Origin of the sequence: Aeromonas sp. s1(2024) (assembly GCF_040908005.1) — a bacterium.
In the GTDB taxonomy this organism is placed as follows: domain Bacteria; phylum Pseudomonadota; class Gammaproteobacteria; order Enterobacterales; family Aeromonadaceae; genus Aeromonas; species Aeromonas caviae.
This window is the reverse complement of sequence record NZ_JBFOCW010000003.1, coordinates 109,902-164,104: the sequence shown is the minus strand read 5'-3', so window position 1 is coordinate 164,104 and position 54,203 is coordinate 109,902. Positions and strand designations below refer to the sequence as shown.

Genomic DNA, 54,203 nt, shown 5'->3' with positions numbered 1-54,203 from the left:
AACCACCTGACCCCATGCCGAACTCAGAAGTGAAACGCTGTAGCGCCGATGGTAGTGTGGCATTCGCCATGCGAGAGTAGGACACTGCCAGGCACTCAATACAAGAAACCCCGCTCACTCGAGCGGGGTTTTTTATTGCCTGAAATTCAGCACTCACTGGAGGGCAAACGGGCACTATGGTGCTGTTCGTCGTTCACTTGTTGCCTGTACCGGAAAAAGTTGCGGCTGCTCTGTCCGCATTGAACCCACATGTTGGCTCTCTCCGTTTTCATCATTTTTCGCGTAATAACCCAGTCGGATCCGTTCTGTCTAAACCCGCCGCCCGCGCTGCGATTGGGGTTGTATCTGAATCATAACTCGGTAGAGTAAGGGGCATTCCGGGTTTGCCCGTGCCATGGTTTCGGTTTCTTTTTCTGGTATGGGACTCTCCGCCTGTTTTTATTCACCTTCACTCAGTGGTACCTATATGGAACAAGTAAACAAGTCAACCTTCAACGATGTGCTGGAATATGTGCGTATGTCCCGTCGTCAGAACAAGCTCAAGCGTGAAATCGCGGACAACGAGAAAAAGATCCGTGACAACCAGAAGCGGGTACTGTTGCTCGACAACCTGAGTGACTATATCAAGCCCGGTATGAGCATTGACGAGGTTCAGGCCATCATCGCCAACATGCGTACCGATTATGAAGAGCGCGTAGATGACCATATCATTAAAAATGCCGAGCTTTCCAAGGAGCGCAAGGAGCTGAGTACCAAGCTGAAGAGTATGAGCACCAGCAAATAATACCGCCCCGCTCTCGTCAACACCGGCCTCTGGCCGGTGTTTCATTTTCATGCCGCAGCTCGGATCTCTTGCCGCGTTGCAACAATCGGCTCCCATTTTCACAATCGCCCTGTTAACATCGCTGCAAAGCGGTCAATAGATTTCAAGCCCTTGACTTGAAACGACTAAGCTTGATTGAAAGACAATAAATTGCGCAACCATGGTGGGGCTGATATGGGCGCATCAAAACAGACGGATTCAAATAAAGTGGCATCTCAGGATTCATCCGTACCTAATACGGACGGGCAACAGCAGCGTAAACGCCGACCCTGGTGGCGCTGGTTGTTCTGTTTTATCTTCTTGCTTTGCCTGGCTGCCGTGGTCGCCCTGGTGGGTTATGAAATGAAGACCTCCCGGCTGCAGTCACAGGAGATCTCACGCTATGCGGCCACCCTGACCTATCAGATCGAACCCGGCCCCAGCAAGCAAATTGCCTTTCCCGACGACGGCCCGTTCGACAAGCGACTCGGTTATGTGCTGATGCCTATGATCCAGGAACGTCTCGTTCAGCGTGGCTACCAGGTGAGCGAACAGGTCCGTTTTTCCGATGCGCTCTACAACTACGCCAGCCACGGTTTCTTCGTGCCTTATACCGAGAAGGTCCAGGCAGGATTGACACTCTATGACTGCCGTGCCGAGCCTTTCTACCAGTACAAGTATCCGACTCATTACTATCCGGATTTCAATGCCATACCGCCCCTGGTCATCCAGTCTCTGCTGTTTATCGAGAACCGTGAACTCCTGAGCAACAAGGAACCGCTGGCCAACCCGGCCGTAGACTGGCCGCGCTTTGCCAAGGCGGCGCTGTCTCAGGTGGGCAAGGCGCTGGATATGCAGGATCAATCCGCAGGCGGCAGCACCCTGGCGACCCAGGTGGAGAAGTATCGTCATTCTCCCGATGGACTGACCGTTTCGCCGACCGAGAAGATCCGCCAGATGGTCTCGGCCAGCGTTCGTGCCTATCGGCTGGGGCCCGAGACCCTGGAGGCCCGCAAGCTGGTTGCCTGGGCCTACCTCAACTCGGTCCCGCTCTCTGCGGCGCCCGGTTATGGCGAGGTGCACGGTCTCGGTGATGGCCTCTGGGTCTGGTTTGGCGCCAATGTCGATGAGGTGAATCGACTGCTGGATCCCGCTCGCAACCAGGATTCTACCCTGGCCGAGCAGGGCCTTGCCTTGCGCCAGGTTGTCTCCCTGATGATCGCCCACCGCCGTCCTTCCTATTACCTAGCGCAGGGTAGAGAAGCACTGTCTACCCTGACAGACAGCTATCTGCGACTCTTCGTGCAGGAGGGAATGATCACGCCCCCCCTGATGGAGTCGGCTCTCAAGGCCAAGCTGGTCTTCCGCGATTTCCTGCAGGCACCTGCCATCACTCGAGTCAACAACAACAAGGGGCTGCAGGTGGCTCGCACTCGTCTCAGTCGTCAGCTCGGAGTGCAGCTTTATGATCTGGACCGCATGGATCTGACGGCCAACACCACCCTCAATATGCCGCTGCAGAACGAGGTGTCACGGTATCTGCAGCAACTGGCAGACCCTGCATTCGCAGCCCAGGTGGGCCTGTTTGGTGAGCGACTGCTCTCGCCGGAGAAGACGGGGGATGTGAAGTACAGCTTTACCCTGTTCGAGAAGACGCCGGAAGGGGTCAAGGTCAGAGTGCAGACCGACAACACGGACCAGCCGTTCGACATCAACGAAGGCAGCAAGCTTGAACTGGGGTCCACCGCCAAGTTGCGGGTGCTGACCACCTATCTCGAGATTGTCACCGAGTTGCATGACAGCTACGGCAACATGCCGGTGGAGAGCCTGCGAAAGATCGAAGTGTCCGATCAGGACAACATCAGCCGCTGGGCCATCGCCTATCTGATGAGTGCCAAGGACAGAAGCCTGCCGGTGATGCTGGAGGCCGCGCTGGACCGCAAGTATTCCGCGAGCCCCTATGAAGGCTTCTTTACCGGCGGTGGCATGCACACCTTCAACAACTTCCGCAAGGAGGACAACGGCCGCATCCCGCCCATTCGCGATGCACTGCGGGAATCCATCAACCTCCCCTTCGTGCGCCTGATGCGGGACATCGTCCGCTACAGCCTCTACAAGGAGGGCAATCGTGCTCAGTTGCTGAAAGATGACAGGGATCCTCGCCGTACCGAGTACCTAGCCAAGTTTGCCGACAAGGAGGGCCAGACCTATCTGCTGAGGTTCTGGCGCAAATATCGTGGCAAGAGTGCAGAAGAGCAGCTCGATACCTTCCTCGATGGTCTCAAACCCAGCGCGGTGCGTCTCGCCGCCGTGCATCGCTATCTGATGCCGGAAGCCTCCCAGGCCGACTTTGCCGCTTTCCTGGCCAAGCGCCTGCCGCGGGAGAAATTGACCGAGAAGCGCATAGAGCAGCTCTATACCAATTACGGCCCTGGCAAATATTCTCTGCCGGATCAAGGTTATATCGCACGGGTGCATCCACTTGAGCTGTGGTTGCTTGCCTATCTCAAGGAGTTTGACAAGGCCACCTTTACCGATGCGGTAACCGCCAGCCGTGACGAGCGTCAGGAGGTCTACAGCTGGCTGTTCAAGACCCGTCATCGCAGTGCCCGGGATAGTCGGATCCGCACCATGCTGGAGGTTGAGGCCTTCCTCGACATCCATCAGCGCTGGGCTCGCCTGGGCTACCCGTTCGATCACCTGGTTCCGTCCCTGGCGACCGCACTGGGCAGCTCGGGCGATCGTCCTGCTGCGTTGGCCGAGCTGATGGGGATCATCCAGAACGGCGGCATTCGTGCGCCGACCCTGCGCATCGAGCACCTCTCCTTTGCCAAGGGGACCCCCTTCGCCACCGTCTTTGAGCCGGCGAACACCCAGGGGGAACGGGTGATGCCTGCCGAGGTGGCCAACGCCTTGCGCAATGCACTCTCCAAGGTGGTGGAAGGGGGGACGGCGCGGCGCATCGCCGGGGCCTTCGCCTTGCAGGATGGTACTGTCCTGGCCCTGGGGGGCAAGACGGGGACCGGGGACAACCGGATCGAGACGGTCGGTCGCTACGGCAATGTGACCAGTTCACTGGCTCGCAACCGAACTGCGACGTTCGTCTTCTACATCGGGGATGATCACTTCGGCACGCTGACGGCCTATGTACCCGGCAGCCAGTCCGACAAGTTCCGCTTCACGTCGGCGCTGCCTGTACAGGTGCTCAAGGGGATGGCCCCCCTGCTGGTCCCCTATCTGCAACCCGCTACTCACACCCAGTGCATGGCGGGCAGCTGAGCGGACATCGCATGAAAAAACGGGGCCATTTCGGCCCCGTTTGATTGTGTACTGCACGCCGCCATGAGGTGGACGTGAGTCATCACTTACAACAGATCTTCAATTTCACCGCGCAGGTACTGGTACATCTCGCGATAGGCTACCGGCGGCTTGTTCAGCTCCCGCTCCTTGTTGGCGGTGCGGATCAGCTGACGCAGCTTCTGGCGATCCAGCTCGTGGAACTGGGACATCAGCTCGTTGAGGGCGCTGTCGCCTTCGGTGATCAGCCGCTCACGCCACTGTTCGAGGCGGTGCAGGCGGGCGTTCACGGTGGAGTGACGCATCTTGATGATGGAGAGGGCCTCTTCGATGGGGGCGACATCGCGGCTACGCATCAGACGGCCGATGAACTGGAGATGGCGGCGGAAGGACTCATCCTTCTTCGGCTTGAGCTTGCGGCCCAGCTCGACCGCTTCGGCAAGCTCTTCATCCAGGGGGATCTTCTCCAGCTCGCTGTGACTCAGGGAGACGATCTCTTCCCCCATCTTCTGCAATGCCTCGGCATCACGCTTGAGCTGGCTCTTGCTGGGGCCCCAGTCTTCCCACTCGTTGTCGTCTTGATATTGACTCATCGGTCTCTGTATTCCTGTCATTCACGTTTGGCGGATATGTTACCAGCTTCTCCCGCTGGGCGCAGGGGTCTGATATGCTTAGCCCCTTTCCTTCCCTTCATACAGATGTGAGTTATGGACCAGCAAGATCAAATCCGCCAGGATCAATCCCATCTCGAGGCCGTGGTCGCCGAGGCCCTTGAGATAGCGAAAGGGCTGGGCGCCGGGCTTGCCGAAGTCTCCATCAGCAAACAGACCGGCCTCTCGGTGAACACCCGGGGCTGCGAGCTGGAAAGCATCGAATTCAACAAGGATGGCGCACTCGGCATCGCCGTCTATCGCGACGGTTGCAAGGGGTCCTCCTCCACCACGGATCTGACCAAGCCGGCCATTCGCGCCGCCGTGGAAGCGGCCATGGAGATCGCCCGCCACACCTCTCCCGATGACTGCGCCGGTCTTGCGGATGCGGATCTGCTGGCCTGGGATGCCCCGGACCTGCAACTGTGCCACCAAATCGAGCTGGATCCCCAGCGTGGCATCGCGCTGGCCATCGAGTGCGAGCGGCTGGCCCTGGGGCGGGATGCCCGCATCAAGCACTCTGACGGAGCCAGTTTCTCCAGCCACCTGGGCGTCAAGGTCTATGGCAACAGCCACGGCTTCGTAAAAGGCTATGCTGCATCGCGCAACTCCCTGAGCTGCGTACTGATCGGCGAGCAGGATGGCGACATGCAGCGCGACTACGGTTACTCCTCCAGCCGCTCCCTGAACGGGCTGTGGAGTCCCCAGCGCATCGCTGACGAGGCGGTGGAGCGCACTGTTTCCCGCCTGGGGGCTCGCAAGATCAGCACCCGCCATGCCCCTGTGCTGTTCCACCCCGATACCGCTGCCGGTCTGTGGGGCCATCTGGTGATGGCCATCAGTGGGGGGAACCTCTATCGCAAGTCGAGCTTCCTGCTGGACAAACTGGGCAAGCAGATCCTGCCCGAGTGGCTCACCATCCAGGAGTTCCCCCACTTGCCGGGAGGACTTGCCAGCACCCCGTTCGACGGGGAAGGGGTTCGCACCCGCGACATGGACATCATCCGCAACGGCGAGCTGATGAGCTGGCTGCTCACCTCCTACTCCGCCCGCAAACTGGGCCTGACCACCACGGGCCATGCCGGGGGTATCCATAACTGGCAGGTTTCCAATACCGGCCAGGACTTCCAGGGCATGCTCAAAGAGATGGGTACCGGGCTGCTGGTGACCGAGCTGATGGGGCAGGGGGTCAACATCGTCAATGGTGATTACTCCCGCGGCGCAGCCGGTTTCTGGGTTGAAAATGGCGAGATCCTCTATCCTGTGGAGGAGATCACCATTGCAGGCAATCTAGCCGACATGTTCAGCCATATCGTGGCGGTGGGCAGTGATGAGGATGAGCGTTCCAGCCTCAAGACCGGCTCCGTACTGGTCGAGCAGATGAAACTGGCGGGGCACTGATCCCCTCCGTCCGATCTGGAATATGGTGTCTAGTCCTGAGATAGGTCTACACATTTTCAGCTAGCTTTTAGCACTCAGAACCCCCGATGCGTCACATCAGGGGTTCTGTATTTCAATGCCTGATGCGGTTGCTCCAGGTTATAAGTATCCACTGCCTTTCGCACTTTTCCCCGCCTGCGCCAGCCTCTGCAGGCTTTGCAGCAGTGACTCTCTTTTCAAGATCTCAGTGCATTTTGGTGACAGTTATGAGTATCTGTCATCAAGCATTTGACCCCGTGTTGTTTATGCAATGACTGATACAACCCCGAACAATACTGCACCTGGTGGTCCGAATGATGAATAAGCTCTCCGTGGTCACGTTGTTGCTTCAGTGTTTTCTCGATCACCATCGACTCGGCATTCATCTCTTAGTTGCCACTATTTTGCGTGAGCAGGTGTCCGTCACCTAGCTCAGGTAGAGCGGCCCTGAGTGTCATAACGCGTCTGCGTCTGTTTATAGGTGAGCTTGCCTTCTTCAATCTGCTCGACCAGGGCCAGTTTAAAAATCAGAGTAATTGTGTTGTGTTCGTTTACGCCCTGTCCCATCGAGATCTCCATCTATTCGGAGGAGAAGATGCAAACCATATTCAGGCAGATGCGCCGATCAGACGTCGGCCAGCTGCAATGCCTGGCGGTAGTACTCGTTGGCCTTGTTGGTCAGCCGGCGCTTGTCCATCACCTGGCCGAGGGCGTGGTAGAGGGCGGCATCCGGCGCCTTCGCCACTTCCTGCTCCAGCAGGCGCTGGGCGTCGTCCAGTTGGCCGGCCAGCAGGCAGACCCGGGCCAGCGCGGCTTCGGCGCCAGGCTGATCCTGGATCTTTCTGAGCAGGGTCAGCATGGGCTGGTAGTCGTCCAGTTTGAGCTTGGGCAGGCGGGCGAACAGCTCGGGGGAGGGATCCTTGCGCAGGGCCTCCAGCCAGAGATCGGCGGCTTCGGCATCGGCCCCCAATCGGCGCAGGCGATCCCCGTAACTGGCCAGCAACACGGGATCCTGGCGCTGTTTGCGGGGCAGTCCCTGCCAGACCGTGCGCAGGGTGTCGAGGGAGCCGCTGGCGGCCTCCAGACGACCGCACCACGCCTGGTGCAGCAGGGTCTCTTCCTGCTGGGCGGTCAGCTTGCCCACCTTGCGCAGGGCAGGGGTGAGATCGATGAGGGCCGCCCAGTCTTCACGGGCCAGATACACCTGACGCAGCTGATCCAGCACCATGGGGTGGCGCGGGTTGAGGGCATAGATGGACTCGAGGCGACCGAGGGCGCTGTCGTACTGGCCCTGCTCAATCTGCAACTGGGTCTGGATCAGGGTCAGTGCCAGCTCTGCCTTGGGGTTCTCTTCCTGAGCTTTCTGCAGGTAGTGATCCCGGCGCACGTCATCGCCCCGGGCCTGGGCCACCCGGGCGGCGCTCAGGTAGTTGAGTAGCGGGGTGTCGCTGTTGTCGGCGCCCTTGATGAGGAGCTTCTCGGCCTGGTTGTAGTGCCCCTCTGCCATGGCCAGGGTGGCATTGACGGTTTGCAGGTTGGCCTTGCGGCGGCGGCGGGAGCCGAACCAGCCCTGGGTCTTGCGGCGCAGGCCGAACAGGCGGGCCAGCACCCATTCCACGATGAGCAGGGCGCCGTAGAACAGCACCGCCAGGATCACCGCGCTGGTGACCGAGGATTCCACCGTGTAGTTGCCCAGCGAGATGAGCACATAACCCTTGTTGCCGGAGGCTTCGGGACCGAAGATGAGGCCCGCCACCATCACGGCGACTATGACGATCAGACGAATCATGGTCTCCTCCTCAGTTACCGGCCAGGATGCGTTGCAGGCGTTCGGTCAGCACCTGTTCCAGCATGGTCTGGGTCTTGAACTGATCCGGGTAGTCAAACTGGATCTGCTCGCCTTTGAGCTTGTCGAGCTCGGACTGCATGTACTGGGTGGCGCTGTTGTCGGCATCGAAATACTGGGTCAGCCAGCGCTGGGCCTTCTCCAGGCTGTCGACATAGAGGGACTGCTGTTCGCGATAGACGGCGAGCTGGGCCTGCAGCAGCTTGGTCTTGAGGTTCTCCCGCAGGAAGATCTCCTGCTGCGGGGAGAGCAGGGCTTCCACGGCGCCATCGCGACGACGGATGGTGATGAAGTTTTCGGTGAACTTGACCCAGTTCTTCTTCAGGTTGCTCTGCCACTCGTCCGGGTTGGTGCTGACGGTCTGGTCGGGCTCGCTCTTGGCTTCCGGCATGCTGACGGTGGAGAGGGGCAGCAGCTCGATCTGGTCCGAGAGGGCGGCCAGCTTCAGGGTCAACCCTTCGCGATCGACCCGCGGCATCCCCTTGAGCTTGGCGATGTCTTCCGCCAGCGCCTTGCGAATGGGCATCAGGCTGGGGTCGTTGAGCGCCTTGATGCGCTCGTCGGCGTTGCCGAGCAATGTGATGGCGGAGACGATGTCGTGTTCGAGCCACAGCTTGCGGCCCGCCATGCGCACCAGGTATTCGGATTCGGCCAGCATCCAGTCATTGGGGCGCTTGTCGTCCAGATCCAGCACCTTGGTCTGCAAGGCGTCCAGCGCCTCCTGCAACTGCTGCTGGCTCTTGCCGAGGGCACCGATCTGTTCGGCATCCTTGCTGCTGCCCTGATCAATCCTGGTCATGGCGTCGGCCAGTTGCTGCTTGAGGGCTACCAGTTCGGCCTGCTGGGCAACGGCGTTCTGGTGTCCGTGCACATAGAGACCACCGGCCAGCCCCAGGGCCAGCAGGATGGCGATGCCGCCAAGCACGGTGCCAGAGCTGCCCTTCTTGCTCCCAGTCGTTCCGGGCGCGGGCTTGTTGTTGTCGGCCACGGTGGCCGCGGCACTCGGCTGGACTTCTTGCTGTTCAGTCATTCCATCTTCCTCAGTTCCAGGGCGGCCACCAGAGCCTGGTTGGATGCACCTTGGGCAATCACGATACGGGTAAAACCAGCCCCTTCTGCCATCTCGGCCACCCGGGGACTGGGCACCACCAGCAGGCGGTCATAAAGCCAGGGGTGCTGCGGGCCGGGCACCAGGGCCAGCAACCGCTGCAACAGTTCGCCACTGGTAATGAGCAGGCTGTCGAGCCCGGCTGCCTGCCAGTGGCGGATCAATGCGTCCCCGTCAAGATCGGGGTAGTGGCGCTCGTAGGTGGCACAATAGTGCACCAGTGCGCCCCGTGAGGCCAGCGTCCGGGCGATGAGATCCCGCCCGTCGTTGCCGCGCAGGATCAGCACCCGGCGGCCACTCACCCCTTGCAGTGCCGGCAGGGCCAGCAGCCCTTCGCTGCGGGGATCGGCCGGGCACAGGGCCTGGATGCCCGCCTCGGCAAAGGCATCCGCACTCGCCTGGCCGACTGCAAAGTAATCAATATGTGGCCAGGTCTGACCAGTTTGCAACAGAAAATAATGTGCAAAATGAACGGCATGCATGCTGACGGCGATAACGAGGTCCGCCTCTCGCAGCATCTCACCCAGGTGAGGGAGGTCGCATCCCGGTCGGGTTTCCAGCAACGGACAGCAGAGCGGTGCATGACCCAGCTGGCGCAGCATCTGCACCAGCTGGTTGGCCTGGGCGGCCGGGCGCACCACCAGGGGGATCATCAGGCGGCGCTCCGGGCAGATGACCGCGAACCGGTCTGTGCTGCACTCATGCCCGGTAGACCTCGGCGAGGATGACGTCGGCGCCAGCGGCCAGCAGGCGCTGGGCCAGGGTGTGGCCCAGTGCCTCGCCCTCTGCCAGGGGGCCGCGGATCTCGTCGCGAATGACGCGGGCACCGTCCGGGCTGCCCACCAGGCCGCGCAGCCATACCTCTTCTCCCTGTACCAGGGCATAGGCCCCGATAGGCACCTGACAGCCCCCTTGCAGGGCGCGGTTCATGGCGCGCTCGGTCAGCACCCGGATGCGGGTCTCGGGGTGTTCGAGCGGCGCCAGCAGGGCGTGCAGCTCGTGATCGTCGAGGCGGCATTCGATGCCGACCGCCCCCTGGCCGTTGGCGGGCAGGCTCTGCTCGGGCTCGATGAAGGCGGCGATGCGATGGGCCATCTCCAGCCGTTTCAGGCCGGCGGCGGCCAGGATGATGGCGTCATATTCACCGGCATCCAGCTTGGCGAGGCGGGTGTTGACGTTGCCCCGCAGGTCGCGGATCACGAGATCAGGGCGGGCAGCGCGCAGCTGGCACTGACGGCGCAGGCTGGAGGTGCCGACCACGGCCCCTTGAGGCAGCTCGTCTATCTGGTTGAAATGGTTGGAAACAAAGGCATCGCGCGGGTCTTCGCGCTCACAGATGGTGTGCAGGCCGAGTCCGTCGGGGAACTCCACAGGTACGTCTTTCATGGAGTGGACAGCGATGTCGGCACGCCCTTCCAGCATGGCAGTCTCCAGTTCCTTGACGAACAACCCCTTGCCGCCGACCTTGGCGAGGGGGGTGTCGAGGATCTTGTCACCCTGGGTGCTCATGGGCACCAGTTCGACCTGCAGATCCGGATGGAGTGCCTCCAGCCGATCTTTCACAAAATTGGCCTGCCACAGGGCCAGTGGGCTCTTTCGAGTGGCAATTCTCAGGGTTCGGGCTGCCATATCAATCAGTTGTTTCATCTTTTGAGAGGAAAACGATCTTACCACCCTTTGCAGGGGCTTTCATGGCGCAGCCCGCAAAAGCGGGGCCAAGCTCAAAAACGGGGGCTGAAAATTATTTTCATTCAGCCAACAATTGATTTTAACTCATTGAAAAAAGTCATTTTTATTGCTTTCCGATGATACCGTTACGAACGGGGTCAGAAATAATCCGGTGATTGTGTGCGGGCTTGTTTACCACTGCTGTTTGCATTGTTAACATGATCACACTTTTTTGACGTCTCCCCGTTTTGGTGCGTCATTTCTCTTCCCCATAGGTAGGGCATTGCTGGTTAAACTCGACACGCTGGTGGCGCGCTACGACGAACTCAATCGTCTCAAGACGCAACGAGCGCTGGATCTCATGAGTCGCTACGGGCAGCAGGTTTTCCACTTGCTGCCTGTCATGCTGCACTTCAATCACCCCCTGTTGCCCGGTTATGTGGCAGGGGATGTGCCTCATGGTATCTGGAGTTTTGTCGCCAACGAGGCCCAGCAGGCCTTCATCCAGGATCTCTGCCAGAACGCCAACTGCCAGGGCGGTCTCAGTACCCACGACAAGTCCATCCAGGGCCTCTACTCCATGGGGAGCACCTCCTCCATCGGTCAGTGCTGCCACTCGGATCTCGACATCTGGGTCTGTCACGTGGCCGGTCTGTCGAGCGAGCGCCTCGCCCTGCTGGAACAGAAGTGCCAGCACCTCTCCATGTGGGCGGAGCAGCGGGGGGTCGATCTCAACTTCTTCCTGATCCCCGAAGACAAGTTCCGTCAGCGCAACGATGCCCAGATGCAGGGGGAGAGCTGCGGCAGCGCTCAGCACCTGCTGCTGCTCGACGAGTTCTACCGCAGCGCCATGCACATCGCCGGCAAGCGGCTGCTCTGGTATCTGGTGCCGGCCGAATATGACGATCACTACGACGACTATGTCAACGGCCTGTTTGCCCACGGCAAGTTGAGCCAGGATGACTGGCTCGATCTGGGGGGCTTTGATCGCATTCCTGCCGAGGAGTATTTCGGCTCCGCCCTGTGGCAGCTCTACAAGGGGATCGACTCCCCCTACAAGGCGGTGCTCAAGTCGGTGCTGATGGAGGCTTACTCCCACGAGTATCCCAACACCCGGCTGCTGTCGGTGACCAGTCGCGACTGGTTCCAGCACAACGAGGGGATGCACTACCGCCTCGACAACTACTGCCTGATGCTGGACAAGGTGACCAACTACCTGAAGTCCATCGGCGACATGCAGCGCCTCGATCTGGTGCGTCGCTGCTTCTATCTGAAGGTGTGCGACGGGCTGAGCCATCCCAAGGAAGATCACTCCCCGGACTGGCGCCGGGAGCAGATGGCCCAGCTGGTAGCCTACTGGGGCTGGAGTCCGGAGCGCCTTTACCACCTTGATCACCGCCAGGAGTGGAAGGTCGAGGACGTCAAGGTGGCCTACGCCGAGTTGCTGGAGGCTCTGATGCAGAGCTACCGCAATCTCATCCAGTTCGCCCGGCGCAACAACATCAGCGAGTCCATCAACCCGGAAGACATCGGCATCCTGTCGCGCAAGCTCTATGCCGCATTCGAGAGCCTGCCGGGCAAGGTGCAGCGCATCAACCTCAAGATTGCGCCGGATCTCGGCGAGCCGGATCTCAGCCTGGTACAGGTACCCCACGGCCGCCTGAATCGCGCCGGCTGGTATCTCTACAAGCATTCCCTCGAACCCGCCGACATCATCGGCCGGGCGCCGCTCGAATATAACGGCTACATCAGCAAGCTGGTGGCGTGGGCCTATTTCAACGGCCTGCTGACGCCCCAGTCCCGGGTACACCTGTTTAACCAGGGCTCGGATCTGCACATCGACAACCTGCATCAGTTCTGTCGCGATCTCTCCGGGACCTTCCCGGTCAAGTATCCCCGCGCGACCAACCTGGCCCTGAGCCGGCCGTGCGAGATCCGCCAGCTCTCCATCTTCCTGAACCTGGAGACGGACCCGTCCAGCCACTGGGTGGGGCAGGTGATCGAGTTCGATGCCAACGCCGCGGACGTCTTCTCGTTCGGTCGCAACCAGGAGTGTCTGGTGGGATCCGTGGATCTCGTCTATCGCAACTCCTGGAGTGAGATCCGCACCCTGCACTTCGAGGGAGAGGAAGCCGTGGTGGACGCCCTCACCACCATCCTCGGCAAGATGCACCAGGACGCCGCGGCCCCCGAGATGATCGAGGTGTTCTGCTACAGCCAGCACTTCCGCTCCCTGGTGCGCACCCGCTTCCAGCAGCTTGTGGCTGAATGCATCGAGTTGCGTCTGGCCCGGGACAAGCAGCAGCTGGTCAAGACGCTGGCGCTCGGCAAGGAGAAGTACGGCATCTTCTTCGAGCGGCGCGGGGTGTCGGTCAAAAAGCTGGAAAACGCCATCGACTTCTACCGCCACATCTCCCACAACAAGCTGGATCACCTGCCGCTGCGCCTCGACAAGACTCACAGCCAGCACCTGCCCGGCATCGTCGACGCCTACGCCAGCGAAGGGCTGGTGCAGTTCTTCTTCGATACCCGGGATGCAGGCACCAACATCTATATCCTGGACGAGGCGAACCGGGTGGAGATCTACCAGCACTTCGCCGGCAACAAGGACGAACTGGTACAGGGGGTGAACCGGTTCTACACCTCGGGTCACGAGCGATTCAGCAATGCGGGTCAGTTCAGCAACTTCAACCTGCCCCAGTACTACGAAATCGTGCAGGTGGGTGACAAACTCGATGTGATCCCCTACCGCAGCCAGAGCCCGCAGCGGGACACCCCAGGAGCGGCACGGGAAGTAGGATGATGCGCTGATAGCCGCACCGGCAAGATGGCAAACGGCCTGCATGATGCAGGCCGTTGTCTTACCCGTTATCCGACAATCAGGCGCTGAGGCGGGCCAGCAACCAGCTGCGAATGTCGCCCAGCTGGGGGCGGCAGATCTCGTGGCGCATGGGGTATTCGTGCCACTCGGGGCTGAGTCCCGCCGCTTCCAGCCGGTTCTTGGCATCCCAGCCCATGGAGAGGTTCACCACGTCGTCATAGATGCCGTGCATGTAGCAGATGGGCAGGGCGCGGGCCGCCTCGCTCATCTCGCCGGGCAGGGCATCGGGTACCGCCAGGTAGGTGGACATGCAGAGCAGGCCTGCCAGTGGCACCGGATGGCGCAGGGCGGTGAAGGAGGCGATGACGCCCCCCTGGGAGAAGCCGGCCAGCACGATGCGCTCGGGGGCGAAACCCTCGGCCACCAACTGTTCAATCAGGGAGGCGATACGGGCCGCTGACTCCCTGACATGGGACTCCACGGCGCGATCCGCCGGATCCTTGAAGCTCTTGATGTCGTACCAGCCGCGCATCCGGTAGCCCATGTTGATGGTGATGGGGCGCTCGGGAGCGTCCGGCAGCAGATGGCGGACGGGCAGGTCGGCGGGCAGGGCCAGCGCCTCCACCAGGGGGGCGAGGCCGGCGCCGGAGTCCCCCAGCCCGTGCAGCCAGATCACCGCATGGCGGGCACCTTCGGGATGCAGATCCGTCATGAGAAGACCACGGGCTCGCCGGCCTGGGTGGTGCAGGCCCGGGTCAGCAGTGCCTTGAGCTCGTCGCCGAAGCGGTTGTCGATCCAGCTGTCACCGCGCAGCTCGAAGTGGAAGCCGTTCTCCCGGGTGGCGACCCAGATCTGGTGCAGGGGCTCCTGCTTGTTGATGATGACCTTGGTCTTGTTCTCGAAGCTCAAGGTCAGCACACCGCCGGCGCGTTCGCAGTCGATATCCGGATACCCCTCGTCGATGGTGTCTTCCACATACTGGAAAAAGGCGTCGGTCAGGGCGTGATACTCGTGATCCTTCATCGGTTTATCCTGTTGCTTTTAACAATGTGAGTGCGATTATAGAGGGCCAAAAATTTTTTCGCAGCGAACCATTATGATTACCCAGTTCACCAAGTGCCTGTTTGCCGCGTCGCTGTCGCTCGGGTTGGCCGCCTGTGGCCTGACGGGGCCGCTCTACATGCCGCCGGCCGAACAGCCCGCACCTGCAGAGCAGACACAGCCAAAGACTGAGAGTACACCGCAAGCCGCCTCGCCTGCGACCGCTACACCGGCCTCAGAGGCCGCGCCGCAATAATCTAGGAAGGAACCGCCCCCTTGGATCACTTTAACTACGACGCAGACGGTCAGCTTCAGGCCGAACAGCTTCCCCTGCAACAGCTTGCCGACCAGTACGGCACTCCGCTCTATGTCTACTCCCGTGCCACCCTGGAACGCCACTGGCATGCCTTCGACCAGGCGGCTGGCGACATTCCCCACCTGATCTGCTATGCGGTCAAGGCCAACTCCAACCTGGCCCTGCTCAATCTACTGGCACGCCTCGGTTCGGGCTTTGACATCGTCTCCGGCGGCGAGCTGTCCCGGGTGCTGGCGGCGGGCGGTGATCCGGCCAAGGTGGTCTTCTCCGGCGTCGCCAAGAGCGAAGCCGAGATGCGCCTTGCGCTGGAAAAAGAGATCCTCTGCTTCAACCTGGAGTCCGAAGCCGAGCTGGAGCGCCTGAACCGGGTCGCAGGCAGCATGGGCAAGAAGGCGCGGGTCTCGGTGCGGGTCAACCCGGACATCGACGCAGGCACGCACCCCTACATCTCCACCGGCCTCAAGCAGAACAAGTTCGGCATCCCCATCGAACAGGCGCCCGCCATCTACCGCAAGGCAGCGGCCATGGCCCACATCGAGATCAAGGGGGTGGATTGCCACATCGGCTCGCAACTCACTGAATTGAATCCCTTTATGGAGGCGGCGGACAAGCTGCTCAAGCTCATCGACGAGCTGGCGGCGGAAGGCATCCACATCCATCACCTGGACGTGGGCGGCGGTCTGGGGGTCAACTACGGCGCCGAGCAGCCGCCGCACCCCACCGAGTATGCCGAGGCGCTCAAGCAGAAGCTGGCGGGCCGGGATCTGACCCTCTTGTTCGAACCGGGCCGCGCCATCGTCGCCAACGCCGGTGTACTGCTGACCCGGGTCGAGTTCCTCAAACCCGGCGAGACCCGCAACTTCGCCCTGATCGACGCCGGCATGAACGATCTGCTGCGCCCCTCCCTCTACGGCGCCTGGATGAACATCATCGAGGTGGACAGCCGGGCGACCCACGAGAAGGCACTCTATGACGTGGTGGGCCCGGTGTGCGAGACCGGCGACTTCCTCGGCAAGGAGCGTACCCTGGCGATTGCCGAGGGCTCCCTGCTGGCGGTGCGTTCCGCTGGCGCCTACGGCTTTACCATGTCCTCCAACTACAACACCCGACCCCGTGCGGCCGAGGTGCTGGTGGACGGTGACCAGGCGCACCTCATCCGTGAGCGGGAGCAGTTGGCGGATCTCTGGCGTGGCGAGCACCTGCTGCCGTGATGGATGGATTTTCAGCGTTCCTCCATGTGAGAGCGTGATTAACGGTGAGACAGGAACGCGCGATGTTGATTGAGTTTTCCAAAATGCACGGCCTCGGTAACGACTTCATGGTGGTGGATGGCGTCACCCAGAAGGTGTTCTTCAGCAACGACATCATCAAGAAGCTGGCGGATCGTCACTTCGGTATCGGCTTCGACCAGCTGTTGCTGGTGGAGCCGCCCTATGACCCCGAGCTCGACTTCCATTACCGCATCTTCAATGCCGACGGCAGCGAGGTGGAACAGTGCGGCAACGGGGCCCGTTGCTTCGCCCGTTTCGTGCGTCTCAAGGGGCTGGTCAACCGGGATCGCATCGCGGTCAGCACCGCCCGGGGCCGCATCACCCTGCAGCTGGAAGGGGAGAACCAGGTCACGGTCAACATGGGGGTGCCCCAGTTCGAGCCGGGCAAGATCCCGTTCCGTGCCCAGAAGGCGGAGAAGACGTATCTGCTGCGGGCCCAGGATCACACCGTGATGTGCGGCGCCGTCTCCATGGGCAACCCTCACTGCGTCATCGAGGTGCCCTCGGTGGCCGATGCGCCGGTGGAGACCCTGGGACCCATCATGGAGCGCCACGAGCGCTTCCCCGAGCGGGTCAACGTCGGCTTCATGGAGATGGTCAACGCCAGCGAGATCAAGCTGCGAGTCTTCGAGCGCGGGGTGGGGGAGACCCTGGCCTGCGGGACCGGGGCCTGTGCGGCCGTGGTGATAGGCATCAGCCAGGGCAAGCTCAAGGAGCGGGTCACCGTCACCCTGCCGGGTGGCAAGCTGACCATCGCCTGGAAGGGACCGGGTCAGCCCGTCTACATGACGGGGCCGGCCGAGCACGTCTTTGACGGCCAGATAGAGTTGTAGACAAGGAGCGGGTGATCCCGCTCCATCAACGGATCATATCGGGGCCCTTGGCCCCTTTTTCGGATGGATCAACCAAGTTATGAGCGAACTCAAACGGCAGGAATCACTGGTGGATGAAGCCACAGTGCTGGAGTACCTGGCCCGTTATCCCGAGTTTTTCCTGCGTCACGGGGCCATGCTGGACAAGATCCGCATTCCCCATGCGCAAAAGGGCACCATCTCCCTGGTGGAGCGCCAGCTGGACAGACAGCGGGAGCGCATCGAGCAGCTGGAGCAGGAGATCACCGAACTGATGGGGGTCGCCAGCGAGAACGAGCGGATCTTCCGGGTCTATGCGGATCTCTACGGGGAGATCTACGGCTGCCAGACCCTGTTCGAGCTGAGCGCCGTGATGGGCAAGGCCTTCGTCCAGCGGCTGCGACTCACCGGCCTGCGGCTCTGGCTCAATCCCAGGCATTTCCAGCTGAGCGGCCCCGAGCAGCGTTTCCTGGCGCAGGGCAAACAGCTCGAACAACTGCTGGGGCAGCGCCTGCCCGGCACGGACTACTATTTCGGTCGCCTCAACCAGAGCGAGAAGCAGGCGCTGTTTGGCAATGATGTGCTGGTCAACTCGGTGGCCCTGATGCGGCTCGGGGAGCTCGGCGTGCTGGCCTTCGCGAGCTCGGATCCCAGCCACTTCACCCCCCACAACGACACCCTGCTGCTGGGTCAGCTGGGGCGTCTGCTGCAGCTGCGTCTGCCCGAGCTGGCCCGTGGCTAAGGCAACGACCCGATCCCCTGCCAAGGTGCTCCCTGCCGCCGACCCTCTGCCGGTCGCACTGGCGGGGGAGCTGGACGCCTTTATCGAATACCTGAGAGTCGAGCGCCAGCTCAGCCCCCACACCCGCAGCAACTATCAGGCTCATCTGGAAGCCATGACCGCCGAGCTGGTGAAGCTCGGGGTCGACGACTGGGCCCGGCTCGAGGCGAGCCAGGTGCGCAGCCTGGTGACCCGGATGCACAAGGGGGGGTTGGCGCCCCGTTCCCTTGCCACCAAGGTGTCGGCCCTGCGCAGCTTCTGCGACTGGCAGGTGCGCCAGGGGCGGCTCACCGCCAACCCGGCGCGGGGCATCGTCACCCCCAAGCAGGGGCGGCCCCTGCCCAAGAACCTGGACGTGGACGAGATGTACCAGCTGCTCAACATCACCGACGAGCAGGATCCGCTGGCGGTGCGGGATCGCGCCATCATGGAGTTGATGTACTCCTCCGGCCTGCGCCTTGCCGAGCTGGTGGGGCTCAACCTCGCGGACGTGAAGCTCGAGGAGCGCCAGCTCAGGGTGATCGGCAAGGGCTCGCGGGAGCGGGTGCTGCCCATCGGGCGGATGGCGGTGGAGTGGTTGCACAAGTGGCTCAAGGTACGCCCCCTGCTGGCCGGTGACGAGGGGGAGGCATTGTTCGTCTCCAAGCGCAGGCAGCGGCTCTCGGCCCGCTCGGTACAGGAGCGGCTCGACGGCTGGGGCAACAAGCAGGCTCTCAATGCCCACGTGCACCCCCACAAGCTGCGCCACAGCTTCGCCACCCACATGCTGGAATCCTCCGGCGATCTGCGGGCGGTGCAGGAGCTGCTGGGGCATGCGGATCTCTCCACCACCCAGATCTATACCCACCTCGACTTCCAGCATCTGGCCAAGGTATATGACAGTGCCCACCCGCGGGCGAAGCGGGATCCGGAAACGCCGGAGGATGAGTGATGTGGTGTGCGATCTGCGGGGATGACAATCTCCACGTCGCCCCGGTCAGGCGGGAGCTCGCAACGCCAGAGGATGAGGAGTAAAGAGGAACAGCCATGCAGTTTTACCGTCGCTGGCAGCCGGTGGCCGCCATCTCGTTCGATCTGGACGACACCCTCTATGACAACGGCCCCGCCATCGCGCGGGCGGAACAGTGGATGCTGGACCACCTGCGCAGCGAATACCTGGCTACCGCCATGCTGGACAAGCCGCGCTGGCTCGCGCTCAAGCGCCAGTTGCTGCTGGACCACCCGGCGCTGAGCCACGACGTCAGCCTGGCGCGCCAGCGTGGCATTCGCGAGGCCCTGGTGCAGGGGGGCATGGAGCCCGGGCTGGCGGAGCAGCAGGCCCGGGCGGTGTTCACCGGCTTCATGGCCGAGCGCTCGAAGATAGAGGTGAGCGAGGCGACTCACGCCCTGCTGGCTCGTCTGGCGGCGCGCTACCCGCTGGCGGTGATCACCAATGGCAACCTGGATCTGGAGCAGGCAGGTCTGGCTGGCTACTTCACCCTGGTCTGCAAGGCGGGAGCGGGAGCCAGAATGAAACCGGCGCCCGACATGTTCGTGCAGGTGCAAGAGGCCCTGGGGCTGGCCCCCGGCCGCATCCTCCATGTGGGGGATCACCCGGTGACCGACGTGCTGGGTGCCAGGCTGCACGGCTTTCGGGCCGCCTGGCTCAACGAGAGCGGTCAGTCCTGGCAGTCGCTGTCGCTGCTGCCGGATGTGGAGCTGGGGCAGTTGCAGGATCTGGCCACCCTGCTGCTCTGAGCTGGGGATGAGGGACAGATTCCGTGATGTATATCTGGCAATAACAACAAGGGAGCAAGGGCGTGAAGGGAATGAAGGGTGTCATCTGGCTGGCGATCCCCGTGATGCTGGCGGGATGCGATCTGGTGCAAGACCGTTACCGGATGGAGTTCAGGGACGGATCCTGGCGGGAGATCGCCATCTCCCCGTTTTCCAACGAGGCGCGCTGGCGCGAGGGGTGTGCCACCGGCGAGATCCAGGTGGACATGACCCTGCCCCTGAAACGGGGCAAGGTGGTGAATGGCCGGGAGCAACTGCTCATCGGCGGCGAGCTGTTCGAGCTGGAGGATGCCCGTCTCTATCGCGGCAACGGCATGGTGCTCGGGCAGGCCCCGGACCATATCCAGCGGGGCCTCAAGGGGCTGGATGTCTGCCGAACCCTGCGCCCTGATCGCGGGGCCCTGCCCAAGCTCAAGGGCAAGGGATTTGGCGACTAGCCCGTCTGCTGCCTGAACGGGCAGGAGGCGTCGCCGAAGGCAGTGGGCAGCTTGATGGCGTGGGGGGTTCACAGGCCCGTCACGTCGGATGCCTCTGGGCAGCCCCCGATGTACGAGGCCCTGCCAAGGCTCAAGGGCAAGGGGTCGGCGACTAGCCGACCTGCTGCCTGAACCGGCGGCAGGCGTCGCCAAAGGCGGTGAAGAGCTTGATGGAGTGGGGGTTCTCGCTGGCCTTCCACTCCGGGTGCCACTGCACCGCCAGCAGGAAGGGGGAGAGGGCGGGAGCGTGGATCGCCTCGATCAGCCCGTCTTCGGCATGGGCCAGGGGGGCCAGCCCCTTGGCCAGCGTCTTGATCCCCTGCCCGTGGAGGGAGTTGACCGGAATCGACGGCTGCCCCATCAGCTCGGCCAGCCAGGTACCGGGCACCAGCTCGACCTGATGGCTCTCGCCATACTGCTCGTCCACCGGGTCATCCGCATCCTCCCGATGATCGTCATAACCCGGCTCGCAATAGACCTTCTGGTGAATGTCGCCTCCCAGGGCCACGTTGATCTCCTGCATGCCGCGGCAGATCCCGAGGATCGGCAGGCCGCGGTCGAGGGCGGCGCGCACCAGGGGAATATCGAACAGATCCCTGTCCCTGTCCTGAGGCTTCTCCGGGGTGAGGTTCTCCTGGCCATAGAGGGCAGGATCGATGTTGGAGCCAGCACCGCTCAGATAGACCCCGTCGGCGAGGTCCAGATACTGCTCCAGATCCTCGGTGCCACAGCAGGTGGGCACCAGCAGCGGCACGCAGCCGCTGATCTCCACCAGAGGCTTGATGTATTTGTGGGTCATGACCTGGTAGGCGTGGCCACTGCGGGCCTGGGCCCCCATGGTCATCAGCACGACGGGTTTGTTATGGGAACTGGGGTTGGGCATAGGTCACCTTGGCTATCCTTGGCGGTCTCATCCTGCGCCTTGGGAAGGCCCTTGCCGCCTCGGCTCGCAAGGGCATGCCTCAAGGCATGGTCGTGGGATCAGGGTCGCGCCAGCGTGCCAGAATCGTCGGTCAGCCTTGGCAACGACAGCCTGGATCCTGCCTCCAGTCTGCCAAGGCCGTTCAATATGTCAAACAAAATGATGCAATTATGTTAACCGTTGATGTCGAGATACGGCTACGAGTCCCATTTAAAGGGGCTTGAGGGGGGATGCCTGGTGCGGCGAGCGATTTGATGGTGGATATATTAAACATCTGGCCGGGCGGCCGGATAGCAGAAGGGGCCCACAGGGCCCCTTGTCGACTCAGGCGTTCAGGATGAAACGTTCGATCACCTGGGCGACCCCGTCTTCATCGTTGCGCCCCGTGGTGTGCTGTGCCAGCGCCTTGATCTCGTCGGTGGCGTTGCCCATGGCGACCCCGAGTCCGGCGTAGGCGATCATGTGGTGATCGTTGCCCGCATCTCCCACCGCGATCACCTGGGAGGCATCCAGCCCCAGGTGCTCGGCCAGGGCGGCGACGCCGGTGCCTTTGTTGCTGCGTTTGTTCATGAACTCGAGGAAGTAGGGGGCGCTGCGCACCACGGTATAGCGCTCGTGGAGTTCGGCGGGCAGCTGGGCGATGGCACGGGAGAGCAGGGGCTCTGGGTCAATCATCATCACCTTCATGATCTGCTCGTCGTCGGGCAGGGTGGCGAAGTCCACCAGGTTGATGGGTTGACCGATGAGGCGGGATTCGTGCTCGGTGTAGGGGCTGATCTTTGGGCTGATGAGCCCCTGGCGGACGGAGAAGCCGTGGATGTTCACCCCCAGCTCACAGGCCAGGTGGGCGATGGCGCGGGCATCGCTGCCGGTCAGCAACTGGCTGCGGATGATGCGTTGCTCGGACACCTGCTGCACCAGGGCGCCGTTGTAGCAGATGACGTAGTCATCCTGGCCGGTGAGGCCCAGCTCGGTCAGGGCGGCGGTCATGCCTTCCAGCGGGCGGCCGGAGGCCAGCACCACGGTCACGCCCCTGGCGCGGGCTGCCGCGATGGCGGCCTGGGTGCGGGGGGAGATTCGGCCCTCTGGGGTCAGCAGGGTGCCATCCATATCCAATGCGATCAGCTTGTACATCTTCTCACTACCTGAGTCTGGCCGGCCCGCCCGATGGGGCCATGGGGAGGCCGAGTGTAGCGAAAATCGCCGCCGGGATCACGCCGCCTGCCGACGCGGGGGCACGTTGCCCCTCAGCGCTGGCCCTGGTAGGGGGTCAGTTGCAGCTGATCTTCCCGGATGGCGAAGTGGATGGGGCCGTGCTCGATGTCGACCCTGTTGTGGTGATGGGCCATCTCCACCTCGACGCCGGGGAAGAGGCGCTGGGTGGCGATGATGTCCATGTTGGCCATGAGCGCCTGCAGCTCCCGCTGCGCCTCGGCGAGCTGCTCGTCCAGGCTCTTGCTCTCGTCGAACTGGCGGGTGCGCAGCGCCTTGATCTTCTGCAGGGTCTCGGGATTGCGCTTGTCACGAGGCAGTTGCAGCAGACGCAGGATGAGATCCTGCAGCTTGTCTATCTGCTCGGCGCAGGTCTGTTTGCGCTGGCGAAGCGCCAGCTCCAGCTCCTTCTGGCTGAAATAGCCGCCGAGGATCTGCAACCGGGTCCGGTTGGCCGCCGAGGCTCCGAGCACCGGTGCCATGATGAGCCGGTTGGCGATGTTGATACCGCCGATGAGGTGCCCCTTGCGCATGGCGCTGTCCCCCACCTTGAGATCCTGGCCGCTGCGGCAATAGCAGTGACTGAGCTGGCTCAGGATATGGATGTCGCCATCGGCCTCCAGCCTGGCGTACTGGGCATAGCTGGCGTGGATCTCCCCCCCGGCGTTGAGGTGGCAGAGGTATTCGTCGTCCGCCAGCTTGCGCCCTATGATACCGTTGCGCACCGTGATGGTGCCGCCGGATTCGATGTAGCCGCCCTCGACGAAGCCGCCGATCACCACGTCCCCGCTGGTCTTGACGCGCATGCCGGGCATGACGTCTCCGGTGACCAGCAGCGATCCCTCGAACTCGACGTGGCCGTGGCGGATGTCGACCTGCTTGACGTTGAGTACCTCGTCGACCCGCATCCCGGCACGCTCCTGACAGGGGAGTCCCGGGCGTGTCGCCAGCAGCAGGTCCGGATCCTCGGGGGAGAGGCAGGTGCCGTCACCCGGCGTCATGGCGCTCTCCTTGCCGTGGCGGGCGGTCAGGGTCTGGCCCGTCACGGTGAAGCCGTCGATGCCCTGGGTGGCGGGGTGCCTGCGCATCAGCAACGCCCCGGCCTTGACGGTGAGCAGGGTGCCGAGGTCGCGCATGTCCACCTTGCCGTGATCCCGCTCCTGGGGTTTGAGGATCCGTTCGGCTGCGGTCTCCACCAGCCGCTCCAGGCGGGTATCCAGGCCGTGCCTGGCGGCCTTGCCGAGGGCGATGACGGGATTGAGCTGGGCACCGGGTGCCGCCTCACCCGCTGCCTGGATGGCGGCGGCAAGCAGTCGCTCGCTCACCCCCTGCTTGACCGTGCTGGCCGCCAGGGCCTCCTGCAACCGGGCCAGGGTCAGGGGCTGGCCGCCCCAGTCCGCGGTGATCTGCGCCCTGGCGCTCATCTGGTCCTTGTCCACCTGGATGAGCAGCCTGGCATCCTGGCGCCGGGCAATGGGGACTGGCGGATGCGCGGGGGCATCCGGCTCTGCGATGAGGGCGTTGAGCAAGGTGACGGCTTCGCGGATCCCCTCGCCGAGGGGTTCGTAGCGCCGACAGTTGGAGAGTCGCAGCAGGGCCAGGACGTCGCTTTCCTGGATGGGCTCGGTGAGGCCCGGAGTGATGCGCAGGCAGACATAGCTCATGTCGGCCGACAGCTGAAACCACGCTTTGCTTAACACCGGGCCCTCCTTCGTTGTCCCTGTCCGGTTTGCCCCATGCCGGGGCCTCTCCTTGCCGGCATCCCATGCCGCCGGGGCGGATCCAACGCGCAGTATTCGGGTATTTTTCCTTCCGGGTCAACGATCTGAATGCAAATGGGTGAGCCGGGTTGAGGAAATATCGGCTGACGGGAGAGGGGCAGAGCCGGCCATGCCATGGGCTCCATTGCAGTTTTTTAGCGCAATATGCTGACGTTTTATGCTTTCGCTATCCAGAGTGTCAACCACGTTGAAGGTGGCGATGCAAATCACCTTGCCAGGCAGGAAGAGAAGGATTTTAATCTGCCGCCGCCCCAGGGCGAGGACCCTGGTCGCCATCGATCAGCCCCTTTTTCTGTCCAACCAAACGAGCCCCATGACCGCCCAAGGCCACCTGCTGTTTTCCGTCACCTGCGTCCTGCTTGCCCACAAGGTTGAACTGACTCCGGCCCTGGCCGATGCCAGCCTGTGGCACATCGTTCCCATGGCCCTGGCGAGCGCCCTGCTGCCGGATCTCGATCACCCCCGTTCCCTGCTCGGGCGGCAACTGCCCTGGATCTCGGGGCCGCTCTCCCGGCTGTTCGGCCATCGCGGCTTCACCCACAGCCTGCTGGCGGTGGGGATGGGGGTCTGGGGGCTGGCCCAGGTGGAAGCCCCCTGGTTGCTGTCGGGGGCGGTGAAGGATGCCCTCATCGTGGGCTATCTCAGCCATCTGCTGGGGGACTGGCTCACCCCCATGGGCATTCCCCTGCTCTGGCCCTGGCGTCGGCGCTTTCGCCTGCCCGGCCTGCCCCTCAAGAGCGGCGGGGGTTACGAGAGGGCCTTCTGCCTGCTGACCCTGGCGCTCGCCGGGTACTGGGTCCATGGCGGTGCAGGCTTGGCTCACTTCTAGCCCCGGGCGCCCTCCTGGCACCTGGCCGTTCGGGTCAGGGTGAGGTAGTCGGCGAGCACCGGCAGCCCCAGCAGGTGGCGGCGCAGCATGTCGAGGGCGGCGAAGGCGAGGATCCGGCGACCGCTCGCGGGATCCGGGTGGCTGACCCTGAGCGTCTGGCCGTGCAGTTGCCCGTCGGCGCAGAGCAGCAGCGGCACGCCGTCCGGCCCGGCACGGCCTATGGTGAGGCTCAGGGGGGCGGCGGGCACCGCCAGTTGAGTCAGATCGTCGCTCAGGGTGTGGCTGAAGCCGGCGGTCAGGGCCGGGTGCCCGTGACACATGGCCAGCAGGGCGCCCCGGCTCTCCCCTTCCTGCAGGTGCAGCGACCGCTCCCCCAGCAGGGCCAGGATCTGGCTGGCAGGCGCCTCGTTGCCACGCCCCACCAGCCAGGGGGCGATGGCCGCAAGCAGCCTCGCCTCGGCGGCATCCATGTCGGCGGTGCTGGCACCGTGGCCGATGAGCTTGAGCTCGATGAGAGGCATGGAGGAGCGGTAGCCCAGCTCGATGCCGGCAGGCCAGGGGGCCGCATCCAGCATGTCGCTGAGGGCGGACTCCGAGACGCCGAAGGTGTAGAAACGGCGCAGCTCGGTGTCGGTCTCTTCACCGGCCAGCGCCTTGAGGCGGGGCATGATCTGTTCGCGCACCATCTGCTTGAACTCGAACGGCACGCCCGGGGTGAAGAAGAGCCGGCTCTGGCCGTGGCTGGCCGGGTGGCGGACCACAAAGCCGCAGGCGGTGCCCACCGGGTTGTCGAGGATCTCGCAGTCCCGGGGCAGCCAGGCCTGCTTGGTGTTGCTCCGTGCCATGGTGCGGCCCCGACTGGCATAGCGTTCGGCCATGGTGGCGAGCCAGTCCGGGAACAGGGTCAGGGGCTGGTCAAACGCCTCGGCCGCGGCCTGGGCGGTGAGGTCGTCCGCCGTGGGGCCGAGCCCCCCGCACACCAGTACCACCTCGGCGCGGTTGGCGCTCTCCTGCAGCACGGCTGTCAGATCCGCGAGGTTGTCCCCCACGGTGGCGCGGCGGCGCACCTGCCAGCCCTGCTCCAGCAAGAGGGCACTTAGCCAGGCGGCATTGGTGTCCACCACCAGGCCGGTCACTATCTCGTCGCCTGTGCTGATGATCTCGATGCGCATGGGGACTCCTTGGGTGGGGCCAGCCCTCTCAGGGCTTGCCGTGTTCGAAGTAGTAGCTGATCCGGGTGCGGGGGTTGAGGTATTCGAACACCGCCGGGGGCAGGCGTTTGGGCTGGATCACCTTGGCGATGGTCAGCCCGGCCGCGTCGAGGTCGATGATGGCCGCCTCCTGGCGCGGAATGCGGGGGTCGTATACCAGCACGGCGGGGTAGAGCAGGCGGGAGGCGTTGACCGACATCACCAGCCCCACCTGGCCGTTGGAGAGCTGCACCACGCTGCCCGGGGGGTAGACCCCCATCAACCGGATCAGCATGCCGAGGTGATCGGCGTTGAACTGGGACTTGCGCTGCTTGTAGAGGCTGCCGAGAGCCGCGTAGGGCACCTTGGCCTCCAGGTGGCAGAGGTTGTCGTACTCGTTGATGAGGGAGACGATCTGGGTGAGGGGATCGAGCTGATCGCCCTTGAGCCCCTGGGGGCCGGTGCCGTCCAGGTACTCATGGTGGTTCTGCACTATCTGCCTGGCTGCTTCCGGAAAATCGCTGACGAGCCCCAGCAGTTCCAGGCCGTAGCGGGGATGCTGGGCCATCAGGTTCTGCTCCGGCTTGGTCAGCGGCTCCGTCTTGCGCAGGATTTGGCTCGGGAGCCTCAGCTTGCCGATGTCGTGGAACAGGGCCCCCATGCCGACCTGGCGGATCGCCTCGGCCGGCAACTTGCACTCCCGGGCGAGCAGCATGCTGAGCACGCTGACGTTGAGGGAGTGAAACTGCAGGCTGTTGCCATCATCGCTGTCAGAGACCAGGTGCAGCACCATCTCGTCCACCGAGAGGAGTTGCTCCGTCATGGCGTTGATCAGCTCCTGGGCCTCGCTGATGGCGTTGAGGGGGCGGGACTGGATCTTGCCCATGAGGTTGCGCACCTGGGCCAGGGATTGGCGGAACTGTTTCTCGCACTGCTGCAGGTCGCGGCGATAGCGCTGCAACTGCTCGATGCGCCGCAGTTTCTCCTGCTGCATCTCCTCCTGGCGGGCGACGAGACCCTCTCCCTCAACCTCATCTGCCTGGGACTGGGTCTGGCCGAGGGGCTTGGGCGGTGTGTCGCTCTTGTCGGGAATGATGGTCACCAGCTTGAGGCCAAGGCGACGAATGAGCTCGATCTCCTCCTCGCTCTTGAGCTTGAAGCTGGAGAACAGAAACGGGTGCTCACGCCATCCCAAAGGCAGGGAGACATAATTGCCGACTTGCAGCCGTTCTACGGAGATCTTGATTCCTGTCATGGGGTTGGGCACGAGGGACACACTGAGCCGTATGCTAGTCAAAGGGCGGGGTGAATACAAAAGGTATCTGATGACAGCGGGAGCGCTTTATTATAGGCTTCTAGATGTCCAGACATATTTACCGATGCAGTACAGGGAGTCAGCATGCCGATCAAGATCCCGGACCAGTTGCCCGCCGCCGAAGTGCTGGGGCAGGAGAACATCTTCGTGATGACGGAATCCCGGGCCGTCACCCAGAACATCCGCCCGCTGCGGGTGCTCATCCTCAATCTGATGCCCAAGAAGATAGAAACCGAGATCCAGCTGATGCGGATGCTCTCCAACTCGCCCTTGCAGGTGGACGTGGATCTGTTGCGCATCGACGATCGGGAGTCGAAAAACACGCCCCAGGCGCACCTGGAGAACTTCTATCACGACTTCGAGCAGGTGAGAGGCAACAACTACGACGGCATGATCATCACGGGGGCGCCGCTCGGGCTGGTGGAGTTCGAGGAGGTGGTCTATTGGCCACGCATCGTCGAGATCATCGAGTGGTCCCATCAGCATGTCACCTCCACCCTCTTCCTCTGCTGGGCGGTGCAGGCGGCGCTGAAAGCCTTGTACGGCATGGAAAAGCAGACCCACGGCGAGAAGCTCTCCGGGGTCTATCGCCACCACCGCCTCGACGAGCACGAGGCGCTGCTGCGCGGCTTCGATGATGAATTCGTGGCGCCCCACTCCCGCTATGCGGCCTTCGACGGGGATCTCATCCGCGCCCACACCGATCTGCAGATCTTCGCCGAGTCGGAAGAGGCGGGCGTCTATCTGGCCGCCACCAAGGATTGTCGCCAGGTGTTCGTCACCGGCCATCCGGAATATGACGCCCTGACCCTGGATGGGGAATACCGGCGGGATCTGGCGGCCGGGCTCACCCCCGTCATTCCGGTCAACTATTACCCGAACAACGACCCAAGCCAGACCCCGCGCGCCACCTGGCGCAGCCACGGTCACCTGCTGTTTTCCAACTGGCTCAACTATTACGTCTACCAGTTGACCAGCTACAAGGTGGAAGACATCGGCAAGGTGTTTACCTACCAGCAGCCCAAGGGATAGAGCCCATCAGTCCGCCCCGGCCAGCCGCCGTCCACGGGTATCGAGCCAGTGACGGTGGCAGGCCAGGGTGAAGGCCCGTGGCCGTCTGGCCCGGATGAGGGTCATGGCCTCCTGCTGGGGCAGCCCCTGGGTCATCAGCAGCAGGGCGGCCGCCAGCCCGGTACGCCCGCTTCCGCCGTGGCAGTGAATGGCAAGGTGCCGTCCCTCGCGCAGCAGGGCGAGCAGTCGGGGTTGCACCCCGGGCCAGGCCTGTTCGAAGGCGGCATCCGGTGCCTCGTCATCCGCAATGGGCAGATGGAACCAGCTCATGCCCCTGGCCTGCACCAGCTGCCCGAGAGAGAGGGGCCCGCACAGGGCCAGCTCCTCCACCGTCATCAGGGTCAGCACCCCGCCGGCACCGGCCAGCTGCAACTGGGCAAGGGCGTGGGCCATGGGGACCTGCTGGCTGCCGGGGCAGGGGGTGAGCAGGAGCTGGCCGTCGAGCCGTGGAACGTCCAGGCTCCAGAAGGGATGGGCACTGAGCATGGGGTTCCTCGTGGTGGCCGGGATCAACGGGATGGGTATCCCGCGGGTGCGGCACAGCATAGAGGGGCCGGAGGCGATGTCAATCTGCGTTGTGTTCGGCCCGGTTTACGGGCAGAGTCTAAAAAAATCGAGCGATGCAAGGAGTAAAGATGAGAAACCTGGATCAACTGGACTTGGACATCCTGGCCCATCTGTTTCGCGATGCGGGCATGACCAACAAGGATTTGGCGGCCCTGGTCGGGGTGGCGCCGTCCACCTGTCTGGAGCGGGTGCGCAAGCTGCAGCAGGATGGCGTGCTCAAGGGGGCGCACTGCGAGGTGGATTACCAGGCCCTGGGCGGTCACATCCAGGCCATGGTCTCCCTGCAACTGGCCCGTCACAGCCGCCAGATCATCGATGCGTTTCGCGACGCCATCCTGGCCCTGCCCGAGGTGATCAGCCTGTTCCACATGGGCGGCAAGGATGATTTCCTGGTGCACCTGTGCGTCTCCGATACCGAACACCTGCGCAATTTCGTCTTCGATCACTTCACCTCCCGGGAAGAGGTGGTGCACCTCGAGACCTCCCTGGTGTTCGAGCACAGGTTCAGCCGCTCGCTCCCCTGCTTCCCCCACCCCTGACGGGGCGAGCCGCAAGAAAAAACCGCCCGAGGGCGGTTTTTTTGTGGGCGGTTCCTCAGTTGAGAGCCAGCCGGCTGTCCTGCGCCGTCCGGTAGAGCCCCTGCTGATAGGCCAGGCTGCCCCACAGAACCAGCCCCAGGGCGGCATCCTTCATGGCGCCTGGCTGCGGCGCCGGGGTGAGCGTTTCGGTCGCATCCTCGTAGATGAAGCCTTCCGGCGCCCGCTCGGGCTGCAGGATCACCACATCCTTGCCGCGCATCAGGGCGAAGTTCTTGTCGTACTGCATGATGGCGCGCCCAGGCCAGTCGGCGGGCATGCGGGTGAGATCCTTGCCCAGCATGGGGTAGTCGGCACTGATGCCCATGAGGGAGAGCAGGGTCGGGGCCATGTCGATCTGGCTGACGATGCGGGGATCCTTTCTCGGTGCTATGCCGTCCCCCAGAATGACCCCCGGGATGTGGAAGCGGGGGATGGGCACCAGACTGGCTCCCCCGACCCGGCTGTCGTGATCGGCGATGACCAGGAACAGGGTGTCCTTCCAGTAGTCCGATGCCCTGGCCTTCTTGAAGAACTCGCCGACGGCGTAGTCCGCGTACTTGGCGGCGTTGTTGCGGGTCTGCTTGGGCTGCTCGTACAGGGCGATGCGGTTGTCGGGGAATTCGAAGGGATCGTGGTTGCTGGAGCTGAACACCAGGCTGAAGAAGGGTTTGCCCTCCTTGTGCAGCGCCGCGAAGGTCTCGTTGGCCTTGGCCATCAGATCTTCATCCGAGGCGCCCCAGGATCCCTCGAACACCGGGTTCTTGAAGTCCTTCTGCTCGACGATGGTGGTGAAGCCGTTGCCGAGGAAGAAGCTGCGCATGTTGTCGAAGTGGCTCTCGCCGCCATAGATGAAGCTGGTGTCATAGCCTCGCTGCTTGAGCAGGTCGGCGATGGTGAAGAAGTTGGTCTGGCTCTTGCCGAGCTTGACCACGGCCTGGGCCGGGGTCGGCGTGAAGCCGGTGAGCACCGCCTCGATGCCGCGTACCGAACGGGTACCGGTGGCGTAGAGCTGCTCGAACGCCCAACCCTCTTTCGACAAGGCATCGATGTTCGGGGTGAGCGGCAGGCCGCCGAGGGAGCCGACGAACTGGGCCCCCAGACTCTCTTGCAGCAGGATCACCAGGTTTTTGGGCTTGCCCTGGTAGCTGGCCGTGTTGAAGGTCTGGCTCGGCAGATCGGCAGAGGTGAAATCGCCGAGAGGGCGACCGCTCTCCTCGCGGACTATGTCGAGTACCTGATGGTCAGCCATCTTGCCGTAAAACTGGCTGGCGTCCTCCTCGGCCCCCATCTGCTTGATGGCAAAGAAGAGGGAGTAGGCGGAGTTGACGGTGAGGGCGTTGACCAGGGGATCGTCCGCAAAGGCCACCATGGCCGGATTCAAGGCGCGATGGCCGAGACTGGAGCGGGCGCCGAGGAAGCCGACGGCGAGGATCAGCAGGGCGAAGGCGGGGCGCCAGTACCAGCGGGGGAAGCTTAGGTCACGCACCAGGCGGCCGCTCAGCCACCAGCCACCGCCCAGCACGGCGCCGCTGAAGATCACGGCCAGCAGCAGTTCGCCCTTGCGGCCAGCCCACAGCATGGAGAGCACCTCCTTCGGATAGATGAGGTACTCCACATAGAGGCGGTTGGGACGTACCCCGTATTCGGTGACGAAGGCGGGAGTGGAGATCTCGAGAAAGAGCATCAGCCAGAGCCCCAGGGTGAGCCAGATCCGGATAAGCTGCATCCAGAGCCGCCCCGGCGCGTGGGGCCCGGCCAGCAACTGGGTCAAGACGGCGGGTACGCCCCAGACCCAGCAGAGGGTGGCGACGTCGACGCGAATGCCTTGCAGCAGCATCTCCTGCCAGCCAGAGACGGCATCCACCCGTTCCAGTTGCCAGAGCCCCAGGCCAAGGCGGCTGATGGTCAGGGAGATGAGCGCGATCAATGAAAAGACGGCGATGGGCCAAACCGGTCCCAGCCATTGTCTGATGGTGGTCATATTGTTCCTGCAAACCTGTTTGCGCCCAGTCCCCGGACGCATTGTTGTTATGGTGCAGGAGTATGACAGTGGCGCCTGGCAAAGGTTGCATGGGGGGGAGGTATAAATGGAGAAGCTGGCACGTTTTATGATTTTTTTGTGACGGGATGCAGGGTTCTAAGAGAGCATAAAACGCTGGGAAAACTGTGATCCTGCTGGCACATCGAGACAATGGTCGTGCCTATAATGGCGCCGGATTTCTCAATCGGAGCCGAAGGGATGCCGGTCTTCATCGATGTGGAATATATGCAGGGCTGGTCTCTGTTCGTTGTGCTCTCCGACGGCACCACAGGCGTGCTGGATCTCACCCCCTGGCGCGGCCAGCCGCTGTTTGCGGCCATGGAGACCGAGCGTCGCTTCGCCCGTGTCTTCATCGATCATCGCCATCAACTGGCATGGCCCTCGGGCTTCACCCTGGCGGCCCACGAGGTCTACCACCTGATCCTGCCCATCGACGAGCGCGCCGCCTTCCCCGATCGCAACATGCATCGCTTCTGACATGCTAACTCGTTGAGTCAGGTAACGTTTTCAGTCACAGACCCGCGTCGGTCAGGTCGTTATCATGACCCCAGTGCGGCGCTTTGGGCGCCCATCCACCACAGCGGGAACATAACAATGAAACAAGGAACGTTGCGTCGTGGCGGCCTCATCGGGGCCGCCCTGTTACTGACGGCTTGCGGCAGCGGGGGAGGCGGTGGCAGCAGTGACCCCCAGCCTCCGGTGGTCAATCCGCCCCCCGCGTCGGCCAGCCGCGCCTGCTACGGCAATGATCAGCCAGCCTGCAACCTGCGCACCTACCAGGTGATGGTGGAGTCCTTCGTCGACGGCGACGGCAGCGCCAACTACGGCGTCGGCTACGGCCCCTCCCGGCACAACGGCGATCTGCAGGGGATCATCGACAGCCTCGACCACATCAAGAGCCTCAACGTCAACGCCATCTGGCTCACGCCGGTGTTTGACTCCTGCGCCGGCCAGGCCGGGGACGACCGGCTGGATGCCACCGGTTACTTCGCCTGCGACTTCTTCAACGTGGATCCCAACTTCGGCAGCAACGCCCAGCTTAAAAAACTGGTGGACGGGGCGCACCAGCGCGGGCTCTATGTCTTCCTCGACGGGGTGTTCGGCCACGTCAACAAGGTGGGGGTGAGCAAGCCTTCACCAGAGGGGCGGCTGCCTGCCCTCAAGAGCGGCGGCGCAGGCTACCCGGGTCAGCTGGTGGATTACGGCCAGCCCGAGAGTCTGGCCTACTTCAAGGAGGTGGCCCGTTACTGGGTCGAGCAGTACGGCATCGACGGCTGGCGCCTCGATCAGGCTTATCAGTTGGGGCTGGATGACTGGCGCGCCATTCGCAGCGAGGTGGCGCGGGCCAGCGCGGCGCGCAAGGCCGCCGGCCAGCAGTGGGGCACCCTCGGCTACATGGTGGGGGAAGTGTGGAAGGGCGCCGACGAGATCCGCGCCCAGGCCTATGGCCCGAGCGACAACCCGGCGCTCTCTTCGGCGTTCGACTTCCCCCTGCGCTACGGTCTGGTACAGGCGCTGGCGGTGGAAGAGTCCGGCAAAGGCGGGCAGGGGGCCAGCGTGCTCGACGCCAGCTGGAACAAGGTGGAGAACTACCCGGACCATGCCATGCCCAACCTGATGCTGGGCAACCACGATCTGGTGCGCTTCGGCGATCTGCTGGAGCGGGGCAACTTCAATGGGGCGGACTACTGGCAGCGCCACAAGGCGGCCTTCAGCTTCATGGCCGCCCGCTCCGGTCCCATTACCTTCTACTATGGCGAGGAGTTTGGCGACGAGGTGCCTGGCTTTGCCAGTCAGGTGGGGGGCGACTGTGCGGCCCAGGGGCTCTGCGATGATCACGTGGCCCGCAGCGATGGCAAGGTGCCCGGTGTCACCGGCTTCGTGCCGAGCAGCGAGCAGAGCGATCTGAAGCAGTGGCTCAGCCAGCTGCTGGCCCTGCGCGCCGCCCACCCCGCCCTCTATCAGGGGGAGCGGGTCAAGCTGGTGGCCGAGGGGAGCGTCTATGGCGACATCAAGCAGACGGCGGGCGAGCAAGTAGTCTACCTGCTCAACGTCTCCACCACGCCCCAGAGTTACGCCGTGCCGGTCGGCAAGCTGCGCAGCGGCAGCGCCCTGGTGGATCTGCAGAGCGGCGAGAACCTGGCCATCGGTGGCAGCAGCGTGACGGTGGACTTGCCGCCCCTCACCGGCCGCTTCCTGCTGGTGCGCTGAGGGAGGCAGACAACAGAAAGGGCTCCATGATGGAGCCCTTTTTCATGGTGGCGGCTTACTTCTCGATGCCGCTGCCCAGATCGTCCCGGCGGGAAGAGACCGAGGGCTCGGCCCCGTGGCGCCAGTGTTCCAGCCGGTTGTGCACCCCGCGGCGGAGGCTCTTGAAGCTGGCTTCCAGATAGTCCACCCCCACCAGGATAGAGAGGGTGACGACGGTGAGCAGCAGCGCCTGATGCAGCATGTCCATGCCGATGAGGGCGCCGAGGGCGGCCAGCATCCAGATGGCGGCGGCGGAAGTCACCCCCAGCACCTGACCATCCCGGGTCATCATGACCCCGGCCCCGAGAAAGCCGACCCCGGTGATGAGCTGACCCAGCACCCGCGCCTGATCGGCGCCCTGAGGACTGACGGCGGCGCCGATGGCGAGAAAACAGTAGGTGCCGAGCACGATGAGGGAAGAGGTGCGGATCCCCACCGGCTTGCCGCGAAGCTGCCGCTCCAGCCCCACCAGGGTGCCACACACCAGACAGACCAGGATGTTCTCCCAGCCAAGGGGCGCGATGTCCCACCACTGCATTGTCATCATATCCACCTCTGCTCGCGATGCTTGTTATCCTGTCGCGCTCTGCCCCCGGTTCTCCAGCCGCTGGCGGAAGGCCCGGGCGAGGCGCTCGTAGAGGTCCTTTGCCTCCCTGTCTTCAATATCGCCACGTATCCAGGGGTTGTCGATGATTTCCAGCAACACGCAGCCCTGACCCTGCTGGCGCAGATCCACCCCGAACAGGCCGTTGCCGAGCTGGTGCACGGCGCGGCGGGCGGTTTGCAGCACCCGCTCCGGCACTTCACTGAGGGGCAGCGCCTCGATGCGGCTCATGTCGAGGGGGTGTTTGCGGCGACGGATGCGGTTGCCGGGTTCGGGTCGGTAGCGGCGGCAGGCGAACAGCGGCGAGCCGTCGAGAAAGCCGATGCGCCAGTCGAACTCGGCAGGGATCCGGCTCTGGACCAGCAGCAGGGCGGAGCGGGCCAGCCCCTCGTCCAGCAGGCGGGCGAGCTGGATGTCATCGCTGGCCATGGCGAGGTCGCGCCCCTGGGCGCCGTCGGGGATCTTCACCATCAGCGGCAGACCGAGGCGCTGCACCAGTTCGTCCACATGCTGGCGGCCGCGGCGGGTCACGACGGTGGTGGGGGGCATGGGCACGCCGCTGCGCACCATCAGCTCGTAGAGATAGAGCTTGTTGCTGCAGGCGAGGATGGCACGGGAGCTGTCGATGACCGGCATCTTGAGCTGCTCGGCACGGCGGGCAAATTCGAAGGTGTAATGGCCGACCGCGGTCTCGGCGCGCAGCCAGAGGGTGTCGAACTCCGGCAACCGCTCGATGGCCGAGGGAGGCAGGATCTCGGCCTGGATCCCCTGGGCCGCGGCCGCCTTGATGAAACGCTCCAGCGCCAGGGCATCGCTGCTGGCGCGGCCGTCGTTGGGGTCGACCAGGATGGCGAGCTGGTAGCGTGGCGCCGTCTGCTCCTCGTCCCCCGTGCCCACCAGCGCCTGGGCGTGCTGCACCATCAGCGCCTTCTCGCTCGGGCTCAGCGCCAGCGGTGACAGGCTCTCCTGCTGGCGCACCGACCAGCCGTGGCGACCGCGCTTGAGGGTCAGCTCCTGCAGCGGCAACTGGCTCAGGCCGTAGTAATAGCGGGCGAGCCCCGCCAGCTCGCTCTGTTCGCACTGGCCGAAGATGGCGCGCACCCGGATCCTGTCTTCGCTCTGCTGGGCCAGCCAGCCCTGCAATTTGCGCCACAGCTTGGCGGGAGGCTGCTGGGGTTGCAGCCTGCTGATGGCCTGCAATCCCGGCAGGCAGTGGTGGCCGCGGGCCTGGGCCAGCAGGGAGCAGTAATAACCGGCCCCCAGGTGTTCCAGGCTGCGGCAGAGGTTGATGATGCGCGGACGCCCCCCTGTGGTGGGCAGACCGTGTTGCAGGTAGGTGCGGGCGGTCAGCAGATAGTCGGCATGGCAGGGCCAGTCGCCCGGCTCCTCGACGATGACATAGGTACTCATATTTTCAGGCTCCACAGAAAGGACTGCCAGAAACGGCAGGATCCCCAGTGGGCTTCGATGCACCGACAAGCACGACAATGGCGCGAGGGGAAACAAGAGGTTACAGTGCCTAATATTCTGCCTTGGTAACTTGTGATACAAGTCGCATTTCTGGTGCTGAGGATAAATAACCGAACAAGGACTCCCCGTGTTGACCGTGCGCGCCGCCCGAGCCGATGATTTGGGCGCCATCGTGAAGCTGGAACGCTACTGTTTTCCCCCCGAGGTCGCCTTCGGCCGCAGCCGCTGGCACTATCTGCTCAATCAGGGCAAGGGGCGCACCCTGCTGCTGCAAGACGAGAAGGCGCAGGTGATGGGCTATTTGAGCGTGCTGGAGCACAAAGGCTGGGATCGTCTCATCATCCAGACCCTCGCCATCCGCTGGACCGTCCGCCGTCAGGGGTGGGCACGCCGCCTGCTGGAGCAGGTGATCCGGGAAGGGCGCGAGGCCGGCTGGGGGGCGATTCGCCTCGAGGTCGCCGACGCCAACCCAGAAGCCAGGACCCTCTATCAGGGGCTGGGGTTTCGCCCCGGGGTACGGCTGCCCGATTATTACGGGCCCGGCCAGCATGCCCACCGCCTGGTGCTGGCGCTGGGGGATGAGCGGCAGGAGCCATCATGAGTTGCGAGGATTGCCTGGCTACGGCCATCAGGGCCAAGCTCGGGCGCTGCCCGGTCTGTGCCGCCCAGACCTTTCTCATCGGGGTCGTCGGCTGGCTGGTCTGGTGGTGGTGCGGCGCCGATACCTCGGTCAACGCCCTGACCGGCCTGCTGTTTGCGCTGGGGGGCTCGGGTCTCTTCCTGCTGCATCTGGCGGTGTTCGCATGGCGAAAGCTGGGCAAACGCGACATATAACGTGCTGATTTTTCAAGAAGACAAATAACAATGGAGGTTCACATGATTGCAATGGTAACGGGCGCCTCGTCCGGCTTTGGTGAGGCCATCAGCCGCCTGCTGGTGAGCGCTGGCCACCGGGTGATCGGCACCGGGCGCCGCGGCGAACGGCTGGCCGCCCTGGCCGAGGAGCTGGGCGAGCAGTTCCTGCCCCTGGTGTTCGACGTCCAGGACAAGGCTGCCACCCGCGCCGCCATCGAGGCGCTGCCGACCGAATGGCAACAGGTGGACCTGCTGGTGAACAACGCCGGCCTGGCACTGGGGCTGGAGCCTGCCCACAAGGCGGATCTGGAAGACTGGGAGCAGATGATCGCCACCAACATCAGCGGCCTGGCTCTGATCACCCGGTTGCTGTTGCCGGGCATGGTGGCGCGCAACCGCGGCCACGTCATCAACATCGGCTCCATCGCAGGGACCTACCCCTATCCGGGCGGCAACGTCTACGGCGCGACCAAGGCGTTCGTGAAGCAGTTCAGCCTCAACCTGCGTGCGGATCTGGCGGGCACGGCGGTGCGTGTCACCAACGTGGAGCCCGGCCTGTGTGGCGGCACCGAGTTCTCCAACGTGCGCTTCCACGGCGACGACGCCAAGGCGGCCACCGTCTATCAGGGGGTGCAGGCCATCCTGCCGGAAGACATCGCCAATACCGTACTCTGGATCAGCGAGCAGCCTGCCCACGTCAACATCAACAGCATCGAGATCATGCCGGTGGCCCAGACCTTCGGTCCGCTCCACATCAGCCGTCGCTGATGTCATGACGAGCCGACTCCTGTCCACAAGAGGCGCCTTCGGGCGCTTTTTTGATGGATCTGGTCGCACTCGTCATGGAGTGCAGAAGGAGGCGTGCTGCGACCCCGTGCTGAACCGTCGGAAGAGGGGGGTACTCAAGTTGGCCTGCATTTTGCTGTCTCCGGCTCATGGCGGGGAACCCATCCCCGGAGCCGGCGAGGCCGGCAGTGAGCGTGGAGCCTTCATGGATATCAAACCCTATGGTCATCAACTTGCCCAGAGCGCGTCCCAGAACCGTGCCCTGGCGACCCTCAGCGACAGCGACGACAAGCAGAGCGGCTGGTCTCAGCAGGTCAGCCTCTCCAGTCAGGTGCTGACCGGCAAGGCGCAGCAGGCGCTGACCTACGAGCATCTGGCCAGGAACGGCAAGAACACAGTCCTGACCGGTGGCGTCAAGGATGCGCGGGTGCAGCAGATGGTGGACAAGGCCCTGGGCTTTGATCGCAAAAAATTTGACGATCTCGAGCGTCAGCTCAAGGGGATAGCGGATGACAAGACGCTCTCTGCCGAGGAGCGCGAAACGCAGAGCAAGGACCTGGCCGCGCAGCGCGATGCCATGCTCAAGGAGGCCATGGATCGCCTCACCGGCAAATCCGCCTCCCAGGCATGATGTGATTCAAACGGCAATCTTTGGGCGTTAAAGGCAAGGGGTTGCCCCCTTGCTACGGGGCTGGCAGGCCGTGGTCAGGGCTCAGGGACTCTGGGGGGCGATCCCGATGGCGATGGCGGTGGTCTGCACGGCCTTGATCTGGTCCCCCTTGGCGATGAGGGCGAACTGGGCCGGATCCTGCACCTTGAGGGTCAGGGTATGGTCAACCCCCTTGACCCGGATGGTCTGGTGCGCCTTGTCCACGTCGATGACGTCGGCATAGATGGTTACCTGCATGCCGGCGCCGGCAGCGGGTTTCTCCCCGGCCGCCGCCTTGCCCCCTTCCACTTCCACCACCCGTTTTCTCACCCCGGCGGTGCCCTTGAGCAGGGTCAGGTCCAGCAGTTGCAGATATCTCAAGGCCACGACATCTCCCACCTTGAGCTGGGGAAGGTTGGTCACCTCCTCCCCGGCGATCAGATCCAGGGTCTGCCCTTCGGCATTTTTCAGGCTGACCTTGCGGGTGGCCAGGTCGATGGCGGTGACGGTTGCCCTGGCGGTCAGTTCTTCGGCCAGACTGGCTTGTCCGGGGGCCACGGCCACATGGGTGGTGACCTCGGCGGCATAGAGCAGGGGAGGGGCACAGAGGGTGAGGGCACCCGCAATCCAGGCGTGCTTCAGTTTCATGATAGAGACCCTGTGAGTGGGAAAGGGACCCCGGGAGGGGCTTGAGGGGGCGACGAACTCGTCTGCCCGCTATCACCATAGCAAAGCCGGGCAGGAGCGCCCGGCATCGGCAGGCTGGCATCGTATTTTTGACGACAGGCTCCCGGTTTTGACCTGATGGCACGGCAGGCGCACAATTCCCCGGCATGCAATCAACCGAGGGCTCTGCCGTGTACAACTTCCAATATGCCAATCCCACTCGCATCTGCTTTGGTGAAGGCCAGATAGCCACTCTGTCGGAGCTGATCCCGGTCGGCAGCCGTCTGCTGGTGCTCTACGGGGGTGGCAGCATCAAGCAGAACGGGGTCTATGAGCAGTTGACCCAGGCGCTGGCGGGCCGGGAGTGGCTGGAGTTTCCCGGCATCGGCGCCAACCCCCAGTACGACCAGCTGATGGAGGCGGTGGATCTGGTCAAGCGCGAGCGTATCGACTTCCTGCTGGCGGTGGGTGGCGGTTCCGTGGTGGATGGCACCAAGTTCGTGGCCGCCGCGGCCTGCTTCGAGGGGGACGATCCCTGGGAGATCCTGCGGGACAAGGCCCCCATCAAGGGGGCGCTGCCGCTCGGCTGTGTGCTGACCCTGCCGGCCACCGGTTCGGAGAGCAACCCCGCCGCCGTGGTGAGCCGGGGGGAGGCCAAGCTCTCCTTCTACAATCCGCTGGTGCAACCGGTGTTTGCGGTGCTGGATCCCGCCACCACCTACAGCCTGCCGCCGCGCCAGGTGGGCAATGGCGTGGTGGATGCCTTCGTCCACATCCTCGAGCAGTACCTCACCTTCCCGGTGGGGGGCGAGGTGCAGGACCGGCTGGCGGAGGGGCTGCTGCAGGTGCTGGTGGACAACGGCCCGCGCGCGCTGGCGGAGCCCACCAACTACCAGGTGCGCGCCAACCTGATGTGGGCGGCCAGCCTGGCCCTCAACGGCCTCATCGGTCGCGGCGTGCCCCAGGACTGGTCCACCCACGCCATCGGTCACCAGCTCACCGCCCTGCATGGGCTGGATCATGCCCAGAGTCTGGCGGTGGTGCTGCCCTCCCTGCTGCGCGAGCAATCGGCCCAGAAGCAGGAGAAGCTGGCCCAGTTCGCCGAGCGAGTATGGCACTCCAGCCGCGAGGACAAGGCACTGCGTATCGAGGAGGCGATCATCCGCACCGAGCAGTTCTTCCAGCAGATGGGGGTGGGTACCCGTCTCGCCGACTATGGCCTGGATGCGCGCTGCATCCCGGGGATCTGTTCCAACCTCAAGCTGTTCGGCCTGACCGCCCTCGGTGAGCAGCAGGACATCGACCCCGACAAGGTAGCCAGGATCCTTTCCCACGCGCTGTAAGTCATCCTGGCAACCATAGTGGCGCGGATCCTTTCCCTCGCCCTCTGATCACCGGCTGGCCAACGGAAAAGAGAACGCCCCGATCATCGGGGCGTTTTGCAGGGTGTCACCGGGGCACCGCCGTTTATTCGGCGCTGCGGTCCAGCTCGCGCTCCAGCGCCGCCGCCTTCTGGCGTGCCGGATGGGTATTGAGTCGCTGCCAGTAGGCCTCAAGGTGCGGGAACTGGGCCAGCTGGCCGCTCTGGGCCAGCAGATCCACCAGGAAGGAGTTCAGGATGTCGGCGCCGGTGAGGCGATCGGCCACCAGGTAACGGCGGTTTGCCAGCACCTCATCGAGATAACCCAGCACCTTGGCGCACTCGGCTTTGGCGTAGTCCGGCAGGAAGCGCATCGGGCTGCCATCCTTGCGCACGAACATGTCGAGCAGCAGCGGCAGAATGCCGGAGCTCTCGGCGAAGTGGAGCCACTGCAGGTATTCGGGATACTCCGGGCTGTCGGCGGCCGGTGCCAGCCGGTCCGGGGCGCGGCGGGCGATCAGGTACTCTGTGATGGCACCGGATTCCGCCAGCACCCGCCCGTCAAACTCGATGACCGGCGACTTGCCGAGGGGGTGGACGGCCTTGAGCTCGGGCGGCGCCAGAAAGGTGGCGGCATCGCGCTGGTAGGCCTTGATCTGGTAGGGCAGGCCCAGCTCTTCAAGCAGCCAGATGATGCGCTGGGAGCGGGATTTGTTCAGGTGGTGCAGGACTATCATGGAAACCTCGACGCAGTGACGGAAGGCGGTGATACGCAGCGCCCCGGCAGCAGGTTCACTGATGGATGAAAAAGAGCGGGCGTGGTGCCCGCTCCTTCGCCGATTGACTCAGGCCTCCAGCGCCTGATCCAGGTCCGCCAGTATGTCCTCGATGGCTTCGATCCCCACCGACAGCCGGATCATCTCAGGTTTCACTCCTGCCTTGGCCTGCTCCTCTTCGCTCAACTGGCGATGGGTGGTGGAGGCGGGGTGGCAGGCCAGGGACTTGGCGTCGCCGATGTTGACCAGCCGCTTGAAGATCTTGAGGGCATCGTAGAAGCGCACACCCGCCTCGTAGCCGTCCTTCAGGCCGAAAGAGAGGATGGCCGAGGGGCGACCGGCCATGTACTTCTCCGCCAGCGGGTAGTGGGGGTGACCCGGCAGACCGGCGTAGCTGACCCAGGCCACCTTGGGGTGGTGCTTGAGGTGGTGGGCCACCCGCAGAGCGTTGTCCACGTGGCGCTCCATGCGCAGGCTCAGGGTTTCCAGCCCTTGCAGCAGCAGGAAGGCGTTCATCGGCGCCAGCGCCGCGCCGGTATTGCGCAGCGGCACGGTGCGCACCCGGCCGATGAAGGCAGCCGGGCCGAAGGCCTCGGTGTAGACCACCCCGTGATAAGAAGGCTCGGGTTGGGTCAGCTGGGGGAAGCGCTCGGCGTGATCCGCCCAGGGGAACTTGCCCGAGTCGACGATGACGCCCCCCAGGGAGTTGCCGTGGCCGCCGACATATTTGGTCAGGCTGTGCACCACGATGTCGGCGCCGTGTTCGATGGGTTTGCACAAGACCGGAGTGGCGACCGTGTTGTCGACGATGAGCGGCACGCCGCGGGCGTGGGCGGCCTTGGCCAGGGCGGCGATGTCGACGATGTTGCCCGCCGGGTTGCCGATGCTCTCGCAATAGACCGCCTTGGTCTTGTCATCGATGAGGGCGGCGATGGCCTCGGCGCTGTCATCCTTGGCGAAGCGTACCTCGACCCCGAAACTTGGCAGCATGTGGGCGAACAGGGTGTAGGTGCCGCCATAGAGCTGGGGGGTGGAGACGATGTTGTCACCGGCTGCGGTCAGCGCCTGGATGGCGTAGGTGATGGCGGCGGAACCTGCCGAGACCACCAGGGCGGCGATCCCCCCTTCAAGGGCGGCCATCCGCTGCTCCAGCACATCGTTGGTGGGGTTCATGATGCGGGTGTAGATGTTGCCCGGCACCGCCAGATTGAACAAGTCCGCCCCGTGCTGGGCGCTCTCGAACTCGTAGGCCACCGTCTGGTAGATGGGCACGGCAACGGCCTTGGTGGTGGGGTCGTTGGCAAAGCCGTGGTGCAGGGCCAGGGTCGCATCTTTCATCACACACTCCTTGTTGGATGTCACCATTATGGATGGATAGACGTCCAATTTAGCAGTCCTGGCGCCGATGTAAACCACCCATTCCGGCAAAGCAATGCCGGGGGATGGCGGTGACCGGATGGCGTCTGTGACGGCGACCTCAGAGACGGCGGCGATACTCCCTGTCGTCTATCTGGTGCATATCCCACTGCATCAGGCGGTTGAGCTGCACCATGGGATCTTCGACCAGCGTCAGAGGGTGGGGCAGGATCCTCAGGAAGTAGCGACGAAGGGTTTGCTGGATCCGGTTCGGTTTGAGGGGGTTGGCGTGGCTCATGATGGTGCTCCTGTGCTGTGGTTCTCACGTTCGCCAGCAGTATTGAGCTAAAATGCGGAAGTAAAAACTGATGACTTTCAGAGACAGGATTTCCTCTTTTATGCCTACCACCCGCCTTTATCAGCAATTTCAACGGCTCACCCAGCAGCTTGGCTGCGATGAGCGGGAGATCAGCCTCGCCGAGGTGGCGGATCTGCTCTGCTGCACCACGCGCAATGCACGCCTGCTGCTGCGCCGCATGGAAGGGCAGGGCTGGCTTTGCTGGACGGCAGAGGCAGGGCGGGGGCGGCGCTCCCGCCTCACCCTGCTGGACAACCAGGAGAGCCTGACCCGGCGCCGATTGCGGGATCTGCTGAGTCAGGGCCAGCTGGCGCAGGCGGTGCGGCTGGCCGAAGATCGCCTGGATCTGCTCACCCCGCTGCTCATCGAGCAGCTCGGCCAGGCCACCCGGGAGGGGCGCCAGATCCTGAGGGTGCCCTACTACCGGCCCCTGCCCGGTCTGTTGCCCACCGCGCCCTTGCGCCGCTCCGAAATTCACCTGAGCCGCCAGATCTTCAACGGTCTGACCCGGCGAAACGAGGAAAATGGGGAAATAGAGGGGGATCTCGCCCACCACTGGGAGTGTCTGGCCCCCTGTCACTGGCGCTTCTATCTGCGCCCCGTGGTGCGCTTTCACCATGGCCGCGAACTGGTGGTGGAGGATGTGATGGAGAGCCTGCAGGCCTTGCGGGATCGCCCGTTGTTCTCCCATCTGGCACGGTTGGAGAGCCGCTGGCCGCGCACCCTGGACATCCATCTCGACAGCCCGGATCCTCTGCTGCCGCACCTGCTGGCCGAGCCGGTGGCGGCCATCCTGCCGCGGGAGCTCAAGGGGGAGGCGAATTTCGCCCTGCAGCCGGTGGGCACCGGCCCCTATCGGGTGAGCGCCAACGACCCCCTGCACCTGTGCCTCGAAGCATTTGACGACTATTTCGGGCTGCGGGCCCTGCTCGACGAGATCGACATCTGGATGCTGCCGGAGCTGGCGGAACGGCTGGAGAGCCACGTCAGGCTGGGCAGCGACACCCCGGAGCTTGGTTCCATGCGCGGGGAGTCCGAACTCGAGTCGGGCTGCTACTTCCTGCTGCAGGACGACAGATCGGTCCCCCTGCAGGACCCGGCCCTGCGCCAGTGGCTGACCCGGCTGCTCAACCCCATCGCCCTGATGGCCCGGGTGGCACCCGAGCTGCAGCGGGGCTGGACCAGCGCACTGGGCCTCCTGCCCCACTGGCGCGAGAGCCTGCCTCTTCCCGAGCCCGGTCCGGTCAGCCTGCCAGCGCGGCTGGTACTGGCCTGCTTCAACCAGCATCTGGAGTTCAACGAGTGCGCCAGCGCCATGAGCAGCCTGCTGGCAGATCAGGGGATCCAGCTCGAGGTGCGTACCCTGGACTACGGCCGCTGGGTGAGCGGGGAGGATGAAGATGTGGATCTCTGGTTCGGCACCCTCAACCTGGAGCATGAGCACGCCTTCGCCCCTTACGCCTGGCTTCAGGGCACCCCCTTGCTGCGCCGGGTGTGGGGCGGCCAGCAGGCCCTGTGGCAGGGATTGACGCAGTGGCGCGCCCATGGTGAAGAGCCCGGCCCCCGCGCCCTGCTGGCCGAGGTGCAGCGCCAGAGCTGGTTCGTGCCGCTGTTTCACCACTGGCTGGAGCTGGAGAGCCGGGTCGGCGTGCACGGCGTGCGCATGACGGCCCTCGGCTGGTTCGATTTTCGCAGCGCCTGGTTAAAGCCCGAGCAGGTGGCGCAGGAGCCGGAAACCGGCGGTGGCTCTCACCCCCAGGCAGGGACGCTTGAGTCGGACGGGTTGGCGCGCTAGCCTGTGCGCGGTCCTACGACAAGGAGTCGACATCCATGCTGGAAATGCAGATCCAACCCCGTTTTCAAGAGACGGACGCCCTCGGCCACATCAACAACACGGTGCCGGCGGTCTGGTTTGAATCGGCCCGTGATCCCCTGTTTCGCCTCTTCTCGCCCGAGCTGGATGTGCATGACTGGCATCTGATCATCGCGGGCTACACGGTGCAATTCAAACGGGAGCTGTTCTATGGCCAGATGGTGTCGATCAAGACCGGCGTACGGCGTATCGGTACCAGCTCCTTCACGCTCTGGCAGGAAGCCTGGCAGGGCGGCGAGCTGGCGGTGACCGCCGAGACGACCCTGATCCATTTTGACTACCGGACCCGGCAGTCCATCCCTTTGAGCGAGGCTCACCGGGAGGGACTGAGGGTCTGGCTGGTAGAGAGTTAATCCGGCCTTCTGGCCCACCACAGGACACTTATGCGCACAACCGCGATCGCCCTGAGCCTCGGCTTGGGACTGGGACTCTGCTCCCTGCCTTCATTCGCCGCCTCCCTGGCCGAGCAGTTCACCCTGATGGAGAAGGGGGCCGACAGCGCCCTCGATACCCGCTTGTTCAGCCACGATGGCGTTGACATCAAGGCCTGGGTCGACGGCACGCCCGTCATCATCGCCGTGCCCATCCTGAACGAGCAGGGCAAACAGGAAGGGGAGAGCCGTTACTACTTCAAGGGCGGCAAGCTGTTCGGGGTGAAGGAGCCCGCCGCTCAGTTCGCCTTCGATGACAGTGGCAAGCTGACCCAATGGCTGGACGACAAGGGGCAGCCTGCGGAGTTTGTCAGCAAGATGAGCATGCAGCAGCGGGAAGCCTGGCTGACCAGACGGGCGGCCGAGCTGGGCGGGTTGTTTGCACCGAGCACCGCCGAGGAGAAGGCTGACAAGGGGGGCGTCAAGCTCAAGGGGGCCGAGCTCGCCCAGTGGCTCTGCAATGGCAAGCTGATGGCGCTTGCCGGAGGTGACAAGGTGACCTTCGAGCCGGCCAAACTCAAGAGGAGTGCAGAGGGCATCAAGGGAGAGGTCTCCCTGCGCCAGGAGAAGGGGTGGCAGGATCTCTGCCTCACCTGCGAGGTGCAGGGCAACCGGGTGACTCGCCTCACCTGGCAGCCGCTGCCGGGTGCCAACAAGCCGCAGTAAGGGCGGCAGCGTCAAAGAATGGGGGCCCACTTGCGGGCCCCTTTTTCATGCCGGTTACTGCTCGCCCAGGGTGAGCCGGGTGAGGGCCTCCACCCGTCGCCACTGACCGGGCTCGAACCAGCGTGCCAGGATCTCCGGCTGCTGGCTGACCCGGGCCTCGGCAGGCAGGGGCCTGATCTCGGCCAGATAGCCGGCCAGCTGCTGCTCGAACGCCTGCTGGCTCTCTGCCAGCTGGTGCAACCGGTCTGCCGCCTCCGGTCCCAACTGTTCGCGCAGTGCGGCGTCACGCCCTGCTGCGGGGAGTTGCTCCAGAGCCTGCAGATCGCCGAGCAGGCGGCTGTTGGCCTCCGCCTCCCGAAACCACTGGGGCTGCTCCGCCAGCCAGAGCTCCAGCTCGCTCGCCAGCAGCGGCTTGTCGGCATCACTGGACTCCGCCAGCGCCTTGCGGCGCAGGGTCCACTGCTCCATCAGCCTGTCCTCGGCAAACAGCTGCTCCTGCTCGACCGGGGTGAAGCGCTGCCTGCGCAACTGTTCGCGCTCGTCGAACAGCTTCTGCAAGCTGGCCAGGCGCGGATCCGTCGGCACCGTCAGGCTGCCCTCGGCCGCGAGAAAGGCTTCATGGCGGGCCTGCAGCGAGGACTTATCCGACGGCGGTGCGGTCTGCCTGACCAGAGGGGAAGCGGGCCCGGCATGTTGCGGCGAAGGGGCGGTTGCGTCAGCGGAGGGCCAATACTGCCAGCCCCCCAGCAGCAGGGCCACCGCCAGCGGAGCAGCCATCAGCCATGCCCTGTTCATAGTCCCAGCCTCTGCAGGCGGTTGGCGTGCTGGCGATAGAGGTTGACCGGGTCGGTCTCGAACAGGTGGCGAATGCCGAACGACTGGTTCACCTCGTCCAGATGGTTCATGCGGTAGTGGGTACCGATCACCTTGCCGAGGTGGCTGCTGCATACCCCGACCAGGCCGTCACTGGGCTCCTTGAAGAAGCTGCCGGTCAGCGCCAGCGCCGGATCCACCGGATCCAGGATGTTGGTCATGGTGCCGCGTCCGCTCCAGGAAAAGTAGTAGACCCCGTTGGCGGCCTGCATGGGCCCTTCGCCGCAATGCTGGCTCGGCAGCCCTTCCGGATAGCGCTGGTTGAAGCGCTGGGCGCCGGTGCTGGTGAGGGCGTCGAGGGCGGCGAGGGGATCCTGCGGCAGCTGGCTGCCCCCGGAGAGCAGCGAGATGACCCCGGACAGGGCCGAGGCGGCGGCCACCGCCAGACCTTCGGCCGCCGAGCCCGGCGTCACCTTGGCCCGCACCAGGTCGGCAATCTCAGAGCCATGGTTGACCCCGCCCACGCTGGTGGCGGAAGCGACCAGCTCGGGGGCGACCGAAGCGACGTAGCGGATGGTGGGGCCACCGTGAGAGTGGCCGATGAGGTTCACCTTCTCCGCCCCCGTGATGGCGAGCACCTGCTGCACCTGCTTGAGCAGCTGTTCACCGCGCAGCTCCGAGCTCTGGGTGGCGGAGACCTGGGCCACGTAAACCTTGGCGCCATCCCGGGTCAGGGCCTGGGGGATGCCGTAGAAGTAATCGACACCGAGCAGCTTGTCGAAACCGAACAGACCGTGCACCAGCACTATGGGGTAGCGGGTCTGGGTATAACCGGCCCCCTGACCCAGCATGGGCAGGGCGCACAACAGCATCAATAGCCATCTTTTCATCTTCACCGTCCTTGTGAAAAAACCGGCTGCATTCTGGTCGTCACCGGGGGTCGTCACCGGGCAGCCACTGGCCTCATGCCAGTACCGGCAGCATGGTGGCTGAACTCAAATGTATCTGTGGATGGGATCACTAAACCGGGGATTGCAGAAAAACCCTACCCATATGGGCAAAAAAGGCGGCACCAACTATTCCTTGTGTCTGCCCATCAAATAAGTTAAATAATAATTATTATCATTTGAGTGGTCGAGTCATGACGGGAACCTGGGTGAAGGGGTGGGTCGGTACCACCGGAGCGGACAGCAGCATGGCGCACTGGAAGGCGCAGACCCTGAGTGGCAACCGTCATTTCGATGCGGGGGAGTACGCCAGGGCGCTCGACTGCTATCAGCAGGCGCTGTGGCTTGCCCGCCAGCAGTTTGCCGACTGGCATGATGCCGACGAAGCGGTGGCGGCCCTGGTGGTGGCCCATCACAACCTGGCGGATCTGCTGGTGGCCATGACCCTGCCGGATCGGGCCGCCGACCTGCTGTGTCACATCCATGATTGCCTGCTGGCCACCAGCCAGTCCCCCACCAGTTCCGCTGCCCTGCGGGAGGCGGCTGTTCGCCACGCCCGCAGCACCCGTACCGAGCTGCTCGCCTTTCTGGGCAAACACGGTCATCACGACGGCATCCAGCGCAGCCTGGGTCAATGTCTGTGTCAGACCGGCTCTGCCCATCAACTGCATTGAGCCCAACAGGAGAGACAATGAACATGAGCCATACCCTGCCAGCCCTTCCTTACGCTTATGACGCGCTGGAACCCCATATCGATGCAAAGACCATGGAGATCCATCACAGCCGTCACCATCAGACCTACATCAACAACCTCAATGCCGCCCTGGCCGATCTGCCGGAGCTGGCTGCCCTGCCGCTGGAGGCATTGCTTGCCCGTATCGACAGCCTGCCGGCCCAGGTGCAGGGGGCGGTGCGCAATCACGGCGGCGGTCACGCCAACCACAGCCTGTTCTGGCAGGTGATGAGTCCGCAGGGCGGCGGCGAGCCGGACGGCGAGCTGGCCGCAGCGATCGAGCGGGATCTGGGTGGGCTGGAATCCTTCAGACAGGCCTTTACCCAGGCGGCGTTGAGCCGTTTTGGCAGCGGCTGGGCCTGGCTGGTGGTCGATGGGCGCGGCAAGTTGCAGGTGGTGAGCAGCGCGAACCAGGACAGCCCCCTGATGGAGGGGCTCACCCCCATACTCGGGCTGGATGTGTGGGAGCATGCCTACTACCTCAAGTACCAGAACAAGCGTCCCGACTACATAGCCGCGTTTTACAACGTGATCGACTGGGACGAGGTGGCACGGCGTTACGTGGCGGCGCTGGCCTGACGCCTCATTTCACCTGATGAAAGAGACCCGCCTGTTGGCGGGTCTCTGCTATTGAGGGGTCGGCGCGCTGCTGGCAGCCGGATTATCCACGGGTGTTGCTTCGCTCGGCACGGCTGCGCTGGTGGCTGGTGCACCGCTGGTTGCAGCCGCCGCACTGGTGGCTGTTGCAGCGCTCACGGCCGTTGCCTGCTTGGCCTTCGGCTGATGAGGGGGCGGTGCAATGGGCAGGCAGGGCTGGCTCGCCCCTATGGTGCTCAACGCCTGGCAGGGGACCGGGCCGCCGATGACGATGGGCTCGCCGAGGAACTTGGGCCCCTTGTCCAGCACGTAGAGGTCCAGCAGCCCCATCAGGCGGGCGAACACCTCGCGCACCCGGGTCTTGATGCCCTGATAGGCGCTGGGATCCACGGCGTTGAAGCCGACCGCCTCGATGCCGAAATGGCGGGCGATGAAGATGGCGCGCTCGTTGTGAAAGGCCTGGGAGACCACGGTGAAGTGGGCCTGACCGAACACCTCCTTGGCACGCACGATGGAATCCAGGGTCCGAAACCCTGCGTAGTCGCTGTAGATGGCGCTGGCCGGGATGCCGGCCTGGATCAGGGCCCGCCGCATCTGGCGCGGTTCGTTGTACTGCACGGTGGCGTTGTCGCCGGAGACCAGGATGTAGTCCACCTTGCCGTTGTTGTAGAGCTCGGCGGCGGCCTTGATCCGGTATTTGAAGTAGTGGTTCGGGCTGCCGCCAATCAGGTATTTGGAGGTGCCGAGCACCAGGGCGACCCGGTTGTAGGGCACCGCATTGACGTCGTCGTAGGTGTAGTGACGGGCGTCCGAGACGGTCCACTCGCTGTAGCCAAGCAGGGCGGCGATGGAGGCCAGCAACAGGCAGAGGCAGGCGAGCAGGATCTTGGCAAACTTCTTCATGCGCGGTGCGGTTCGGGTCTGAAGTAAGAGAAGACAGGGGGCCATTCTATTACAAGTTGTTGTGGCGCGTCAGGTTTGATGGCGGCGCAGGGGCTCACTCGGGCAGAGGTTGTCGCAGCGCGCGCCAGGATCCCGGGCTTATCAAACGGCGCCATAAACAAGGGGCGGCCATGGCCGCCCCTTGTCATAGTCGTCTCGTCCTCAGTGGGAGGAGTCGTTGGCCTTGCACTCGTCGGAGTCCTTGTTGGCTTCCCACCAGGGCAGCAGCTCGCGGCCGAGCCACTGCTGGTAGGCCTCGCTGTCATTGGCAATCAGCTGGTCCAGCTCGGCTTCGAAGGCACTCATGGCCTGCTGCTGATCCGGGTTGCGCAGGGCCTGGGCCATGGCCAGCCAGCTGGCGCCGCGACCGGTCTCGTTCAGGAAGCGGTGTACCGTGTAGGACCAGGAGTAGACCATCTCGCCGCCCTTGTCGTAATCCAGATGCAGGATGTCGGCCAGGGCCGGACGATCGCTGGCCGGACGGCCGGCGACGTTGTCCAGACCGCGGGCGAAGCACTGGCCGTGGGCGATGAACTCCGCCAGCCCTTCCGACCACCAGGTGGTGCGGTTGAGCGGGTAGTGGCCGAAGCTGCCGTACTGGTTGAAGCGGCCGTCCAGGTAGTGCACGTACTCGTGGCGCAGGTTCCACACCTGGAACGCTGGGCGCTTCCACTCCGCCTCGTAGGCGAAGAAGCGGGCCTGGTTGCCGGGGCGCGCCGGATCCCCTTCGAGGTAGATGCCGCCGTTGTCGGTGGAGACGCCGCCGAACAGGGCACTGCCGTAGCGTTTCCAGTCGGCGGAGGAGTTGAAGACCACCAGTTCCAGCGCCTCGTTGTGATCATCCGCCACCGGCTGCCAGCCGGTCTCCATCTGCTGGTGGAACTGCTGCTCTTCGGCACCCAGTTCACGGCAGATCCCCTCGGCCTGAGCCATGGTCAGATCCTGGGCCCGCAGGCGCAGGGTCGGCGAGCAGGTATGCTCGAACGGCAGCACGTCCTCCACCCGGACAGGGGTGCAGAGCCCGGCGAAGTCACCGCTGATGCAGGCTTCGCTGGTGCGGTCCGTGTAGGTCAGGTAGTAGGTGGAGAGGGTCAGCGACATGTCTTCCAGCAGGTCCTGACTCTGCTGGCCACCGGGGATCAGGTCGTGGTGGCGAACCAGTGCGATGACGGAGTCATCCAGCAGCTTGCGGTAGCCGTCGAGCTCGTCCGGGCGGGTATAGCGGGCGACCCGGTAGAGACGGGTGTAGGCATCCAGCACGTTGTTGAGCAGGAACAGATCGGCACCATCCCTTCCTTGCCACAACGCGAGTTCGCTCATGCCGAGGGCGTGCAGCTGCTTGCGCAGCTCGCCATCCTGCTGGCGGAAGTCGTTGGCGAAGGGGTCGCTGTAGTCGCTGGCGAAGTCGAGGAAGTTGAGCAGATCGAACAGACCGGTCGCCCAGGCGTGCTGACCATTGATCTCGCTGGCATGACGGGTGCTGTAGGCCAGCATCTGGTTGAACTCGCCGAGCAGGGTGCCAAAGCGGCTCTGCACTGCCGGGCTCTTGAACTGACCGTGCAGAGCGATGCTCCAGGCTCCCATGACGGCGCCTACTTCGTCGCTGGCCTGCTCCGGGAAGAGCAGCGGATGGGCACCGAGTGCCGTCAATGCCTCGGCCAGCGCCTCGGCAGCAGCCGGGCCGTCTTCCTTGTGCTTGCCGTAGTTGTGGTAGTTGTGGGCACGCACGTATTCCAGCAGCAGCTTCATGGCCGGATGAGCCGGCTGATTGGCCGCCAGCAGGCTCTGGATGCCGCGGGACACGGCCAGCAGCTTGGTGTCATCGTGACCATAGTTCTCCTGCCAGACCGGTGCGGGCTGGCCACTGGCATCCTGCACTATCTTGGCTGCGTCGGCGTCCAGCAGCTCGGTGCCAGGCAGATCCGGCTCGGAGCAGGCGCGGCCGTCGGCACGGCGACAGTCGAGCTGCTCTTCCTTGCTGGCCAGCACGATGGGGCGGTTGAGCACCCGGCTCTCCTGCCACTCGGTTGTTTCCGGCAGGGTCTGCCATTCGCTGCCCCCCACCGGGTATTGATAGCCGGTGTCCTTCAAGACCACCTGCACTTCGCTGCCAGCGGGCAGGGTTTGACGGCACACCCGGTAGCTGATGGTCTTGTCCCCTTCCTGACGCGTCTGGGGTTCATCGCACTCCTGTTGGGCCTTGATCTCGTCCAGCAACCAGGTGTACTGGCGCCAGACGTGCAGCTCGCTCACCTGCTTGGCGGCCTGGCTGCCCGCGATGGGCTGCAGGCGGAAGAAGATCTGCTCGAGGCGACCATCCCGTTCATTGGGGGTCTCTTCCAGCACCTTCAATTGCTGCCAGTTTTGCGGCTGGTACTGCCATGCCTGCTCGGCGCAGCGACCTTCGGCGTTGAGCTCACAGCGATCCAGCTCCTGCTCGCTGTGACCCAGGATGACCCGCTCAGCCAACGGCAGACGATCCTGACGCGGCGCGGTCGGGGTGCCCGCCAGCGGCTCCCAGCGGCCCTGCTTCATGCCGTAGCCATAGTCATAGCTGCTGGCCGGGACGGCCTTGCCGGCCGGTACCACCTCTTCACAGCTGAGGTAGCGGATCTGCCAGCCCTGCTCGATCTTGAGCTTCGGCTCGCCGCACTGCTGCTCTGCCAGCGCAGCCAGGTTGGCATCGCGCCAGTCGAAGCGGCGATACACCCTCAACTGCTGATAAGGGGCGTCGCCGCTGCGGGCGCTCAGTTCAAAGGTCACTTCGGTGAGACGATCCCCCAGCTGACGGCTGGATTCGCCTTTGAGTTGATACTGTTGCCAGTCGGAGGGGGAGTAGTTGGCCAGCGCCGAAGTGGCGAGCAGGCCTGGGGCTGCCAGGAGCAGCAGCCGGGGAGAGAGGTGCTTCATCATGATCCCTTTGGTGGATGGAGAGGCGTGGGGACCAGAGAGGTTATTGGGCTCCAAAGGAATATCAATTGGCCAGATGGCGCAGCGAAATGATGCATTCGGGAGCAAACAACATAAAAACAGCCCCAAAGGGGGCCGTGTTGATAGCAAGGACTCCGCCCCATATGGGGGAGGCGTCACTCCTCTTGTCGCAAGCTGCGGGCGAGCAGGGTGCGGGAGGGTTTCAGATTGCCGCCGAGATCCGGCCAGGGATGCCACTGGTCCGGCACCATAAAGCCAGGTAACGACAGCCTGATCCAGGCGGCCAGCTCGGCAGGGGGGACTGGTTCGCCGTGCCAGTCGATGAAGGCGGCGGGCCTATGCCCCCACTCGTCGCTTGGCACCGGCACCACCAGGGCCTGGGCCACGGCGGGGTGATCCACCAGCCGCTGTTCTATGGTCTCGGGCTGGATGTTCTCCCCTCCCGAGATGAAGAGGTTGTCGAGCCGCCCCTCCACCACCAGATCGCCCCCCGGAGTGAGGCGGCCCTTGTCCCGGGTGTGGAACCAGCCCTCTTCATCGAGGGGGCGCACCAGCTCGCCCTCCCTGAAGTAGCCGGCAAACAGGGTCTCACCGCGCACGCAGATCTCCCCCTGGCGGATGCAGACCTCCCGCCCCGGCAGCGGGCGACCCACCACGCCGGCGGCGCAGGGTTGCCCGGTGCAGACCTGGCTGCCCATCTCGGAGAGGCCATAGCTCACCTTGGGCTCCAGCCCCAGGGCGGTCAGCCGGTTGACCAGGGGCGCCGGGATGGCGGCGCCCCCGAGCAGCAGCTCTCGCACCCGGGTGCGGGATGGGTCGAACCCCTGTGCCAGCAGGCGCCAGAGCTGGGTCGGCACCAGCGAGAGGTGGGTGATGGGCTGATCCTCGAGCCGCGCCTTGAGGGGCCGGGTGCGATCGTCCAGCACCAGGGCGGCTCCCGCCAGGAAGACCCGGAACAGGATGGCGTAACCGCCGACGTGAAACAGTGGCAGGGAGAGCAGCCAGCCGCAGGCTTCGTCCAGGGGGATCAGGGTGGCGGAACCCCGGGCCGAGGCCAGGTGGTTGGCGAGGCGGTGGACCACCGCCTTGGGGGTACCGCTGGATCCCGAGGTGAGGATCATGTTGTTCGGCTGGTCGGGTACCAGCGGGGACTCCCCATCTGCGGCCAGCTCGCCCGTGAAGTCGAGGCTGAGGGCTTGCCAGTCGCCCGCCGGGATCTCGCCTGCCGACCAGAATGCCCGGGCCTCGAGCTGGCTCGCCAGTATGCTGTGTCTGGTTGCCGGAAAGGCGGGATTGAGGGGGCAGAAGACGATGCCGCTGCGCACGCAGGCCCAGGCCAGCAACACATCCTCCAGGGCGCCGCGCACCACGGCGGCGAGATGATCTCCCCGTTCCAGCCCGGCCCGGGCGAGCTGATTGCACAGGCTGTTGAGGCGCAGGTCGAGGCGCTGGTAGCTAAGAGGCTCCCCGCTGTGGATGGCAATGCGATGAGGGGCCAGTGTCGCCCAGCG

At 64.0% G+C, this 54,203-nt stretch carries 53 protein-coding genes, 1 rRNA gene and 1 pseudogene (1 of these 55 only partly in view); 27 read left to right on the top strand and 28 right to left on the bottom strand.

Translation table 11 applies throughout. The annotated features are described in order from the left end of the window. The 3 genes from rrf to AB5Y70_RS01190 form a co-directional block, all read left to right on the top strand. A 5S ribosomal RNA gene (rrf, locus tag AB5Y70_RS01200) occupies positions 1–93 on the top strand; the annotation flags it as partial. Positions 94–466: 373 nt separating this feature from the next. Further along, on the top strand, positions 467–784 hold the full coding sequence (gene tmaR, locus AB5Y70_RS01195; protein ID WP_010672687.1) for a PTS system regulator TmaR: 318 nt from the start codon (positions 467–469) through the stop codon (positions 782–784). A 213-nt stretch (positions 785–997) separates the two neighbouring features. Beyond that, a complete protein-coding gene (locus tag AB5Y70_RS01190) occupies positions 998–4,081 on the top strand; it encodes a transglycosylase domain-containing protein (RefSeq protein WP_043154059.1) in 3,084 nt (1,027 codons plus the stop codon). Between the two features lie 86 nt (positions 4,082–4,167). On the opposite strand, the gene yjgA is transcribed toward AB5Y70_RS01190, so the two are convergent. Continuing rightward, positions 4,168–4,692: a ribosome biogenesis factor YjgA gene (gene yjgA, locus AB5Y70_RS01185; RefSeq protein ID WP_010672689.1), complete on the bottom strand. Its 525-nt coding sequence runs from the start codon at positions 4,690–4,692 to the stop codon at positions 4,168–4,170. Between the two features lie 114 nt (positions 4,693–4,806). On the opposite strand from yjgA, the gene pmbA reads away from it, so the two are divergent. Then, positions 4,807–6,150, top strand: coding sequence for a metalloprotease PmbA (gene pmbA, locus AB5Y70_RS01180; protein WP_043154058.1), 1,344 nt, complete (start codon positions 4,807–4,809; stop codon positions 6,148–6,150). A 74-nt stretch (positions 6,151–6,224) separates the two neighbouring features. Here the strand turns inward: pmbA and AB5Y70_RS01175 are convergent. The 6 genes and pseudogenes from AB5Y70_RS01175 to hemC form a co-directional block, all read right to left on the bottom strand. Then, positions 6,225–6,619 (bottom strand): annotated as a pseudogene (locus tag AB5Y70_RS01175) (DDE-type integrase/transposase/recombinase); the annotation flags it as partial. Beyond that, the gene (locus tag AB5Y70_RS01170) at positions 6,601–6,735 is read right to left on the bottom strand and encodes a hypothetical protein (RefSeq protein WP_010672691.1); all 135 of its coding nucleotides are present in this window, start codon (positions 6,733–6,735) and stop codon (positions 6,601–6,603) included. The pseudogene AB5Y70_RS01175 and the gene AB5Y70_RS01170, both read right to left, overlap by 19 nt. A 58-nt stretch (positions 6,736–6,793) precedes the next feature. Further along, positions 6,794–7,957: a heme biosynthesis HemY N-terminal domain-containing protein gene (locus tag AB5Y70_RS01165; protein ID WP_043154057.1), complete on the bottom strand. Its 1,164-nt coding sequence runs from the start codon at positions 7,955–7,957 to the stop codon at positions 6,794–6,796. Between the two features lie 10 nt (positions 7,958–7,967). Further along, on the bottom strand, positions 7,968–9,044 hold the full coding sequence (locus tag AB5Y70_RS01160) for a uroporphyrinogen-III C-methyltransferase (protein ID WP_039039811.1): 1,077 nt from the start codon (positions 9,042–9,044) through the stop codon (positions 7,968–7,970). Continuing rightward, positions 9,041–9,775, bottom strand: a complete 735-nt coding sequence (locus AB5Y70_RS01155; RefSeq protein ID WP_043154056.1) for a uroporphyrinogen-III synthase — start codon at positions 9,773–9,775, stop codon at positions 9,041–9,043. Before AB5Y70_RS01155 ends, AB5Y70_RS01160 begins: the two co-directional genes overlap by 4 nt. Before the next feature lie 46 nt (positions 9,776–9,821). After that, a complete protein-coding gene (gene hemC / locus AB5Y70_RS01150) occupies positions 9,822–10,751 on the bottom strand; it encodes a hydroxymethylbilane synthase (protein ID WP_041212362.1) in 930 nt (309 codons plus the stop codon). A gap of 322 nt (positions 10,752–11,073) precedes the next feature. On the opposite strand from hemC, the gene AB5Y70_RS01145 reads away from it, so the two are divergent. Continuing rightward, entirely contained in the window at positions 11,074–13,593 is a 2,520-nt protein-coding gene (locus AB5Y70_RS01145) for a class I adenylate cyclase (protein ID WP_042879398.1), read from the top strand. A 76-nt stretch (positions 13,594–13,669) separates the two neighbouring features. Here the strand turns inward: AB5Y70_RS01145 and AB5Y70_RS01140 are convergent, their stop codons facing one another. Together AB5Y70_RS01140 and cyaY are read right to left on the bottom strand one after the other, a co-directional pair. Beyond that, positions 13,670–14,323, bottom strand: coding sequence for an alpha/beta hydrolase (locus AB5Y70_RS01140; RefSeq protein WP_043154055.1), 654 nt, complete (start codon positions 14,321–14,323; stop codon positions 13,670–13,672). After that, positions 14,320–14,634, bottom strand: a complete 315-nt coding sequence (gene cyaY, locus AB5Y70_RS01135) for an iron donor protein CyaY (RefSeq protein ID WP_010672698.1) — start codon at positions 14,632–14,634, stop codon at positions 14,320–14,322. Before cyaY ends, AB5Y70_RS01140 begins: the two co-directional genes overlap by 4 nt. 73 nt (positions 14,635–14,707) lie before the next feature. Between cyaY and AB5Y70_RS01130 the strand changes: the two genes are divergently transcribed. From AB5Y70_RS01130 to AB5Y70_RS01100, 7 genes are all read left to right on the top strand, one after another. Beyond that, entirely contained in the window at positions 14,708–14,908 is a 201-nt protein-coding gene (locus AB5Y70_RS01130; protein ID WP_010672699.1) for a lipoprotein, read from the top strand. 20 nt (positions 14,909–14,928) lie between these two features. Then, positions 14,929–16,179, top strand: a complete 1,251-nt coding sequence (gene lysA, locus AB5Y70_RS01125; RefSeq protein WP_039039806.1) for a diaminopimelate decarboxylase — start codon at positions 14,929–14,931, stop codon at positions 16,177–16,179. Between the two features lie 62 nt (positions 16,180–16,241). Continuing rightward, complete coding sequence (gene dapF, locus AB5Y70_RS01120) at positions 16,242–17,072, top strand: diaminopimelate epimerase (RefSeq protein WP_029313578.1); 831 nt, start codon at positions 16,242–16,244, stop codon at positions 17,070–17,072. Between the two features lie 79 nt (positions 17,073–17,151). After that, complete coding sequence (locus AB5Y70_RS01115) at positions 17,152–17,832, top strand: DUF484 family protein (RefSeq protein WP_010672702.1); 681 nt, start codon at positions 17,152–17,154, stop codon at positions 17,830–17,832. Beyond that, complete coding sequence (gene xerC, locus AB5Y70_RS01110) at positions 17,825–18,802, top strand: tyrosine recombinase XerC (RefSeq protein ID WP_049637244.1); 978 nt, start codon at positions 17,825–17,827, stop codon at positions 18,800–18,802. The genes AB5Y70_RS01115 and xerC overlap by 8 nt, the downstream gene beginning before the upstream one ends. A 95-nt stretch (positions 18,803–18,897) precedes the next feature. After that, entirely contained in the window at positions 18,898–19,608 is a 711-nt protein-coding gene (locus AB5Y70_RS01105) for an HAD-IA family hydrolase (RefSeq protein ID WP_043154052.1), read from the top strand. A 71-nt stretch (positions 19,609–19,679) separates the two neighbouring features. Then, positions 19,680–20,084, top strand: a complete 405-nt coding sequence (locus AB5Y70_RS01100; RefSeq protein WP_043154050.1) for a hypothetical protein — start codon at positions 19,680–19,682, stop codon at positions 20,082–20,084. A 151-nt stretch (positions 20,085–20,235) separates the two neighbouring features. On the opposite strand, the gene AB5Y70_RS01095 is transcribed toward AB5Y70_RS01100, so the two are convergent. The 4 genes from AB5Y70_RS01095 to AB5Y70_RS01080 form a co-directional block, all read right to left on the bottom strand. After that, a complete protein-coding gene (locus tag AB5Y70_RS01095) occupies positions 20,236–21,006 on the bottom strand; it encodes a gamma-glutamyl-gamma-aminobutyrate hydrolase family protein (protein WP_043154048.1) in 771 nt (256 codons plus the stop codon). Positions 21,007–21,369: 363 nt separating this feature from the next. Beyond that, positions 21,370–22,179 carry a sugar-phosphatase gene (yidA, locus tag AB5Y70_RS01090; RefSeq protein WP_041212256.1) on the bottom strand — a complete coding sequence of 270 codons (810 nt, stop codon included), beginning with the start codon at positions 22,177–22,179 and terminating at the stop codon, positions 21,370–21,372. A gap of 113 nt (positions 22,180–22,292) precedes the next feature. Continuing rightward, positions 22,293–23,957: a DUF342 domain-containing protein gene (locus AB5Y70_RS01085; protein WP_043154046.1), complete on the bottom strand. Its 1,665-nt coding sequence runs from the start codon at positions 23,955–23,957 to the stop codon at positions 22,293–22,295. A 117-nt stretch (positions 23,958–24,074) separates the two neighbouring features. Then, the gene (locus AB5Y70_RS01080) at positions 24,075–24,314 is read right to left on the bottom strand and encodes a hypothetical protein (RefSeq protein ID WP_043154044.1); all 240 of its coding nucleotides are present in this window, start codon (positions 24,312–24,314) and stop codon (positions 24,075–24,077) included. 37 nt (positions 24,315–24,351) lie between these two features. Here AB5Y70_RS01080 and AB5Y70_RS01075 point away from each other — a divergent pair, with 37 nt between their 5' ends. After that, the gene (locus AB5Y70_RS01075; protein WP_010672710.1) at positions 24,352–24,867 is read left to right on the top strand and encodes a metal-dependent hydrolase; all 516 of its coding nucleotides are present in this window, start codon (positions 24,352–24,354) and stop codon (positions 24,865–24,867) included. On the opposite strand, the gene AB5Y70_RS01070 is transcribed toward AB5Y70_RS01075, so the two are convergent. Further along, entirely contained in the window at positions 24,864–26,039 is a 1,176-nt protein-coding gene (locus tag AB5Y70_RS01070; protein ID WP_042015382.1) for a CinA family nicotinamide mononucleotide deamidase-related protein, read from the bottom strand. The two genes, AB5Y70_RS01075 and AB5Y70_RS01070, sit on opposite strands and share 4 nt — an antisense overlap. 28 nt (positions 26,040–26,067) lie before the next feature. Then, positions 26,068–27,312, bottom strand: a complete 1,245-nt coding sequence (locus AB5Y70_RS01065) for an HD-GYP domain-containing protein (protein WP_368175901.1) — start codon at positions 27,310–27,312, stop codon at positions 26,068–26,070. A gap of 144 nt (positions 27,313–27,456) precedes the next feature. Here AB5Y70_RS01065 and metA point away from each other — a divergent pair, with 144 nt between their 5' ends. Next, complete coding sequence (gene metA, locus AB5Y70_RS01060) at positions 27,457–28,404, top strand: homoserine O-succinyltransferase (protein ID WP_010672713.1); 948 nt, start codon at positions 27,457–27,459, stop codon at positions 28,402–28,404. Positions 28,405–28,410: 6 nt separating this feature from the next. Here the strand turns inward: metA and AB5Y70_RS01055 are convergent, their stop codons facing one another. Next, a complete protein-coding gene (locus tag AB5Y70_RS01055) occupies positions 28,411–28,929 on the bottom strand; it encodes a tyrosine-protein phosphatase (RefSeq protein WP_042864527.1) in 519 nt (172 codons plus the stop codon). A gap of 149 nt (positions 28,930–29,078) precedes the next feature. Between AB5Y70_RS01055 and AB5Y70_RS01050 the strand changes: the two genes are divergently transcribed. Further along, the gene (locus tag AB5Y70_RS01050; protein ID WP_010672715.1) at positions 29,079–29,549 is read left to right on the top strand and encodes an Lrp/AsnC family transcriptional regulator; all 471 of its coding nucleotides are present in this window, start codon (positions 29,079–29,081) and stop codon (positions 29,547–29,549) included. A 55-nt stretch (positions 29,550–29,604) separates the two neighbouring features. Here the strand turns inward: AB5Y70_RS01050 and AB5Y70_RS01045 are convergent, their stop codons facing one another. Further along, positions 29,605–31,569 (bottom strand): LTA synthase family protein, encoded by a 1,965-nt coding sequence (locus AB5Y70_RS01045; protein ID WP_043154042.1) that lies wholly within the window; start codon positions 31,567–31,569, stop codon positions 29,605–29,607. A gap of 258 nt (positions 31,570–31,827) precedes the next feature. Between AB5Y70_RS01045 and AB5Y70_RS01040 the strand changes: the two genes are divergently transcribed. Further along, positions 31,828–32,106: a DUF2442 domain-containing protein gene (locus AB5Y70_RS01040; RefSeq protein WP_043154040.1), complete on the top strand. Its 279-nt coding sequence runs from the start codon at positions 31,828–31,830 to the stop codon at positions 32,104–32,106. A 117-nt stretch (positions 32,107–32,223) separates the two neighbouring features. After that, positions 32,224–33,840, top strand: a complete 1,617-nt coding sequence (locus AB5Y70_RS01035; protein WP_043154038.1) for an alpha-amylase family protein — start codon at positions 32,224–32,226, stop codon at positions 33,838–33,840. A 55-nt stretch (positions 33,841–33,895) separates the two neighbouring features. Here AB5Y70_RS01035 and AB5Y70_RS01030 read toward each other — a convergent pair whose 3' ends face one another. After that, on the bottom strand, positions 33,896–34,426 hold the full coding sequence (locus AB5Y70_RS01030; protein WP_039039793.1) for an MgtC/SapB family protein: 531 nt from the start codon (positions 34,424–34,426) through the stop codon (positions 33,896–33,898). 24 nt (positions 34,427–34,450) lie between these two features. Continuing rightward, on the bottom strand, positions 34,451–35,893 hold the full coding sequence (locus AB5Y70_RS01025) for a RimK family protein (protein ID WP_041212263.1): 1,443 nt from the start codon (positions 35,891–35,893) through the stop codon (positions 34,451–34,453). Between the two features lie 187 nt (positions 35,894–36,080). Here AB5Y70_RS01025 and AB5Y70_RS01020 point away from each other — a divergent pair, with 187 nt between their 5' ends. The 4 genes from AB5Y70_RS01020 to AB5Y70_RS01005 all read left to right on the top strand — a co-directional run bounded on the left by AB5Y70_RS01020 (position 36,081) and on the right by AB5Y70_RS01005 (position 38,225). Continuing rightward, positions 36,081–36,554 (top strand): GNAT family N-acetyltransferase, encoded by a 474-nt coding sequence (locus AB5Y70_RS01020; RefSeq protein WP_049637243.1) that lies wholly within the window; start codon positions 36,081–36,083, stop codon positions 36,552–36,554. Then, entirely contained in the window at positions 36,551–36,787 is a 237-nt protein-coding gene (locus AB5Y70_RS01015; RefSeq protein ID WP_041212265.1) for a DUF3624 domain-containing protein, read from the top strand. Before AB5Y70_RS01020 ends, AB5Y70_RS01015 begins: the two co-directional genes overlap by 4 nt. Positions 36,788–36,829: 42 nt before the next feature. After that, positions 36,830–37,576, top strand: a complete 747-nt coding sequence (locus tag AB5Y70_RS01010; RefSeq protein WP_043154033.1) for an SDR family oxidoreductase — start codon at positions 36,830–36,832, stop codon at positions 37,574–37,576. A gap of 223 nt (positions 37,577–37,799) precedes the next feature. Next, positions 37,800–38,225: a hypothetical protein gene (locus tag AB5Y70_RS01005; protein WP_029313593.1), complete on the top strand. Its 426-nt coding sequence runs from the start codon at positions 37,800–37,802 to the stop codon at positions 38,223–38,225. A gap of 81 nt (positions 38,226–38,306) precedes the next feature. Here AB5Y70_RS01005 and AB5Y70_RS01000 read toward each other — a convergent pair whose 3' ends face one another. Then, positions 38,307–38,891 (bottom strand): hypothetical protein, encoded by a 585-nt coding sequence (locus AB5Y70_RS01000; RefSeq protein ID WP_041212267.1) that lies wholly within the window; start codon positions 38,889–38,891, stop codon positions 38,307–38,309. Positions 38,892–39,076: 185 nt separating this feature from the next. On the opposite strand from AB5Y70_RS01000, the gene AB5Y70_RS00995 reads away from it, so the two are divergent. Continuing rightward, positions 39,077–40,252: an iron-containing alcohol dehydrogenase gene (locus AB5Y70_RS00995; RefSeq protein WP_102948918.1), complete on the top strand. Its 1,176-nt coding sequence runs from the start codon at positions 39,077–39,079 to the stop codon at positions 40,250–40,252. Positions 40,253–40,376: 124 nt separating this feature from the next. Here the strand turns inward: AB5Y70_RS00995 and AB5Y70_RS00990 are convergent, their stop codons facing one another. The 3 genes from AB5Y70_RS00990 to AB5Y70_RS00980 all read right to left on the bottom strand — a co-directional run bounded on the left by AB5Y70_RS00990 (position 40,377) and on the right by AB5Y70_RS00980 (position 42,699). Then, positions 40,377–41,006, bottom strand: a complete 630-nt coding sequence (locus tag AB5Y70_RS00990) for a glutathione S-transferase family protein (RefSeq protein ID WP_193758877.1) — start codon at positions 41,004–41,006, stop codon at positions 40,377–40,379. 108 nt (positions 41,007–41,114) lie between these two features. Then, positions 41,115–42,383 carry an O-acetylhomoserine aminocarboxypropyltransferase/cysteine synthase family protein gene (locus AB5Y70_RS00985; protein WP_102948916.1) on the bottom strand — a complete coding sequence of 423 codons (1,269 nt, stop codon included), beginning with the start codon at positions 42,381–42,383 and terminating at the stop codon, positions 41,115–41,117. Positions 42,384–42,522: 139 nt separating this feature from the next. Continuing rightward, positions 42,523–42,699, bottom strand: coding sequence for a hypothetical protein (locus AB5Y70_RS00980; protein ID WP_102948915.1), 177 nt, complete (start codon positions 42,697–42,699; stop codon positions 42,523–42,525). A 100-nt stretch (positions 42,700–42,799) separates the two neighbouring features. Here AB5Y70_RS00980 and sgrR point away from each other — a divergent pair, with 100 nt between their 5' ends. Genes sgrR through AB5Y70_RS00965 form a run of 3 tightly spaced genes read left to right on the top strand, consistent with a single transcriptional unit; the run spans position 42,800 to position 45,729 of the window. After that, positions 42,800–44,554, top strand: coding sequence for an HTH-type transcriptional regulator SgrR (sgrR, locus tag AB5Y70_RS00975; protein WP_043154024.1), 1,755 nt, complete (start codon positions 42,800–42,802; stop codon positions 44,552–44,554). 35 nt (positions 44,555–44,589) lie between these two features. After that, entirely contained in the window at positions 44,590–44,985 is a 396-nt protein-coding gene (locus tag AB5Y70_RS00970; protein WP_010672731.1) for a thioesterase family protein, read from the top strand. Positions 44,986–45,015: 30 nt separating this feature from the next. Continuing rightward, positions 45,016–45,729, top strand: coding sequence for a hypothetical protein (locus tag AB5Y70_RS00965; protein WP_010672732.1), 714 nt, complete (start codon positions 45,016–45,018; stop codon positions 45,727–45,729). 54 nt (positions 45,730–45,783) lie between these two features. Here AB5Y70_RS00965 and AB5Y70_RS00960 read toward each other — a convergent pair whose 3' ends face one another. After that, positions 45,784–46,524, bottom strand: coding sequence for a lipase secretion chaperone (locus AB5Y70_RS00960; protein ID WP_043154022.1), 741 nt, complete (start codon positions 46,522–46,524; stop codon positions 45,784–45,786). Beyond that, on the bottom strand, positions 46,521–47,432 hold the full coding sequence (locus AB5Y70_RS00955) for a triacylglycerol lipase (protein WP_039039783.1): 912 nt from the start codon (positions 47,430–47,432) through the stop codon (positions 46,521–46,523). The genes AB5Y70_RS00960 and AB5Y70_RS00955 overlap by 4 nt, the downstream gene beginning before the upstream one ends. A 305-nt stretch (positions 47,433–47,737) precedes the next feature. Between AB5Y70_RS00955 and AB5Y70_RS00950 the strand changes: the two genes are divergently transcribed. Then, the gene (locus AB5Y70_RS00950) at positions 47,738–48,163 is read left to right on the top strand and encodes a hypothetical protein (RefSeq protein ID WP_029313599.1); all 426 of its coding nucleotides are present in this window, start codon (positions 47,738–47,740) and stop codon (positions 48,161–48,163) included. Between the two features lie 23 nt (positions 48,164–48,186). Continuing rightward, complete coding sequence (locus tag AB5Y70_RS00945) at positions 48,187–48,801, top strand: superoxide dismutase (protein ID WP_042880836.1); 615 nt, start codon at positions 48,187–48,189, stop codon at positions 48,799–48,801. Between the two features lie 48 nt (positions 48,802–48,849). On the opposite strand, the gene AB5Y70_RS00940 is transcribed toward AB5Y70_RS00945, so the two are convergent. The 3 genes from AB5Y70_RS00940 to menE all read right to left on the bottom strand — a co-directional run. Continuing rightward, entirely contained in the window at positions 48,850–49,767 is a 918-nt protein-coding gene (locus AB5Y70_RS00940; RefSeq protein ID WP_043154021.1) for a vancomycin high temperature exclusion protein, read from the bottom strand. A 156-nt stretch (positions 49,768–49,923) separates the two neighbouring features. Further along, positions 49,924–52,671: a collagenase gene (locus AB5Y70_RS00935; RefSeq protein ID WP_043154018.1), complete on the bottom strand. Its 2,748-nt coding sequence runs from the start codon at positions 52,669–52,671 to the stop codon at positions 49,924–49,926. A 176-nt stretch (positions 52,672–52,847) separates the two neighbouring features. Continuing rightward, on the bottom strand, positions 52,848–54,203 hold the 3' portion of the coding sequence (gene menE, locus AB5Y70_RS00930; protein WP_043154016.1) for an o-succinylbenzoate--CoA ligase. It continues 45 nt past the right edge of the window; only the last 1,356 of its 1,401 coding nucleotides appear in the window; the start codon falls outside the window, past its right edge — the gene reads right to left on this strand; the stop codon is at positions 52,848–52,850.

Excerpts from the sequence above, each read along its gene's own strand:
- tmaR (WP_010672687.1), top strand. The coding sequence starts at position 467 with ATGGAACAAGTAAACAAGTCAACCTTCAACGATGTGCTGGAATATGTG.
- AB5Y70_RS01190 (WP_043154059.1), top strand. The coding sequence starts at position 998 with ATGGGCGCATCAAAACAGACGGATTCAAATAAAGTGGCATCTCAGGAT.
- yjgA (WP_010672689.1), bottom strand. The coding sequence starts at position 4,692 with ATGAGTCAATATCAAGACGACAACGAGTGGGAAGACTGGGGCCCCAGC.
- pmbA (WP_043154058.1), top strand. The coding sequence starts at position 4,807 with ATGGACCAGCAAGATCAAATCCGCCAGGATCAATCCCATCTCGAGGCC.
- AB5Y70_RS01170 (WP_010672691.1), bottom strand. The coding sequence starts at position 6,735 with ATGGGACAGGGCGTAAACGAACACAACACAATTACTCTGATTTTTAAA.
- AB5Y70_RS01165 (WP_043154057.1), bottom strand. The coding sequence starts at position 7,957 with ATGATTCGTCTGATCGTCATAGTCGCCGTGATGGTGGCGGGCCTCATC.
- AB5Y70_RS01160 (WP_039039811.1), bottom strand. The coding sequence starts at position 9,044 with ATGACTGAACAGCAAGAAGTCCAGCCGAGTGCCGCGGCCACCGTGGCC.
- AB5Y70_RS01155 (WP_043154056.1), bottom strand. The coding sequence starts at position 9,775 with ATGATCCCCCTGGTGGTGCGCCCGGCCGCCCAGGCCAACCAGCTGGTG.
- hemC (WP_041212362.1), bottom strand. The coding sequence starts at position 10,751 with ATGGCAGCCCGAACCCTGAGAATTGCCACTCGAAAGAGCCCACTGGCC.
- AB5Y70_RS01140 (WP_043154055.1), bottom strand. The coding sequence starts at position 14,323 with ATGACGGATCTGCATCCCGAAGGTGCCCGCCATGCGGTGATCTGGCTG.
- cyaY (WP_010672698.1), bottom strand. The coding sequence starts at position 14,634 with ATGAAGGATCACGAGTATCACGCCCTGACCGACGCCTTTTTCCAGTAT.
- AB5Y70_RS01130 (WP_010672699.1), top strand. The coding sequence starts at position 14,708 with ATGATTACCCAGTTCACCAAGTGCCTGTTTGCCGCGTCGCTGTCGCTC.
- dapF (WP_029313578.1), top strand. The coding sequence starts at position 16,242 with ATGTTGATTGAGTTTTCCAAAATGCACGGCCTCGGTAACGACTTCATG.
- AB5Y70_RS01115 (WP_010672702.1), top strand. The coding sequence starts at position 17,152 with ATGAGCGAACTCAAACGGCAGGAATCACTGGTGGATGAAGCCACAGTG.
- AB5Y70_RS01105 (WP_043154052.1), top strand. The coding sequence starts at position 18,898 with ATGCAGTTTTACCGTCGCTGGCAGCCGGTGGCCGCCATCTCGTTCGAT.
- AB5Y70_RS01100 (WP_043154050.1), top strand. The coding sequence starts at position 19,680 with ATGAAGGGTGTCATCTGGCTGGCGATCCCCGTGATGCTGGCGGGATGC.
- AB5Y70_RS01095 (WP_043154048.1), bottom strand. The coding sequence starts at position 21,006 with ATGCCCAACCCCAGTTCCCATAACAAACCCGTCGTGCTGATGACCATG.
- yidA (WP_041212256.1), bottom strand. The coding sequence starts at position 22,179 with ATGTACAAGCTGATCGCATTGGATATGGATGGCACCCTGCTGACCCCA.
- AB5Y70_RS01080 (WP_043154044.1), bottom strand. The coding sequence starts at position 24,314 with ATGGCGACCAGGGTCCTCGCCCTGGGGCGGCGGCAGATTAAAATCCTT.
- AB5Y70_RS01075 (WP_010672710.1), top strand. The coding sequence starts at position 24,352 with ATGACCGCCCAAGGCCACCTGCTGTTTTCCGTCACCTGCGTCCTGCTT.
- AB5Y70_RS01070 (WP_042015382.1), bottom strand. The coding sequence starts at position 26,039 with ATGCGCATCGAGATCATCAGCACAGGCGACGAGATAGTGACCGGCCTG.
- AB5Y70_RS01065 (WP_368175901.1), bottom strand. The coding sequence starts at position 27,312 with ATGACAGGAATCAAGATCTCCGTAGAACGGCTGCAAGTCGGCAATTAT.
- metA (WP_010672713.1), top strand. The coding sequence starts at position 27,457 with ATGCCGATCAAGATCCCGGACCAGTTGCCCGCCGCCGAAGTGCTGGGG.
- AB5Y70_RS01055 (WP_042864527.1), bottom strand. The coding sequence starts at position 28,929 with ATGCTCAGTGCCCATCCCTTCTGGAGCCTGGACGTTCCACGGCTCGAC.
- AB5Y70_RS01050 (WP_010672715.1), top strand. The coding sequence starts at position 29,079 with ATGAGAAACCTGGATCAACTGGACTTGGACATCCTGGCCCATCTGTTT.
- AB5Y70_RS01045 (WP_043154042.1), bottom strand. The coding sequence starts at position 31,569 with ATGACCACCATCAGACAATGGCTGGGACCGGTTTGGCCCATCGCCGTC.
- AB5Y70_RS01040 (WP_043154040.1), top strand. The coding sequence starts at position 31,828 with ATGCCGGTCTTCATCGATGTGGAATATATGCAGGGCTGGTCTCTGTTC.
- AB5Y70_RS01035 (WP_043154038.1), top strand. The coding sequence starts at position 32,224 with ATGAAACAAGGAACGTTGCGTCGTGGCGGCCTCATCGGGGCCGCCCTG.
- AB5Y70_RS01030 (WP_039039793.1), bottom strand. The coding sequence starts at position 34,426 with ATGATGACAATGCAGTGGTGGGACATCGCGCCCCTTGGCTGGGAGAAC.
- AB5Y70_RS01025 (WP_041212263.1), bottom strand. The coding sequence starts at position 35,893 with ATGAGTACCTATGTCATCGTCGAGGAGCCGGGCGACTGGCCCTGCCAT.
- AB5Y70_RS01015 (WP_041212265.1), top strand. The coding sequence starts at position 36,551 with ATGAGTTGCGAGGATTGCCTGGCTACGGCCATCAGGGCCAAGCTCGGG.
- AB5Y70_RS01010 (WP_043154033.1), top strand. The coding sequence starts at position 36,830 with ATGATTGCAATGGTAACGGGCGCCTCGTCCGGCTTTGGTGAGGCCATC.
- AB5Y70_RS01005 (WP_029313593.1), top strand. The coding sequence starts at position 37,800 with ATGGATATCAAACCCTATGGTCATCAACTTGCCCAGAGCGCGTCCCAG.
- AB5Y70_RS01000 (WP_041212267.1), bottom strand. The coding sequence starts at position 38,891 with ATGAAACTGAAGCACGCCTGGATTGCGGGTGCCCTCACCCTCTGTGCC.
- AB5Y70_RS00995 (WP_102948918.1), top strand. The coding sequence starts at position 39,077 with ATGCAATCAACCGAGGGCTCTGCCGTGTACAACTTCCAATATGCCAAT.
- AB5Y70_RS00990 (WP_193758877.1), bottom strand. The coding sequence starts at position 41,006 with ATGATAGTCCTGCACCACCTGAACAAATCCCGCTCCCAGCGCATCATC.
- AB5Y70_RS00985 (WP_102948916.1), bottom strand. The coding sequence starts at position 42,383 with ATGAAAGATGCGACCCTGGCCCTGCACCACGGCTTTGCCAACGACCCC.
- AB5Y70_RS00980 (WP_102948915.1), bottom strand. The coding sequence starts at position 42,699 with ATGAGCCACGCCAACCCCCTCAAACCGAACCGGATCCAGCAAACCCTT.
- sgrR (WP_043154024.1), top strand. The coding sequence starts at position 42,800 with ATGCCTACCACCCGCCTTTATCAGCAATTTCAACGGCTCACCCAGCAG.
- AB5Y70_RS00970 (WP_010672731.1), top strand. The coding sequence starts at position 44,590 with ATGCTGGAAATGCAGATCCAACCCCGTTTTCAAGAGACGGACGCCCTC.
- AB5Y70_RS00965 (WP_010672732.1), top strand. The coding sequence starts at position 45,016 with ATGCGCACAACCGCGATCGCCCTGAGCCTCGGCTTGGGACTGGGACTC.
- AB5Y70_RS00960 (WP_043154022.1), bottom strand. The coding sequence starts at position 46,524 with ATGAACAGGGCATGGCTGATGGCTGCTCCGCTGGCGGTGGCCCTGCTG.
- AB5Y70_RS00955 (WP_039039783.1), bottom strand. The coding sequence starts at position 47,432 with ATGAAAAGATGGCTATTGATGCTGTTGTGCGCCCTGCCCATGCTGGGT.
- AB5Y70_RS00950 (WP_029313599.1), top strand. The coding sequence starts at position 47,738 with ATGGCGCACTGGAAGGCGCAGACCCTGAGTGGCAACCGTCATTTCGAT.
- AB5Y70_RS00945 (WP_042880836.1), top strand. The coding sequence starts at position 48,187 with ATGAGCCATACCCTGCCAGCCCTTCCTTACGCTTATGACGCGCTGGAA.
- AB5Y70_RS00940 (WP_043154021.1), bottom strand. The coding sequence starts at position 49,767 with ATGGCCCCCTGTCTTCTCTTACTTCAGACCCGAACCGCACCGCGCATG.
- AB5Y70_RS00935 (WP_043154018.1), bottom strand. The coding sequence starts at position 52,671 with ATGAAGCACCTCTCTCCCCGGCTGCTGCTCCTGGCAGCCCCAGGCCTG.